The 57,671-nt window shown below is 35.1% G+C and carries 44 protein-coding genes (1 of these 44 running past the window's edge); 28 read left to right on the plus strand and 16 right to left on the minus strand.

Annotated elements, in window-relative coordinates; genetic code table 11:
- On the plus strand, positions 1 to 1,670 hold a 1,670-nt coding region (locus KKG99_05110; protein ID MBU1012363.1), incomplete at its 5' end, for a T9SS type A sorting domain-containing protein.
- Positions 1,671 to 1,738: 68 nt separating this feature from the next.
- Here the strand turns inward: KKG99_05110 and KKG99_05115 are convergent.
- A complete protein-coding gene (locus tag KKG99_05115) occupies positions 1,739 to 3,547 on the minus strand; it encodes a DegV family EDD domain-containing protein (protein MBU1012364.1) in 1,809 nt (602 codons plus the stop codon).
- Between the two features lie 375 nt (positions 3,548 to 3,922).
- On the opposite strand from KKG99_05115, the gene KKG99_05120 reads away from it, so the two are divergent.
- Both KKG99_05120 and KKG99_05125 read left to right on the plus strand, forming a co-directional pair.
- Positions 3,923 to 4,372 (plus strand): DUF1573 domain-containing protein, encoded by a 450-nt coding sequence (locus KKG99_05120; GenBank protein MBU1012365.1) that lies wholly within the window; start codon positions 3,923 to 3,925, stop codon positions 4,370 to 4,372.
- Between the two features lie 58 nt (positions 4,373 to 4,430).
- Positions 4,431 to 5,630, plus strand: a complete 1,200-nt coding sequence (locus tag KKG99_05125) for a pyridoxal phosphate-dependent aminotransferase (GenBank protein MBU1012366.1) — start codon at positions 4,431 to 4,433, stop codon at positions 5,628 to 5,630.
- 12 nt (positions 5,631 to 5,642) lie between these two features.
- Here KKG99_05125 and KKG99_05130 read toward each other — a convergent pair whose 3' ends face one another.
- Complete coding sequence (locus KKG99_05130) at positions 5,643 to 6,848, minus strand: DUF1343 domain-containing protein (protein ID MBU1012367.1); 1,206 nt, start codon at positions 6,846 to 6,848, stop codon at positions 5,643 to 5,645.
- A 25-nt stretch (positions 6,849 to 6,873) separates the two neighbouring features.
- Here KKG99_05130 and KKG99_05135 point away from each other — a divergent pair, with 25 nt between their 5' ends.
- Positions 6,874 to 8,100 (plus strand): ABC transporter permease, encoded by a 1,227-nt coding sequence (locus KKG99_05135; GenBank protein MBU1012368.1) that lies wholly within the window; start codon positions 6,874 to 6,876, stop codon positions 8,098 to 8,100.
- Between the two features lie 33 nt (positions 8,101 to 8,133).
- Here KKG99_05135 and KKG99_05140 read toward each other — a convergent pair whose 3' ends face one another.
- Positions 8,134 to 8,838, minus strand: a complete 705-nt coding sequence (locus tag KKG99_05140; protein ID MBU1012369.1) for a phosphoadenylyl-sulfate reductase — start codon at positions 8,836 to 8,838, stop codon at positions 8,134 to 8,136.
- 69 nt (positions 8,839 to 8,907) lie between these two features.
- On the opposite strand from KKG99_05140, the gene KKG99_05145 reads away from it, so the two are divergent.
- Positions 8,908 to 10,269: a peptidoglycan synthetase gene (locus tag KKG99_05145; GenBank protein MBU1012370.1), complete on the plus strand. Its 1,362-nt coding sequence runs from the start codon at positions 8,908 to 8,910 to the stop codon at positions 10,267 to 10,269.
- A 51-nt stretch (positions 10,270 to 10,320) separates the two neighbouring features.
- On the opposite strand, the gene rho is transcribed toward KKG99_05145, so the two are convergent.
- Entirely contained in the window at positions 10,321 to 12,081 is a 1,761-nt protein-coding gene (rho, locus tag KKG99_05150; GenBank protein MBU1012371.1) for a transcription termination factor Rho, read from the minus strand.
- 281 nt (positions 12,082 to 12,362) lie between these two features.
- On the opposite strand from rho, the gene KKG99_05155 reads away from it, so the two are divergent.
- Positions 12,363 to 12,833, plus strand: coding sequence for a DUF4293 domain-containing protein (locus KKG99_05155; protein MBU1012372.1), 471 nt, complete (start codon positions 12,363 to 12,365; stop codon positions 12,831 to 12,833).
- Positions 12,834 to 12,840: 7 nt separating this feature from the next.
- Here the strand turns inward: KKG99_05155 and KKG99_05160 are convergent, their stop codons facing one another.
- Positions 12,841 to 13,341 carry a metallophosphatase family protein gene (locus KKG99_05160; GenBank protein ID MBU1012373.1) on the minus strand — a complete coding sequence of 167 codons (501 nt, stop codon included), beginning with the start codon at positions 13,339 to 13,341 and terminating at the stop codon, positions 12,841 to 12,843.
- Between the two features lie 23 nt (positions 13,342 to 13,364).
- The gene (locus tag KKG99_05165) at positions 13,365 to 14,183 is read right to left on the minus strand and encodes a mechanosensitive ion channel (protein ID MBU1012374.1); all 819 of its coding nucleotides are present in this window, start codon (positions 14,181 to 14,183) and stop codon (positions 13,365 to 13,367) included.
- Positions 14,184 to 14,328: 145 nt separating this feature from the next.
- On the opposite strand from KKG99_05165, the gene rmuC reads away from it, so the two are divergent.
- Together rmuC and rlmB are read left to right on the plus strand one after the other, a co-directional pair.
- The gene (gene rmuC / locus KKG99_05170) at positions 14,329 to 15,639 is read left to right on the plus strand and encodes a DNA recombination protein RmuC (protein ID MBU1012375.1); all 1,311 of its coding nucleotides are present in this window, start codon (positions 14,329 to 14,331) and stop codon (positions 15,637 to 15,639) included.
- Complete coding sequence (gene rlmB, locus KKG99_05175) at positions 15,636 to 16,403, plus strand: 23S rRNA (guanosine(2251)-2'-O)-methyltransferase RlmB (GenBank protein MBU1012376.1); 768 nt, start codon at positions 15,636 to 15,638, stop codon at positions 16,401 to 16,403. The genes rmuC and rlmB overlap by 4 nt, the downstream gene beginning before the upstream one ends.
- 51 nt (positions 16,404 to 16,454) lie before the next feature.
- On the opposite strand, the gene rplS is transcribed toward rlmB, so the two are convergent.
- Both rplS and KKG99_05185 read right to left on the minus strand, forming a co-directional pair.
- A complete protein-coding gene (gene rplS / locus KKG99_05180) occupies positions 16,455 to 16,808 on the minus strand; it encodes a 50S ribosomal protein L19 (protein ID MBU1012377.1) in 354 nt (117 codons plus the stop codon).
- Between the two features lie 99 nt (positions 16,809 to 16,907).
- Positions 16,908 to 19,304 (minus strand): ABC transporter permease, encoded by a 2,397-nt coding sequence (locus KKG99_05185; protein MBU1012378.1) that lies wholly within the window; start codon positions 19,302 to 19,304, stop codon positions 16,908 to 16,910.
- 174 nt (positions 19,305 to 19,478) lie between these two features.
- Here KKG99_05185 and KKG99_05190 point away from each other — a divergent pair, with 174 nt between their 5' ends.
- Both KKG99_05190 and KKG99_05195 read left to right on the plus strand, forming a co-directional pair.
- Positions 19,479 to 20,834: a sigma-54 dependent transcriptional regulator gene (locus KKG99_05190; GenBank protein MBU1012379.1), complete on the plus strand. Its 1,356-nt coding sequence runs from the start codon at positions 19,479 to 19,481 to the stop codon at positions 20,832 to 20,834.
- The gene (locus KKG99_05195; protein MBU1012380.1) at positions 20,824 to 22,191 is read left to right on the plus strand and encodes a HAMP domain-containing histidine kinase; all 1,368 of its coding nucleotides are present in this window, start codon (positions 20,824 to 20,826) and stop codon (positions 22,189 to 22,191) included. The genes KKG99_05190 and KKG99_05195 overlap by 11 nt, the downstream gene beginning before the upstream one ends.
- A 12-nt stretch (positions 22,192 to 22,203) precedes the next feature.
- On the opposite strand, the gene trmD is transcribed toward KKG99_05195, so the two are convergent.
- Positions 22,204 to 22,884 (minus strand): tRNA (guanosine(37)-N1)-methyltransferase TrmD, encoded by a 681-nt coding sequence (trmD, locus tag KKG99_05200; GenBank protein MBU1012381.1) that lies wholly within the window; start codon positions 22,882 to 22,884, stop codon positions 22,204 to 22,206.
- A gap of 103 nt (positions 22,885 to 22,987) precedes the next feature.
- Here trmD and KKG99_05205 point away from each other — a divergent pair, with 103 nt between their 5' ends.
- The 10 genes from KKG99_05205 (at position 22,988) to argH (ending at position 37,394) form a co-directional block, all read left to right on the plus strand.
- Positions 22,988 to 24,709 carry a S8 family serine peptidase gene (locus tag KKG99_05205; GenBank protein ID MBU1012382.1) on the plus strand — a complete coding sequence of 574 codons (1,722 nt, stop codon included), beginning with the start codon at positions 22,988 to 22,990 and terminating at the stop codon, positions 24,707 to 24,709.
- A gap of 124 nt (positions 24,710 to 24,833) precedes the next feature.
- Positions 24,834 to 27,776: a DNA polymerase III subunit alpha gene (dnaE, locus tag KKG99_05210; protein MBU1012383.1), complete on the plus strand. Its 2,943-nt coding sequence runs from the start codon at positions 24,834 to 24,836 to the stop codon at positions 27,774 to 27,776.
- A 246-nt stretch (positions 27,777 to 28,022) separates the two neighbouring features.
- Positions 28,023 to 29,807, plus strand: coding sequence for a translational GTPase TypA (gene typA / locus KKG99_05215; protein MBU1012384.1), 1,785 nt, complete (start codon positions 28,023 to 28,025; stop codon positions 29,805 to 29,807).
- 459 nt (positions 29,808 to 30,266) lie between these two features.
- Positions 30,267 to 30,932, plus strand: coding sequence for a GNAT family N-acetyltransferase (locus KKG99_05220; GenBank protein ID MBU1012385.1), 666 nt, complete (start codon positions 30,267 to 30,269; stop codon positions 30,930 to 30,932).
- Positions 30,922 to 32,118, plus strand: coding sequence for an argininosuccinate synthase (gene argG / locus KKG99_05225; GenBank protein ID MBU1012386.1), 1,197 nt, complete (start codon positions 30,922 to 30,924; stop codon positions 32,116 to 32,118). The genes KKG99_05220 and argG overlap by 11 nt, the downstream gene beginning before the upstream one ends.
- Positions 32,112 to 33,089, plus strand: a complete 978-nt coding sequence (argC, locus tag KKG99_05230) for an N-acetyl-gamma-glutamyl-phosphate reductase (GenBank protein MBU1012387.1) — start codon at positions 32,112 to 32,114, stop codon at positions 33,087 to 33,089. The genes argG and argC overlap by 7 nt, the downstream gene beginning before the upstream one ends.
- 19 nt (positions 33,090 to 33,108) lie before the next feature.
- Positions 33,109 to 34,254 (plus strand): aminotransferase class III-fold pyridoxal phosphate-dependent enzyme, encoded by a 1,146-nt coding sequence (locus KKG99_05235; protein MBU1012388.1) that lies wholly within the window; start codon positions 33,109 to 33,111, stop codon positions 34,252 to 34,254.
- On the plus strand, positions 34,254 to 35,033 hold the full coding sequence (gene argB, locus KKG99_05240) for an acetylglutamate kinase (protein MBU1012389.1): 780 nt from the start codon (positions 34,254 to 34,256) through the stop codon (positions 35,031 to 35,033). Before KKG99_05235 ends, argB begins: the two co-directional genes overlap by 1 nt.
- Before the next feature lie 2 nt (positions 35,034 to 35,035).
- On the plus strand, positions 35,036 to 36,097 hold the full coding sequence (locus tag KKG99_05245) for a M20 family metallo-hydrolase (GenBank protein MBU1012390.1): 1,062 nt from the start codon (positions 35,036 to 35,038) through the stop codon (positions 36,095 to 36,097).
- Positions 36,098 to 36,107: 10 nt separating this feature from the next.
- Entirely contained in the window at positions 36,108 to 37,394 is a 1,287-nt protein-coding gene (gene argH / locus KKG99_05250) for an argininosuccinate lyase (GenBank protein ID MBU1012391.1), read from the plus strand.
- Between the two features lie 31 nt (positions 37,395 to 37,425).
- Here the strand turns inward: argH and KKG99_05255 are convergent, their stop codons facing one another.
- Complete coding sequence (locus KKG99_05255) at positions 37,426 to 38,040, minus strand: hypothetical protein (GenBank protein MBU1012392.1); 615 nt, start codon at positions 38,038 to 38,040, stop codon at positions 37,426 to 37,428.
- Between the two features lie 260 nt (positions 38,041 to 38,300).
- Between KKG99_05255 and KKG99_05260 the strand changes: the two genes are divergently transcribed.
- On the plus strand, positions 38,301 to 39,461 hold the full coding sequence (locus tag KKG99_05260) for a hypothetical protein (protein MBU1012393.1): 1,161 nt from the start codon (positions 38,301 to 38,303) through the stop codon (positions 39,459 to 39,461).
- A 130-nt stretch (positions 39,462 to 39,591) separates the two neighbouring features.
- Positions 39,592 to 41,478, plus strand: a complete 1,887-nt coding sequence (locus tag KKG99_05265; GenBank protein ID MBU1012394.1) for an ABC-F family ATP-binding cassette domain-containing protein — start codon at positions 39,592 to 39,594, stop codon at positions 41,476 to 41,478.
- Positions 41,479 to 41,572: 94 nt separating this feature from the next.
- On the opposite strand, the gene KKG99_05270 is transcribed toward KKG99_05265, so the two are convergent.
- Entirely contained in the window at positions 41,573 to 42,727 is a 1,155-nt protein-coding gene (locus KKG99_05270) for a hypothetical protein (GenBank protein ID MBU1012395.1), read from the minus strand.
- Positions 42,728 to 42,840: 113 nt separating this feature from the next.
- Between KKG99_05270 and KKG99_05275 the strand changes: the two genes are divergently transcribed.
- Complete coding sequence (locus KKG99_05275) at positions 42,841 to 43,044, plus strand: YwbE family protein (GenBank protein MBU1012396.1); 204 nt, start codon at positions 42,841 to 42,843, stop codon at positions 43,042 to 43,044.
- 150 nt (positions 43,045 to 43,194) lie between these two features.
- Here the strand turns inward: KKG99_05275 and KKG99_05280 are convergent, their stop codons facing one another.
- Complete coding sequence (locus KKG99_05280) at positions 43,195 to 44,166, minus strand: tRNA-dihydrouridine synthase family protein (protein ID MBU1012397.1); 972 nt, start codon at positions 44,164 to 44,166, stop codon at positions 43,195 to 43,197.
- A gap of 85 nt (positions 44,167 to 44,251) precedes the next feature.
- On the opposite strand from KKG99_05280, the gene KKG99_05285 reads away from it, so the two are divergent.
- Both KKG99_05285 and msrA read left to right on the plus strand, forming a co-directional pair.
- On the plus strand, positions 44,252 to 45,490 hold the full coding sequence (locus KKG99_05285; GenBank protein MBU1012398.1) for a DEAD/DEAH box helicase: 1,239 nt from the start codon (positions 44,252 to 44,254) through the stop codon (positions 45,488 to 45,490).
- Between the two features lie 62 nt (positions 45,491 to 45,552).
- Entirely contained in the window at positions 45,553 to 46,185 is a 633-nt protein-coding gene (gene msrA, locus KKG99_05290; GenBank protein MBU1012399.1) for a peptide-methionine (S)-S-oxide reductase MsrA, read from the plus strand.
- A gap of 176 nt (positions 46,186 to 46,361) precedes the next feature.
- Here msrA and KKG99_05295 read toward each other — a convergent pair whose 3' ends face one another.
- Positions 46,362 to 47,558 (minus strand): hypothetical protein, encoded by a 1,197-nt coding sequence (locus KKG99_05295; GenBank protein ID MBU1012400.1) that lies wholly within the window; start codon positions 47,556 to 47,558, stop codon positions 46,362 to 46,364.
- A 95-nt stretch (positions 47,559 to 47,653) separates the two neighbouring features.
- Positions 47,654 to 50,197 carry a DNA gyrase subunit A gene (gene gyrA, locus KKG99_05300; protein ID MBU1012401.1) on the minus strand — a complete coding sequence of 848 codons (2,544 nt, stop codon included), beginning with the start codon at positions 50,195 to 50,197 and terminating at the stop codon, positions 47,654 to 47,656.
- A gap of 334 nt (positions 50,198 to 50,531) precedes the next feature.
- Here gyrA and KKG99_05305 point away from each other — a divergent pair, with 334 nt between their 5' ends.
- On the plus strand, positions 50,532 to 53,087 hold the full coding sequence (locus KKG99_05305; protein ID MBU1012402.1) for an ATP-dependent Clp protease ATP-binding subunit: 2,556 nt from the start codon (positions 50,532 to 50,534) through the stop codon (positions 53,085 to 53,087).
- 203 nt (positions 53,088 to 53,290) lie between these two features.
- Positions 53,291 to 55,099 (plus strand): acyl-CoA dehydrogenase family protein, encoded by a 1,809-nt coding sequence (locus KKG99_05310; GenBank protein MBU1012403.1) that lies wholly within the window; start codon positions 53,291 to 53,293, stop codon positions 55,097 to 55,099.
- A 68-nt stretch (positions 55,100 to 55,167) separates the two neighbouring features.
- Here the strand turns inward: KKG99_05310 and KKG99_05315 are convergent, their stop codons facing one another.
- The gene (locus KKG99_05315; protein MBU1012404.1) at positions 55,168 to 56,313 is read right to left on the minus strand and encodes an acyl-CoA dehydrogenase family protein; all 1,146 of its coding nucleotides are present in this window, start codon (positions 56,311 to 56,313) and stop codon (positions 55,168 to 55,170) included.
- 239 nt (positions 56,314 to 56,552) lie between these two features.
- Between KKG99_05315 and KKG99_05320 the strand changes: the two genes are divergently transcribed.
- On the plus strand, positions 56,553 to 57,656 hold the full coding sequence (locus tag KKG99_05320; GenBank protein ID MBU1012405.1) for an iron-containing alcohol dehydrogenase: 1,104 nt from the start codon (positions 56,553 to 56,555) through the stop codon (positions 57,654 to 57,656).
- Positions 57,657 to 57,668: 12 nt separating this feature from the next.
- On the opposite strand, the gene KKG99_05325 is transcribed toward KKG99_05320, so the two are convergent.
- Positions 57,669 to 57,671 carry the 3' portion of a hypothetical protein gene (locus tag KKG99_05325; protein ID MBU1012406.1) on the minus strand. It continues 678 nt past the right edge of the window, so only the last 3 of its 681 coding nucleotides appear in the window; its start codon lies beyond the right edge, outside the window; its stop codon occupies positions 57,669 to 57,671.

Raw genomic sequence — 57,671 nt, forward strand, 5'->3', positions numbered from 1 at the left:
CTTCTGTTTTAACGGACACCACCTATTATAGGCTGATGCAATCATCTTCTCACAATTATGCAGATAAAGCTACAAATGTTGTAACAATTTATGTTTATCCACAATTTGCAGTAGGGAGTATTTCAGATGATCAAACCGTTTGTTTCAATACAGCACCTGATTTACTCATCGGTACAGAGCCAACAGGCGGACATCTACCTTATACCTACCAATGGCAACAATCTTCGGATGGCGTTAATTTTACAGATATTGCCGGTGCCAATAGCTTGAATTATCAAGCTCCGGCTATCACAGTGAAAACCTTTTTCAGGCAAATTCAAACGTCTGCAAGCAACTGTGGAAGCTTTGCAACTGATCATGTAATAATGACGATTCAAGCGCAACCAATTGTGGATATTGGCGTTGATCAGGCAATGATTTGTTCAAACCAAGGCTATCAATTATTTGCTATTGCCGAAAACTATGGATCGGTGACATGGACCAGTTTAGGGGATGGAAGCTTTAGCGATGTAAATATTTTAAATCCGGTTTATACGCCCGGACAGAATGATATAGCTAGTGGTTCTGTAACTTTAGTTGTTAATGCAATCGGTATTTCTGCTTGTGAAATGCTCGCTTCCGATCAAATGATCCTTTCGTTTTATCCAACAATAGTGGTGAATGCCGGCAAAGACTTGACAGTTTATGAGAACTCCCAAATACAAATCGATGCAACGGTTACGGGCTCAGGTAATTATTCTTATTTGTGGTCTCCGGCCGAATTGGTTTCTGACGCAACAATCCTAAATCCTGTCACAAACCCGATTACAGATTCAACAACCTTAATTTTACGGGTAACCGATATTGAAACAGGCTGTAGTTTTTATGATCAGGTAACTTTCAGGATTGAGCCTGGGGTAACCTATCAGATAAAAGGAGTCATTTCAACAATTGGTTTAAAAAACACTTTGCCTGTTACCAATGTGTTTTTTACAGGAATCAATAAAACAACCGTAACTAACAATCAAGGGGAATACAGCATGATGGTACCTTCCGGTTATTCCGGTTGGGCAATCCCTTCCCGTCCCGGTTACGTTTTTGAACCCGACAGCATTGCCTTTAATTATGTTGCTGAAGATATTATTGAACAAAATTATGGTGGTGCTTTTTATATGCGGGCGAAAGCTACTCCCGATTCGATCATTGCCGGACAAAGTGTTCAATTATCGGTCGAGCTGGTTAATTCTACAAATCCGATAACAGTTTGCAGCTGGCAGGATGAAAACGGTGAGTTTAGTACTGAAAAAAGCCCCTCGGTAGCACCAACACAAAGCACACTTTACACAGTCTATATTCAAGATGCGTACGAAAAAACATTTGATACTGTCAGGGTTTATGTGTCAACAACTACCGGCATTGATGATCAAAAGACAAACGAAGATAAAATATCGCTTTATCCAAATCCGACAAGAAACATTGTCCACATCGAAATTGGTGGCGTATTGGATGCTCAAATAATTTCTATCGTAAATCCAAATGGAATCCTTGTCAGGCAAATAAAATTGCCAAAATCAGTATATGATCAGAAAGTCGAAATCAACCTTGAAAATCTGATTAAAGGTTCTTATTACCTATTAATCACAAATAGCAAAGGTGAATTGATTGCCACCAAAAAAGTGATAAAAATCTGATTGGGAAGTCCTTAATTATTCATCAAAAACAATAAAAAAGAGTTCAACCATAAATGTTGAGCTCTTTTTTATTCAACTAGTATTGACACTGCAACAATTCCCGGACCTGTATTGGCACCTAAAACAGGCGATGCTTCACGCATAAAAAGAGGTTCTTTTTTAAAAATACCGGTCAGCTCTTTTGCATACTCTTCAGCCGTTATTAAATTATCGGCATGTGTAATGGCATATTCCCATATTTGATTATTTGCAGCCATTTTAATCGCGTGCTTTAAAATATTTTTTTTACTGCCATTTTCAGTAAATGATTTTTCCATTAAAACTGATTTTCCATTCTTATCAACACTAATGACGGGTTTTAGATTGAGTAAGTTTCCGATAAATCCCTTCAAAGGATTAACACGACCGCTGCGCGCGATATATTTAAGTGATTTAACACTCACATATATTTCAGATTTTTGAATCCAATCTTGTGTCAATAAGATCAATTGCTCATGATTATATTTACCAGATTCTATAGCCTTTGCTAATCTTAATACAACAAGTCCTAACCCTGCTGTCAGAAGCTTTGAGTCAATAACCGTGATATTAGTTTTGGTTTGTAAACCTATTGATTTTGCAGCCTTTTGGCTATTAGAAAATGTACCGCTCATTGCGTTACTTAGTTGAACCGCAATGATTGAATCATAATGTGAGCTTAAAAAAGAATATTTGTTTGAGAACAGCTCGAAAGTAGGTTGAGCAGTAGTAGGATTTTTTTTAAGATTATGAAACATCTTGTAAAACTTTTCTGCTTTTAAAGTCACTCGATCTAAATAATAGCTGTCACCGATATGAACCGTGAGTGGAACAACGTTTATTTGATGTTTTTGAATGAATTCGTCAGGTAAATCACAGGTTGAGTCTGTGACAATAGCGATTGGAGCTAATCTATTGGTCATTACCTGATTTTGCATGACCATATCATCCACTTTCTGGTAAGTGATATCGCCATACTTATGGATTTCTTCGAATAAATTTGCAGGATCATCGGTATGAATGTGTATTCTTAGTTTTGCTTGAGAACCTGCAATAACCAATGAATCGCCCATTTCCTGTATCTTATTTAAAATGAGTTTTTTGTCAAGTTTTATACCTTCTAACATTGCTTCTGTACAGTACCGAAAATTAATCTCATCGTGAGAAATTAATTCAGCTTCAACTGATTGTACTTTTATAATATTTCGGGCAGGAAGGATTCTTTTGACTTCTCCATGATTAAAAAAATCAATCATTCCTTCAAGAAAAACTACAAAACCTTTTGCCCCTGAATCAACCACCTTTGCCTTTTTAAGAACTTCCAATTTTTCAGTTGTTTCTTTTAATGATTTAGTTGCTGAATGCAATGATTCTGCTATTAGTTGCTGAAAGTCATCAAATTTATCTTTAACTCTATCAATATGCTCCACCCATTCACGCATTACTGTGATCATGGTACCTTCAACAGGGTTTGCAATAGCTTCGTATGCATATTTTATTGATTCAACCAAGATAGCCGCAAATGATTTTACATTGATCGGTTGATCTGCTTTTATTTCATTACTAAAGCCATACAAAAATTGAGCGAAGATAATTCCGGAATTACCTCTTGCTCCAACGAGAGCTGCATTTGCGATGGCATCAGCTGTTTGTTTAAGGCTATTTGTAGGGATGGTTGTATCGATGATGGCCCTCATTGTGGAGGTCAAATTTGTTCCTGTATCAGCATCAGCCACCGGGAAGACATTAATTTTATTCAACAAATCCTGATTGTCGAAAATTCTTTGTGCCCCTGCCAGAAAGCTATAGTATAATTGCTTTCCATCAAGTTCTTTTCTATTGGGAATATATCTAGACAAAATAGTATGATTTAGTTATTTAGTGCGATACAAATATAATAATTCCTAATAATAGTTAATAATTTATTTGATGTTGTTAAGCTCAGATATACAATGACATATATAATAACTAGATATATTTAACGCTTATATTTATGGTTCGTATAATATTCTAATTATGCCGGATAGGTGAGAAAAAAATAGATTTTGTATGGCTATTGAAACCTAATACTATTAAAGCTTGTATAAATATTAAAGACCTTAAAAAATACATTGTAATTTATATTGTCAGCAGAATATTTAATATCTTTGTATCTTATAAATTGGCAGGTTCTACATTCAAAATAAATAAAAAATTAAGGATATAGTTCAATTTATCAACTAAATAATAGAAATATGAAAAAGTTTATATTAATCCTTGGCATTTTCCTGTTTTCATCTGTAATAGTAAATGCACAGGAAACTAAGGATGAGAATCCAAACGCGCCACAAATAAAATTTGAAACCTTAATACACGATTATGGTAAAATTCTTAAAGATAGTGATGGTAAATTCAAGTTTATCTTTACCAATTCAGGTCTGGAACCTTTAATTTTATCACAACCTCGTTCTTCGTGTGGTTGCACCGTTCCAACCTGGCCAAAAAAGCCAATACTTCCAGGTAAATCAGATGAAATAGAGGTAACTTATGTTACTAATCGGGTAGGGCCCTTTGCAAAAACAGTTACAATCATGTCAAATGCCAAAACTCCGATTGTAGTTTTAAAAATACAGGGTGAAGTTGTTGAGAAACTTGTAGATGGTACACCATCAAAAAATAGTGGATCAGCCCCAACCAGTAAATAAACCTAATTAAATAACATGATCCCGTCTAAGTCAGGCGGGATTTAATTTTTGATTCGATATGCCAAAGATTTCATTAAAAGGGCAGAAAATGCCCGAATCTCCAATTCGTAAATTGGTTCCTTATGCAGAGAAGACCAAAAGTAAAGGAATTAAAGTGCATCATTTAAATATTGGTCAACCAGACATTAAAACTCCGGAAGTAGCATTGAACGCCATCAGAAATTTTGATCAAAAAGTGGTTGCTTACAGTCATTCTGCGGGTATTTTATCCTATCGTCAGAAGATGTTGAAGTATTATGAAAAACATGATATTCATATTACAGCCGACGATATTATTGTTACTGCAGGAGCATCTGAAGCAATATTATTTGCAATGCAAACCTGTTTGGATCCCGGAGATGAAATAATTATTCCGGAACCTTTCTATGCAAATTATAATGGCTTTGCTATTAATTCAGGGGTTACGGTCAAACCTATTTTCTCAAGCATTGAAACTGGGTTTGCTTTACCGGCGATGGCTGAATTTGAGAAGGCTATTACACCAAAAACAAAAGCCATTATGATTTGTAATCCTAATAATCCGACTGGGTATCTTTATTCAAAAGAAGAACTGGAGGTTTTACAGGAATTGGTTAAAAAGTATGATTTATATTTGATTGCTGATGAAGTATATCGTGAATTTGTTTATGATGGACATAAACACTATTCAGCAATGTATTTAAAGGAAATTGAAAACAACGTTATTTTGATCGACTCCGTTTCGAAAAGATATAGCGCGTGCGGCGTTAGGATTGGATGTATAATTTCTAAAAATAAGGAAGTAATGCAAACGGCACTAAAATTTGCACAAGCTCGATTGAGTCCTCCCACATTTGGTCAGGTTGCCGCTGAAGCCGCTATTGATACTCCGGAATCATATTTTACTGAAGTTGGTGCAGAATACATTGCAAGACGAAATGTTGTTGTAGAAGGTATTAATAAGATTAAAGGTGCATATTGTCCAAATCCGGCCGGTGCTTTTTATGTGGTAGCTAAATTGCCCATCGATAATTCAGATAAATTCTGCAAATGGTTGCTCGAAGATTTTAGTTATAAAAACGAAACTGTAATGTTAGCGCCTGCTTCCGGATTTTATTCAACTCAGGGTAGGGGACTTGACGAAGTGAGAATCAGCTATGTTTTAAACTGTGATGATTTAAGAAGTTCCATCAAATGTTTGGATGAAGCACTTAAAGTTTATCCTGGAAGAACAATTTAATAAAAAATAGACTTATTCAAAATCAGGGTAAAGTAAATATTTTGCCCTGATTTTTTTGTATTCCTTTATGTCGCTTTGCCAGCTCCTCCTGATTTCAGCTTCACTCATTCCTTCAATAATTTGCTGTCTCAGTAAATCTTGTCCAACGAGATTCTCAAAATAGGCCTTGAAAAACTCATCCTTGTTCCCAAAATCCTGATAAAACTGGATTATCCATTTCAAATTTATTTTTTTATCTGCAAAAATTTGTTTTAAATCTATATTTTTTAAATTGATGCCATAACATTTTTGACCCTTAAGTGGAGGGTTTATGCTCGCTTCAGGAATACTCTGTGGTGTAAATGAAAAATCTTTTTTACTGTAATTTGGATGTCCTGCAACCTGAAATGGAAACGAAGTCCCTCTGCCTATACTGACTATGGTTCCTTCGAATAAAGCAAGTGAAGGATATAAAAGTACAGAAGAAAATGTAGGAAGGTTTGGAGAAGGCTTAATAGGTAAATCCATTGTAAGTGAATGGGTGTAGTTTTTTACGGTTATCACTTCTAATTTACATTTCAACTTATTTTCTAACCACGACTCACCATTAACCATCATCGCATATTCACCAAGGGTCATCCCATGCACAATTGGCACAGGGTGCATTCCAACAAAGGATTTATGGTTAGATTCTAAAATTGGCCCATCCACATAAAAACCATTAGGATTTGGTCGATCAAATATAAGTAAGGGAATATTGTTTTCAGCGCAAGCTTCCATCACATATGTCATTGTTGATAGGTATGTGTAAAACCGAATTCCGACATCCTGAATGTCAAAAATAACAATATCGATATCTTTCAAATCTTCAACAGTTGGCTTTTTATGGTTTCCGTATAGTGAAGTTATCGGGAGGCCTGTTTTGGAATCACGTTGATCATCTATTAATTCACCATCTGATTTATCGCCCCTAAAACCATGCTCAGGACAAAATACTTTTTTTAGACCTAATCCTAATTCGACTAAAATATCAACCGAATGTTTATCTCTGACCAAAGAAGTGTGATTAGCAACAATTGCAATGCGTTTACCTTTCAATATAGGTAGGTAAATGTCAGATTGAGCAGCACCTACGATCAAATCATTGTAGGGAACAATGGTCACTTTTTTACTTGATTCGGCAGTTTGGCATGCACTTAACGAGCAAATGATAATTAGGAGTTTTGAGATTGATTTCATTTTCTATCTTTGTAAAAAAAATAATGTGAATACGGCTTTATTTATTGCTAAAAGAATCAGCTCTTCCCGAAAAAACAGCTTCTCCCGTCCAATTATTCGTATTGCGATTGCCGGAGTAAGTCTGGGAATAGCAGTAATGATTATTTCTATTGCCGTCGTCACCGGATTCCAAACACAAATAAGAGATAAAGTTATTGGTTTTGGCTCGCATATACAAATCAATAAATACGATTTCAACTCTTCATACGAAGCAGCACCCATCAGTAAAAATCAACATTTCTATCCTAAGATTGATAGTGTTGAAGGAATCAGGCACATCCAGGTTTATGCTTATAAGGCAGGAATCATCAAAACCGAAGATCATATACAAGGGGTTGTTTTAAAAGGTGTAGGAACTGATTTTGACTTTTCATTCTTCAATAAAAATCTGATCGAGGGTAAAGCCTTTGAATTAGATTCAAATTCCAGATCAACTGAGGTTTTAATCTCTAAAAATATTGCTTCAAAAATCAATCTGAAAGTGGGTGACGATTTACGGATGTATTTTGTGTCGTCAGATCAAAGTGGTGTTCGGGGTAGGATGTTTAGCATTAGTGGAATTTACGAAACAGGATTGTCAGAATTTGATGAGATATTTGTAATCGGCGATATTGCGCAAATTCAGCGTCTAAATGGCTGGGAACCTGATCAGATTGCCGGGTTTGAAATATTGTTAGATGATTTTAATGAAATTGACAGATTAAGTGATTATGTTTATGGAGAAATTGGGTATGATTTAAATGCACAAAGCATCAAGAAGGTTTATCCGCATATTTTTGATTGGTTACAACTTATGGATATGAATGTATTCATCATACTGGCATTAATGATTTTGGTTTCAGGGATTACCATGATTTCAATTTTATTAATTGTGATTTTGGAAAGAACCAGTATGATTGGCATTCTTAAATCTTTCGGTGCCAGAAATATCTTAATAAGAAAACTATTTATTTATAATGCTATCCATATCATTGGAAGGGGAATGTTTTATGGGAATACGCTTGGATTAGCAATTTGTGTTATCCAGCAAAAATTCGGGATTATGAACCTGGATCAGGAATCCTACTATATCTCTGTAGTTCCAATCAATATAGATATTGCATCGATCGTCATCATCAATATCCTTACTTTTATTATTTGTAGTTTGATACTAATCATTCCGTCTTTAATAATAGGCAAAATATCCCCACTTAAAGCCATCAGATTTAGCTAGATATTTGAAAAAGAATTGATTGTTCGGAAGTTCCTATTTTTTATGTAGTCCGCACTCTTTGGTATCCGGATTCTCCCACCACCATCTTCCCGCACGGCTGTCTTCACCTTTTCTGATCGCTCTTGTACAAGGTTGGCAACCTATACTTAAAAATCCCTGATCGTGTAAGGTATTATAAGGAATATTATTTTCTTTAATATATGCCCAAATATGTTCTTCTGTCCAATCAATTAATGGATTGATTTTTATAAGTCCGTTTAAGGGGTCCCATTCTACAATATTCATTTCAGTTCTGGTTGGAGATTGCTCTCTTCTCAATCCGGTGATCCAAACATCCATGCCTTCCAATGCCCGTTTCAAAGGATTGATTTTTCGGATATTGCAACATAACTTTCGATTTTCGATATTTTCATAAAATAAGTTGACACCTTTATCTTTAACCATGGCTTCAACTTCATGGGTTTCAGGAAAATAAATATCAATTGGAATTTTATATCGATGACGACTCTTGTCAATTAGTTCATATGTTTCCGGGAAAATCCTTCCTGTATCTAGCGTAAAGACTTTAATTTCTTTACTAATAACCGAAAGCATTTGAAGTATAACCTGATCTTCTGCACCAAAACTTGATGCAAAAGCAATTCGTTTTTGGAACCTAACTAAGAAATATGTGATGATTTCAACCGCTGACGAATTTTTAAGTTCAAGATTCAATTTTTTTATTTGTTCAAAATTCATATTTCTTTATATTTATGAGAGGCAAATATAATTATAATTGTACATTTGATTTAAGCAAATAAATAAAGAATGAGAATTCATTTTATTGCCATTGGCGGGGCTGCAATGCACAACCTTGCCATCGCGCTTCACAAAAAAGGTGATATTGTTACCGGATCAGATGATGAAATTTTTAATCCATCGAGAGCAAGGCTAGCCAACTATGGCTTGTTACCGGAAAGTATTGGCTGGAATCAAAATCGAATAGGAAGGGGTTTAGATGCCATAATTCTTGGAATGCATGCCAGAGCTGATAATCCGGAACTTCTGAAAGCGAAAGAATTAGGTTTGAGAATCTATTCTTATCCTGAATTCTTATATGAACATGCAAAGAACAAAACGAGGATCGTAATTGGCGGAAGTCATGGTAAAACCACCATTACAGCGATGGTTTTACATGTATTAAAACAAGCCGGAATTGAAACCGACTATATGGTAGGTGCTCAGCTGGACGGATTTGAAGTGATGGTAAGATTGTCGGATACTGCAAAATTCATGGTCTTTGAAGGAGACGAATATTTGACATCGCCACTTGATCTTCGACCAAAATTCCATTTATACAGGCCTCATATTGCATTGATTAGTGGTATCGCATGGGATCATATTAATGTTTTCCCAACTTTTGAAAATTACGTGGATCAATTCAGGATTTTCATCAACTTGATCGAGAAAGGGGGAAGTTTGGTTTATTGTCAGTGTGACGAAATATTGAATAAACTCGTTAATGAAACAAAGTCAAATGTTCAATTAAAACCATACAACTTACCGAATTATCAGATTATAGAAGGCAAAACATATTTGAACATTGATTCGATGCAGGTGCCACTTGAAATTTTTGGCGAGCATAACCTGCTTAATTTGAACGGTGCCCGTAATATTTGTAATGAAATTAAGGTTAGCGATGAAACGTTTTACAATGCCATAAAGAGTTTTAAAGGAGCATCAAACAGACTTGAATTAATTGCCAAAGATCGATTCACGACTTTATTTAAAGATTTTGCACATTCACCATCTAAATTGAGGGCCACTATTAATGCTGTTAAAAATCAATATCCGGAGCGTGATTTGGTTGCCTGTATGGAGCTGCACACATTTAGTAGTTTGAATCAGGATTTTTTAAAAGAATATAGCGGAAGTATGGATAAAGCAGATTTTGCTTTTGTATATTATAATCCCGAAACCTTAAAACATAAAAATCTGCCTGCTCTATCTCCTGATCTGGTCAGGAAGGCATTTAATCATCGTAACCTCAAAGTTTACAGCGATTCAGAAGTCTTGATCAGTTATTTGTTAAATCATAATTGGAAGAATAGAAATCTGATTTTGATGTCATCGGGCAATTTTGACGGACTTGATTACCCATCATTTTCACGAAATATTTTACAGGGATAACAAAAAAGGGAAGCCAAATAGCTTCCCCTTTTTTATGTTATTTTGAGTAATTTACCCATTCATCGAAATCAGAAATTCTTCATTACTCTGTGTGAATTTAATTCTGTCTTTCAGAAATTCCATTGCTTCTAAAGGAGTCATGTCTGCTAAATGGTTTCTTAAAACCCAAATTCGTTGTAAGGTTTCTTTATCGAGCAATAAGTCTTCGCGACGTGTACTTGATGCAACAATATCAATTGCAGGATAAACGCGTTTGTTCGATAGTTTACGATCAAGCTGAAGTTCCATGTTACCGGTACCTTTAAATTCTTCGAAGATAACCTCATCCATTTTTGATCCGGTATCGATCAATGCGGTTGCTATGATGGTTAATGAACCACCATTTTCAATTTTACGTGCAGCTCCAAAAAATCGTTTGGGTTTCTGTAATGCATTTGCTTCAACACCTCCTGATAAAACTTTACCCGAAGCAGGAGAAACAGTATTGTAAGCTCTGGCCAAACGGGTTATAGAATCTAGCAAAATTACAACATCATGACCACATTCAACCATTCGCTTGGCTTTTTCGAGTACGATATTGGCAATTTTAACGTGTCTTTCTGCAGGCTCATCAAATGTTGAAGAAATAACTTCGGCTCTTACGCTTCTGGCCATGTCTGTCACTTCCTCAGGACGCTCATCAATCAATAAAATGATTAAATAAGCTTCAGGGTGGTTTGCAGCGATAGCATTGGCAACCTCTTTCAACAAAACGGTTTTACCTGTTTTTGGCTGAGCTACGATTAATCCTCTTTGTCCTTTACCGATTGGCGTAAACATATCAATAATACGTGTCGACATGGTTTCTCCGGAATGTCCGGTAAGTTTAAATTTTTCTTCAGGAAATAAGGGAGTCAAATAATCGAAAGGAATACGATCCCTTACTTCTTCAGGTCTTTTGCCATTGATTAACTCAACTTTTATCAGTGGGAAATATTTTTCACTTTCTTTTGGTGGACGAATTGTTCCCTGAACAGTATCACCGGTTTTTAAACCAAAAAGTTTAATCTGTGATTGAGATACATAAATATCATCTGGTGAATTCAAATAATTATAATCTGATGATCTTAAAAAGCCATAACCATCCTGCATAATTTCTAAAACTCCTTCACTTGAAACAATACCTTCAAAATCAAATGAATATTGAGGACGTTTTCTTGATTCGGATGGAGCAATTCTCTCTGATTGAGGCATGTCGGATTTAATGTCTGCCTGCTTTTCATCAAATTGAATTAATTCATCTTCAATTGGAGTCTGAAAATCTTCTTTAGGTTGCTGTTCAACTCTTTCGTCAACTCTCCGCTTGAAATCTTTTGGTTTATGCACAACTCTTTCAACAGGAGCAGATTGGGTCGTAAGATTTTCCTTTGGTATAAGAGCAGGTTGTGGTTCTTCTCTTGCAAATAGCTCTTTTGGTTGCTCCCACTTGTTTTCATTTTCGCTTTTAAGGTTAATGATTTTTTTATCCTTTTTATCAATAGGAGAAGTTGAAGCCAAAAGTTCATCTTTTTTTACAAAATCTTTAACTTCTTTTTCCTGGGAATTATTTCCACCAATACCCGGAATTCGAGCCCGTTTGCTTTTAAAAACTTTTTTCGATTCCTTTTTTTCTTTTTTTAATACTTCTTCGGTAGGATTTAAAGCCTGAAAGTCAAGGATCTGATAAATTAGGTCTTGTTTCAAAAGTTTATCAACTTTTGGAATATTCAACTGCTTAGCGATGTCTCTTAGGTCGGAAACCAGCTTGCTGTTTAATTCAATGATATCGTACATTTAAATTTAAATTTAATTTTTAATTTTCTCAATTAGTCAAAAAATAGCGGAAAATATGGGATTTGATAAGCCAATAGATTTTTTCAGAATAAAAGTTGTAGGTTCACTTGGAATTTTATGAGCGCAAATATAACTAATTAAATTTAATTATGCACGATTTTTATGCACAATATCCATTTTAATTGATTATTAATGAATATTTTTAAAAAATTTCATAGAATTTCTTAAAAGTTAAAGCGGATTGAATTATGATTTTTATATTTGTGACAAAAATTAATAAAATGATTCAACGCATTCAAACACTCTATCTTTTTGCTGTTAGCATAATAATGGGTTTAATGTTTTTCTTCCCTATTGCCGGATATTATGGTGAATTAAACACGCTAAAATTCACTTTATTAGGTGTTGAGAATATGGTTCCGGATTCGACATTGGTTTTTTCCACTTATACAACTTTTCCTTTATTGGTAATAGTTTTAGGTGTTATCATCATATCAATTGCGATTATATTTCAATACAAATACCGAATAAAGCAGATGAAATGGATAAAAATAAATATCCTGTTGAATACCATTCTGATCATGGGTATCTTTATTATTTATTCGAGATGGTTACAATCAACCTCTGAAGCGAGCGAATCATTTCAAACTGCAGCATTCTTTCCATTGATTTCATTGATGTTTCTGGTATTGGCTTATAGGGCAATTCGTAGAGATGAAAAACTGGTAAGGTCGGCCGATAGATTAAGATAAGGTTTTCTTATAAGGAAGCTCTTTCAATTTCCATTATTTCTAAATCAGCAATCCTGTCTTTATCGATGGTAAAGCGTGTAAAAGTAATTACATTATGTAATCCGTTTTTACCTGCAGCCCCGGGGTTCACATGAAGCAGATTAAGTTTTTTATCATTCATTACTTTTAAAATGTGTGAATGCCCTGAAATGAAAAGCTTAACTTTTTCGCGAATGAGAATTTCCTTGATCCCTTTTGCATATCTACCCGGATAGCCGCCAATATGCGTCATTAAAACTTTTAATCCTTCACGTATAAAAATCCTGTTTTCTGGTAACGAAACTCTAAGATCATGACCGTCAATGTTTCCATACACTGCATATAAAGGCTTAAACGAAGCTAAATTCTTTGCAGTTTCTAAATTGCCTATATCACCGGCATGCCAGATTTCATCAACTTCCTTAAAAAAATCGAACACCTTCGGATGAATATATCCATGCGTATCCGAAAGTAATCCGATTTTTATCATAAAATTTTAATTATTGAACTTGACTATTTCTGAGAAATTATATGAACATCTTGCTGAGGATAAGGAATTGAGATTCCTTCATGATCAAAGGCTTTTTTAACTTTTTCCTGAAGATCGAAATATACATCCCAATAATCAGTAACATTTACCCAGGGGCGAACCACAAAATTAATCGAGCTATCTGCCAATTCGGATACTGCGATTACCGGTTCTGGTGATTTTAAAATCCTCGCATCTGCTTCAATTGTTTGTTTCAATACAGCTTTTGTTTTATCAATATTATCTTGATAACCGGTTCCAAATTTCAGATCAACCCGACGTGTTAATTGTGCTGAATAATTAACCACCGATGAATTTGATAAGGCACCATTGGGTATAATAATCGTTTTATTATCAGGAGTTGTAAGAATTGTGTTAAAAACATGGATTAATTGTACAACTCCTGCATGACCCTGAGCTTCAATATAATCGCCCACTTTAAAAGGTTTAAAGAGGAAAATGAGTACCCCACCTGCAAAGTTTTGTAAAGAACCGGACAGGGCCATACCAACTGCTAAACCTGCTGCTCCAAGAACAGCAATAAATGAGGTCATTTCTACTCCGACCATTCCCATGACGCTAATAATCAATAATATTTTAAGGAAAATCCCCATAAAACTTGTTAAAAAAGGCTGCAAACTTGGATCAATATTTCCTCTCGAAATTATTCTTTTAAGTCCCTTAATCAATATACTTATTACCCATAAGCCAATAATTAAGGTGATTAAGGCTAATAATAATTGTGGGCCATATTTTAATAACAAATCTGTAGCATAATCTGAATACTTCGACATTTTTTCCATGAATAAGATTTTATGTAAAATAATTATTTGAGGTCTAGAATAATTGAATACAAATATAATCATTAATTTAACCTTTGGAATTCATCACTGAATTGCTTGAATATTTTAGCAAAATATTGATACTTTTACACAACAAAACTTTATTATGGAATTTATCTATTTAATTTCCGGGCTAATCATTGGGGGGACCTTGCTATATTTCCTATCAAATACGCGTTTTATGAAGAAGCAGCTAGGTCTTGAGAGTGAAAATAGGATGCTACGATCCGGTGAGCTTTTTTTAAAAGAAAAGTTAGACGAACTAAATCGCCAAATAGCAAACAAAGAAAATCAAATTCTTGAATTAACCTCACAATTAAGTGGTAAAAGTTCAGATTTATCGCATCTCACCGAAAGATTAAATGAACAAAAACAAGACGTTGAAAAGCTTCAGGATAAATTTAGAATAGAATTCAAGAATTTGGCAAATGAGATTTTAGAAGAAAAATCACAGAAATTTACTCAACAAAATAGAGTTAATTTGGATGAGATACTCAAGCCTTTAGGCGAAAAAATTAAAGATTTTGAAAGGAAAGTTGAAGATACTTATGATAAAGAATCGAAATTGAGATTTTCGCTAAAAGAAGAGATAAAAAGGCTTGAAGAGTTGAATCAGCAGGTAAGTCGTGATACGGTTAATCTAACCAAAGCTTTAAAGGGTGATTCAAAAGCACAGGGTAATTGGGGCGAAGTTGTTTTGGAGAGTATCCTTGAAAAATCAGGATTGGTTAAGGATCGCGAATATTTTGTACAATCTTCATATGCTACCGAAGATGGAAAAAGAATTCAACCTGACGTGATCGTTACATATCCCGGAAAGCGCAATGTTGTAATTGATTCAAAAGTATCGTTAACGGCATACGAAAGATACACCTCTTTAGAAGCAGAAGATTTACGTGAAAAAGCGTACAAGGAGCATATCATCTCACTCAAAAGTCATATCAATGATTTGAGCTTAAAAAACTACCAGGATTTATACCAGCTTAATAGCCTTGATTTTATTATGATGTTTTTACCATTGGAACCTGCCTATTTATTAGCGGTTCAGCGTGAACCGGAATTGTGGAATTATGCCTATGATAAGCGCATTTTGTTAATTAGCCCTACTAATTTAATTGCTGCATTAAAAATGGTGGAAAGTTTATGGAGACAAGAATATCAAGGTCAGAATGTTAAAGAGATTGCCCGTCAAAGTGGTGATTTATATGATAAATTTGTTAGTTTGGTTGAAGATTTAATAGATGTTGGAAATAAATTAAAAGCGACTCAAAAGTCTTATGAAGCATCTATGAATAAGCTTCATTCGGGTAAAGGCAACTTGCTTAATCGGGTTGAAAATATAAAGAAACTTGGTGCGAAAACCACAAAAATAATGCCTGATAGATTGTTAGAACGACTTGAAAATGAAGTTGAATAATTAAAATTGCTATTTTGAATAAGGAAGAAATTATTTTTGGAACAAGGGCAATCATTGAAGCCATCAAATCAGGAAAAGAAGTTGATAAGGTATATGTACGGAATGGCTTGAGAAATCAGCTATTTATAGAATTGAATGAATTACTGAAAGAATATAATATCCCTATTCAAAGTGTCCCGATCGAGAAATTAAATCGAATCACTACTAAAAATCATCAGGGCACCATTGCCTTTATTTCACCTGTTTCATTTCAACCCATCGAGGAAATAATACCGCTTATTTATGAAAAAGGGGAGATCCCATTAATCCTGATTCTAGATCGGGTAACGGATGTTAGGAATTTAGGAGCTATTAGCCGCACAGTTGAATGTACCGGTGCTCATGCGATTGTAATTCCTGCCCGTGGAAGTGCTCAAATCAATTCTGAAGCAATTAAAGCATCTGCAGGCGCATTAAATTTAGTGCCGGTTTGTAGGTCATTTAATTTAAAAGAAACCATTGATTTTTTAAAAGAGAGTGGATTACAGATTGTAGCTGCAACTGAGAAAACGGATATAAATTATACTGAAGTTGATTATCATCAACCTACTGCAATTATTATGGGATCGGAGGATCGGGGTATTTCTGAGGAGTATTTAAAAAAATCCGATCATCAGGTTAGTATTCCAATTTTAGGAAAAATCGAATCTTTGAATGTTTCGGTAGCTTCAGCAGTGATACTCTACGAAGTGATTCGTCAGCGGAGCAAAACAGAATTGTGTTAAACGGCAAAAAAAAAGTCCCTACAAAGGGACTTTCTCTAAATTTTTTTAAAATTATCTTCTGGCTTCTTTAATTCTGGCTTTCTTGCCTCTCAATGCTCTAAGATAAAAAATTCTTGCCCTGCGAACAACACCTCTTTTGTTTACTGCAATTGAATCAATAAAAGGGGATGCTAATGGGAAAATTCTTTCTACACCAACATTGTTAGAGATTTTTCGAACTGTAAAGGTTTCTGTAGCCCCACTTCCTGATCTTTGCAATACGATCCCTTGATAATTTTGCAACCTTTCTTTATCGCCTTCTTTAATTTTATATGTAACAGTAATGGTGTCTCCTGCCTTAAAATTTGGGTATTCTTTTACAGTGGTTAAGTCTTCAACATGCTGTAACAACTCGTTCTTGCTCATCTTATTGCTTTTATATGGGTTTCTTCAAAAATGAGTGCAAATATACGGACATATTTTTGATTAAAACAATTATCAATAAAAAATATATAAATAATAAAGCTATTCATGCCTTAAACTATCAACGGTATTAGTGTTAATTGCCCTTAATAATCTATAAATCATACTCAGGAACGAAAAGAAAATTGTAATCCCTATTGCAACTATATACGGAAATATCGAAAACGGCATTTGATATGGAAACGAATTTAACCAACTGCCCAAAATATAGTAGCTTATCGGCCATGAAATAATATTGGCTATCAATATTAAGCTTAAATATTCTTTAGCAAATAAATAATTTATTGAAAGAGCATTAGATCCAAGAGCTTTTCTGATTCCAATCTCTTTTGTTCTTGAATTGGTAGTAAAACTAATGAGTCCATAAATACCTAAACATGCAATAATAATCGCAAGCAGTGCCAGATATAAAATAACTTCTGTTAGTTTCATCTCTTCCTGATATAAGTTGGCGATTTCATTTTCAACAAATTTGTATTCAAACAATAATTCAGGAAAAACTATCTTAAATTGAGCATTTAGAAATGAAATAGTCTGTGAAATGTCAGTGGGTGAAATTCTTACTGAAACACTCCAGCCATCATCGTTCTTATTAAATAAGCGAATAATCATTGGAGTAATTTCATTGTGAGCCGATTTAAAATGAAAATCTTTTACAACCCCAACAATTGTAATTCGATTTCCAACGACCCCCCCTCGATAATCACCGCCATAGAGAATTTTTTTCCCAATAGGATCTTCAAATCCTATAATTTTAAGTGCCGCTTCATTAATGATTCCAAGGTTTCCTTCAACGGTTGTGTCAATTTGAGGCCCAATAAAACCTTCACCAGAGATTAATTTCATTTTATAGGTATCGATAAAATATTGATCTGCATGATTATTATTAATTCGGGAACGTTTTCTTTCTTCACCTACATCCCAGGCAAATCTCGTCCAATTTGTTGAATTTGATATTGGATAATCATGCACACTTGCATTGATAATATTGGGGTTTTGTAAAATTTGATCTCTGAAAAAATTAATATTTTTCATTGATGCTCCATCAACGTTTATCCGTAGAACATTTTCTACATTATACCCCAAGTCTTTATTTTGCATATAATTAACTTGCTGGTAGATACCAATCGCCCCAATAATAAAGCTCGCAGAGATAATAAATTGTATGCCAACCAGAAATTTACGCAAGAATGATTTGTTTGATTTGTTCCCATCTTTAAGTTTTAGAACACTTAACGGTTCAGCATTTGCAATAATGAGAGCAGGGTATATCCCAGAGAAGAATCCCAGTAAAATTGTTATTCCGATAATCAAAGCTAAAAGCTTAAAATTTGCGATATATTCAAAATCCAACTCACGATTCACGATTTGATTGAACCATGGTAAAAGAGTTTCGAAAAGAACAAACGCGATAATCATACTAAATACTGCAATTAATAATGATTCTGCCATGAACTGACAAATTAATAATGGTTTATTTGCTCCAATGATTTTCCGAAGACCAACTTCCTTTGTTCGACGGGTTGAATACGCAATGGAAAGATTGGTAAAATTTACTCCTGCCATGATTAAAATAAATAGAGCCAGGGCAGAAAGTACATAAACACTGTTTATCGACCCCCTGACTGCGTAATCATCAGTTATTTTTGAATATAAATGTATTTCTTTAACAGGACGTGTTAATAATTGATTTTCTGTTTTTTCATTCCACCATACTTTTAAGATGTTTTTAATTTTTGCATTAAATGCTTCTATATTGTGATTTGGCTTGAGCATAATATAGCATCTAACCCAATTACTTCCCCAATCTTTAAATACCCTGTCCCCGCCCGTTTCTGTTAGGGTATTAGCTGATTGCAAAGCATTGAAATCCAGATGAGAGTTTTTAGGAGGGTCTTTTAGGATGGCTGTAATTTTATAGGTCACTCCGTTATTATTTAGCGTTTTCCCCAGTGGGTCTTCGTTAGCAAAAAGTACTTTTGCCAGGGTTTCTGATAAAACAATAGAATAAGGTTCGGTTAAAGCATTGTTCATATCACCTTTCAAAATAGGATAGGTGAACATTTTAAAGAAATCATTGTCAGTTAAAATAGATTTGACTTCAAAATCATCGCCATTTGGTGTTTTTATAGAATTGGTCTTGTAAATAAAGCGAATGGAAGATTCTATTTCAGGGAATTTATCTATCATAGCCTGGGCTGTGGGGGTCGGGGTTCCAACCATTCGTTCTTCTCTACCTCCTTCAATCATTATTTGTTCGACCCTATATAAGCGATCTGAATTTTGTTGAAAGTTATCAAAACTTAGTTCGAATTGAAGGTATAGTACCAATGCAATAAATACTGCTAATGCTATTGATAAACCCAATATATTAACCAGGGTATAGGATTTATTTTTACTCAGACTGCGCAATGTTGTTTTTAAGAAATTTGACCACATATTAATTTTTGTTTATTTAAAGATATACTAAATTTGTGCCATTCATCGTAATATATTTGCTATCAATTAGTAAGGCTTGCCGGTTGTAATTTTATCATTATTTTGCTGTTCAATTATTAAACACTTACCGTTCATGTTTTAAATATTTCATATTTTTAGCAAAAGTTTATTCTAATGTTTGGAAACATTTTAGTGGTAGACGACGATCCCGTGATATTGGAATCTATTGCATTATTGTTAAAATATGAATCATCACAAGTAGATACTTTGATCAATCCACAACAAATCAATGACTATCTAGATAAAACCTCTTATGAATTAATACTACTTGATATGAATTTTTCTCCAGGGAAGAGTTCTGGTAGTGAAGGTATTTATTGGTTAAAAAAAGTATTAAAAAGTGATCCGGATGCCATCGTGTTAATGATTACGGCTTTTGCAGATATCAAGCTTGCGGTAGAAGCGATGAAACAGGGTGCTACAGATTTTATTCAAAAACCATGGACTGGCGAAAAGCTTATTGCTACGCTTAAAGCGGCTCAGCAAATAAAATTATCGCAACAAAGGATTAAATCATTGGAGTTCTCAAATCGATCATTAAGAGAGAATATGAGTCGGTTTTATCCTGAAATTATAGGAGATTCAGAACCATTAAAAAAACTGTTAAAAGAGATTGAAAAAGTTGCTAAAACAGATGCAAATGTCCTAATAACAGGTGAAAATGGTACTGGAAAAGAGTTATTTGCGCGTCAGTTACATCTCTTATCAAAACGAAAAAATGAAATTTTTTTAAATATCGATTTGGGTGCCATTTCCGATAGTTTATTTGAAAGTGAATTGTTCGGACATAAAAAAGGTTCTTTTACGGATGCAAAGGAGAATAGGGTTGGCCGCTTTGAAGCTGCTAATGGAGGAACCTTGTTTCTGGATGAAATTGGGAACCTGCCTATTTCTTCACAAGCCAGATTGCTTCATGTTGTCCAAAACCATGAAATTATAAAAATTGGCACAAATAGAAGCACTAAAATAGATGTCAGGTTTATTTCAGCGACAAATAAAGATTTATTTGAACTTATTGAAAAAGGGCTTTTTCGGGAGGATTTATTATATAGAATTAGAACTGTGCATATTGAAGTTCCGGCCTTAAGAGACAGGGGGCAAGATATAATCGTTTTGACCAACTATTTTCTAAATAAATATGCTACTAAATATGAAAAAGATGACTTGACAATAAATAAACAAGCATATCAAAAATTATTAAATTATAGTTGGCCTGGCAATGTAAGGGAATTAGAACATGTGATCGAAAATGCGGTAGTTTTAAGTGAAACGAAGGTTTTATCCAATGATGACTTTCCGCTGCGCACACATCAAAACCTTTCGGATGAAGATTTAAATTTGGTTGAAGTCGAAAAAAAAATTATACTAAAAGCTTTGGATAAACATAAAGGTAACTATACATATGCCGCCAATGAATTAGGGATTTCAAGGACTACTTTATACTTAAAATTAAAGCGCTATGATTTATAATCGTTTTAGCCTCATTATCGTTGTAAGATCTTGCCTGTTATTACTTAGCTGTATCCTTTTTGCATTTGTTTTTTTTAAATCAGATCGGTTTTTCACTTTACTTTTTTTAGGAGGAATAATCATTGCTCAAGTTTTGTTATTGGTTTATTTTCTTAACACCACAAATCGAGATTTAGCAAGGTTTCTTTTAAATATCCAGGAAAGTGATACCTCGCTTAGCTTTAATTCTAAAAAAATTGAATATAACTTCAAAGGGATTCACCATAGTTTTAAAAAGATTAATGCAGAAATTCAAAAAATTAAAATAGACCGAGAATCGAAAATCCATTTTTTAAATAATGTGGTAAATCATTTAGGTGTAGCCTTTATGGCCTATGATAATCAGGGGGAAATATTATTACTAAATTCAGCAGCCCAACAACTCTTTTCAGTTGATCGGCCAAAGTTTATTTCTCACATTCATATTGATAATAAAGAGTTTCATGATTTTATCTCGCAGATGCCAACAAATTATCAAGGCGTATACAATTATAAAGATGATGACAATGATATAACGCCACTTTTGGTGCGCAGTTCTGAATTTATACTGATGGGAAATCAGATAAGGCTGGTGTCTTTTCAAAGTATAAAGTCTCAACTTGATGGAAATGAAATGGAGTCCTGGCAAAAATTAATGCGTGTTCTGGCACATGAGATTGCAAATTCACTTACACCAATTACAATGTTGGGCAGCAACATTCGTCAAAGAATGATCAACTATATGAAACTGCTATCTGAGGGAGGGAAAATTACAGAAAACATTACCAATGATGTGATAAGAAGTGCTGAACTTATTGAGCAAAGAGGTAACCGATTGATTGAATTTATTAATAATTATAAAAGCTACGCTAGACTACCAAAGCCTTCATTTTCAATAGTGAGAGTGAAAGATTTGTTTGATCAGATAGATGCATTCTATCAAAAACAATTTAAAAGTGAAGAGATTCAATTCGAGCGTTATTTAGATGATCAAGCACAACTATATATTGATATGAGTTTAATGGAGCAGGTTTTGATTAATTTAATCCAAAACTCCATCGATGCATTAAGAAATATTGAACATAAAAAGATTGAATTAATTTATAAATGCCAGCAGAATAATGATCTGATTCAGGTGATAGATAATGGTATTGGGATTTCTGAAGAAATCATTGAGCATATTTTCATCCCGTTTTTCACGACGAAAAATAGCGGTTCAGGAGTTGGATTAAGTCTATCAAAAAACATTTTGCATATGCATCAGGGTACAATTTCTATTCAATCAAAACCTAATATAAAAACCATTATTAGTTTAAAAATCCCAAAAAAATCAGAATAAAATATATTACTTTTAATCTTTATCAAAAAGCTTTGGCCTTCTGGTTTTGGTTCTTACATACGCTTGATCCAGTTTCCATTTCTGTATTTCTTTATCATTTCCCGAAAGCAGAATATCAGGAACCTGCATCCCTTTATATTCCCTCGGTCGCGTATAAACAGGCGGCGATAGCAATTGATCCTGAAATGAATCGGATAGGGCAGAGGTTTCATCACCTAATACGCCCGGTATCAATCTTACAATACTGTCGGTAAAAGCAGCAGCAGCTAATTCACCTCCTGATAAAACATAATCCCCAATTGAAATTTCGCGGGTAATCAAATGTTGCCTGACACGTTCATCGACACCCTTATAATGCCCACATAATAAAATAATGTTTTTCAGACTTGAAAACTGATTTGCCAATGGCTGATTAAATAACTCACCATCCGGACTTAAATAGATAATTTCATCATAATCCGTTTTTGATTTTAGGGCTGTAATACAATTATCAATGGGTTCAATCATCATCACCATTCCGGCACCACCCCCAAATGCATAATCATCAACACTTTTATATTTATTATTTGAATATGCCCTTAAATCGTGCAGGTTGATGCTCACAAGTTCTTTATCCTGGGCACGTTTTAATATGGAATGATTAAATATCCCATCAAACATTGCAGGAAATAAAGTAATGATATCAATTTTCATTCAGTTAGTGTTTGTAATAATTTGACAAAAATAGCTAAATATTAAAGTATTTTTGGCTTAAATATCAGATATTTGAGAATCATTATCCTAACGAGTTTCGAATATGAACCTAAATGGATTTAAAATAATTATCATTAGTTTGTCTCTTACCATTCAATTGCAAACACTAACCGCGCAAGTGATTGGTGACGTGTATTTTGTAAAATTTACAGATAAGGCCCGAGTCCCATATTCGATCAATAATCCTTCCCAATTTTTGTCAGGAAAGGCGCTGAATCGACGGTCAAAAGATAATATTCCAATAAGTTCGCAGGATTTGCCAGTTGACCGATCATATATTGATTTAGTTAGTGATGCGGGTGCTAAAATCATGTTCATCACTAAATGGATGAATGGAATCGGAATATCCTCAGTTGATCAGGAAGGATTAGAAACAATTAGGAATTTACCTTTTGTGGAGAGAGTTGAACAGATACATAACAATTTGTCGGTATTTGGAGAAAGTTCTGCAGACTTGCTTAAAACTGCTACTATTAACAATGAAGTAAATAAGGATGAGGTAGAATCAGTATTAAGCACAAGCAAATTAAAAAATGATGAATTAATTGCAAATTTAGATTATGGTTTTGCTGAAACCCAAATTAAAATGTTGAATGGTGATTTCATGCATCAACGTGGGTTTTTAGGAGAGAATATAACAATTGCAGTCCTTGATAACGGCTTTTTAAATGTGAATAACTTAGATGCATTTGACAGCTTATGGTTCAATAATCAGGTTATTAGCACTCGTGATTTTGTAATAAACGACCAAATCCAGTTTAATGCCGGTGATCATGGTGCAAAAGTATTATCCATCATGGCAGCTAATAAACCCGGCGTGTATATAGGAACGGCACCAAAAGCGAATTATCATTTGATTCGAACTGAGATTGATGGTTCTGAATCATTATTAGAAGAATATTTGTGGATGTGTGGTGCTGAGTATGCCGATAGCGTGGGGGCGGATATTATTAATTCGTCGCTGGGATACACCGAATTTGATGATGTAACCCAGAATCATCATTATTCAGATATGGACGGAAATACAACAATTGTTACCAGGGCAGCTGATATTGCTGCCTCAAAAGGGATTTTGGTTGTTAACAGTGCCGGAAACTCTGCCAATAAACCCTGGCGATATATTGGTGCTCCTGCCGATGGCGATAGTGTCCTGGCTGTTGGTGCTGTGGATGAAAACAGGATCTGGGCACAATTTAGTTCAATTGGCCCAACTGCAGACGGGAGAACAAAGCCCAATATTGTAGCCCAAGGCAAAAATACAGCCATCATTCAAAACAATGGTTCGGTTGTTTTCGGTAATGGAACTTCATTTTCTGCTCCAATAATAGCAGGACTTTCAGCTTGTTTATGGCAAAGTAGGCCCGACCTGAATAATATGCAAATCAAAGAAAGCATAGAAAAAAGTGCCAATCTTTATTATTGGCCGGATTCGCATTATGGTTATGGATTGCCCGATTTTAATATGGCTATGCAACTTGTACTAATGCTTACTATTTCAGAAAACATTAGCCCTTCATTATTGAAAATTTTCCCAAATCCGTTTATCAATAATCCAAAGCTAATTGTGTTTTCAAGTACACTTGAGATGACAAATCTGACCATATCGGATATTTCTGGCAAAATGGTAATATCTTCAGACTATGAATTACATCAAGGCTTAAACGATATTCATATATCGAATTTAAATTTCCTGTCAGCGGGGGTGTATATCATTCACCTTAAAAATTCTGATCAAAACCTTTTCAGTAAAATAATCAAGCTTTAATCACAGGGGCAGAAATCACATTAAAAGTCTTGATACTTGTATCTTGGGTCTTGTATCTCAAATTCAAATCAAAATTTACTTATCAAAATCAATCACACATTTCCACTATCCTTATCTTTGTTTCATGCTCCTAAACTGCCATACCTATTTCAGTTATAAATTTGGCATACTCTCCATTGAAGAGTTGATAACGGAAGCATTGAAAAATAATTATACAGAGCTATGTCTGACTGATATCAACAGCACATCCGCTTGTATTGATTTTATCAGAATCAGCAAAGAGAAGGGATTAAAACCCATCGTCGGTATTGATTTCAGAAATGGAGTTGACCAAAAGTATATTGGCATCGCAAAAAACAATAAAGGATTTCAGGAGCTGAACGAACACCTAACTGAGCATTTGCATCAGGAAAAAGTTTTTGAGAATGATGCCCCTCATTTTGAAAATGCATTTATTATATATCCTTTCATACCAAATCAACTCAAAAAGCTGAAGGAAAATGAGTTTGTCGGTATTAAACCTGAACAGGTGAACAAATTGGTAGTTTCACCATGGAGAGATCATCCGTATAAATTACTCATTTTTCATCCCGTTACTTTCAGGTATCAGCGCGACTTTAATATTCATCGCTTACTGCGAACCATCGATAAAAACACGCTACTTACGCTTTTACCATCAAGCGAACAAAGCTCACCCAACGAAATAATGCCTGACAAAACGGAGCAATTCAAATTCTGGGATGCTTATCCTCAACTGATTAACAATACCCGAAATTTTATCGACCAATGTTCGATTGATTTTGAATATGGTAAATCAAAAAACAAGGCTTGCTATACTTCTTCCAGAGCAGACGATTATGAATTGTTAAAACAAGAAGTTGAAAAAGGGGTCCTTTACCGTTTTGGAGTTGCTTCAAGTGCAGTGCGTGACAGAATCAATCTGGAGTTAAAAGTCATCCAACAAATGGATTTTTGTTCTTACTTTTTGATCAATTGGGATTTGGTGAAATTTGCCCGAAATCAGGGTTATCATTATGTCGGTAGGGGAAGTGGTGCCAATAGTATGTTGGCTTATTTATTGCGGATTACAGACGTTGATCCCATTGAACTTGATTTGTATTTCGAGCGATTTATCAATCCTTCGCGTAGCAGCCCTCCCGATTTTGACCTGGATTTTGCCTCACGCGAACGCGATGCCGTCACCAAATATATTTTCGACCGTCATGGCTGGAAACACACGGCTTTAGTTGGTTCATACAATACTTTTCAGTATCGTTCAATGATTCGAGAATTAGGCAAAGTATTTGGACTTCCGCCCGAAGATATCGATGAATTGCAAGCGAATAAAGCCCGAAGAGACCTCGATCATATCGGCAAACTGGTATTGGGATATGGTCAGTTGATAAAAGATTTTCCAAGTCATTTAAGTGTGCATTCCAGTGGAATTTTGATTTCAGAAGAACCGATTACCGCTTATTGTGCAACCATGATGCCACCCAAAGGTTTTCCAACTACACATTTCAGCATGCTGGAAGCCGAAGATTTAGGACTTGCAAAATTTGATATTTTGGGTCAACGTGGAATTAGCAAGATTAAGGATACGGTAGATATGGTGGCTCATCGTACCAAAATTAACATCGATATTCATCAACTCGAACAATTTAAATGTGATCCAAAAGTCCGATCTTTATTGAAACAAGGGATGGCTATTGGTTGTTTCTATATTGAATCGCCAGCGATGCGTATGCTTTTAAGAAAGCTTGAAGCAGAAGATTATTTGCGTTTGGTAGCAGCAAGTTCAATTATTCGTCCGGGGGTTGCCAAGAGCGGCATGATGCGCGAATACATTTTAAGATACCGCGATCCGGAAAGGAGGGAGGTTGCCAGAAAAGCGTTACCGGAACTGTATAAATTACTGGAAGAAACTTATGGGGTGATGGTTTATCAGGAGGATGTGTTGAAAGTTGCTCACCTTTTTGCTAATTTGACGCTTGCTGAAGCAGATATTCTTCGTCGGGGAATGTCCTGGAAATTCAAGCAGCGAAACGAATTTCATAAAGTACGGGATAAGTTTTTTGAAAATTGCAATACAAAAGGATATCCTGATACCACGATCACCGCAATTTGGGAGCAGATCGAAAGTTTTGCTAATTATGCTTTTTCAAAAGGCCATTCTGCCTCTTACGCGGTCGAAAGCTTTCAGGCTTTGTATTTAAAAGCTTATTATCCACTCGAATATATGACCGCAACGGTCAATAATGGAGGAGGATTTTACCATACGGAATTATATTTGCATGAAGCCCGAATGCATGGAGCCATTATTGAAGCTCCCTGTATTAATCAAAGTGATGGTCCATGTATATTAATTGATAAGCAGATTTATATTGGTTTGGCATTTATCAAGAATTTCGAAACTAATAGTATCAGAAATATCCTAAAAGAAAGACAAAACGGAGTTTTTACATCATTAGAAGAATTTGTCAGAAGGATTGAAATAAGCCTTGACCAACTCATTATTTTAATCAAAGTTGGTGGATTTAGAATGTTAAATTCAAATAAAAAAGAATTGCTTTGGGAAGCTCATCTTTATTTATCGAAAGGGAAGAAATCGAAACCCGCAAAGCAACTATTTAAAGAGAAAGCTAAACGTTATCATTTACCTGATCTTAACCATCTTCCGATTGAAGATGCATTTGATGAAATCGACTTGCTTGGATTTCCGGTAAAAACTTCACCATTTGATCTCTTAAAAGAAAAACCTGATCTTCAACTGAGAGCTAAAGATTTGAAATCGAAAATAGGCAAACAAGTTGAAATACTCGCATATTTGGTACATGTGAAAGGTACCATGACCGGGGAGGGTAAACGTATGAGTTTTGGAGTGTTCATTGATTTGGATGGGGAATGGGTCGATACGGTTCAGTTTCCTGAAACAGTTAAACAATACCCGTTTCTGGGATATGGGTGCTATATTTTAAAAGGCAAGGTTGTTGAAGAGTTTGGCTTTATCAGTATTGAAATAAATTGGCATAAACGATTAAAAAATCTAACTATAGATGATTACTAAATTGCAAATTGGTGTATCAGTAAATTAGTGAATTAGAAAAATTAACCAAGGATACTTCGACTCTGCTCAGTGTCCTACGATTATTACATTTTCAAATTGACATATTTTCAAATCATCAAATTCCCAATCCACTAATTCACTATTCTTCTTCACAAATTTACCAATCAACTCATTAACTAATTTCTTTTCAAGCTTTTCTCATTCATGTTGATTAAAGCAGTAATTTTGCACCTCCAAAAAATTAGTATGCAATCAATTCGAAATATAGCCATTATCGCACACGTAGATCATGGCAAAACAACCTTAGTTGATAAGATCATAGCCGAATGTAAGACGCTTGATCAAAGAAAAGAAGTAACAGATTTGCTGTTGGACAGCAACGATTTAGAACGCGAAAGAGGGATTACTATTCTATCAAAAAATGTATCTGTAAATTATAAAAATGTTAAAATAAATATTATTGATACACCCGGACACGCTGATTTCAGTGGTGAAGTTGAGAGGGTTTTAAAGATGGCCGATGGTGTATTATTACTGGTTGATGCTTTCGAAGGGCCGATGCCTCAGACCCGATTTGTATTGAACAAAGCACTCATGCTTGGATTAAAGCCAATTGTAGTAATCAATAAAGTTGATAAATTTAACTGCCGACCTGAAGAAGTACAACAGGATGTTTTTGAGTTAATGTATAACCTTGATGCAACAGAAGATCAGTTAGATTTTGTGACAATATTCGGTTCATCAAAGCAAGGTTGGATGACAACTAATCTGAGCATACCTTCAACCAATGTTATCCCATTGCTCGATTCAATTCTGAAAAATGTTCCTGAAGCGCCTTACCGTGAGGGATCTCCACAAATGCAGATTTCATCCTTGGATCACTCAAATTATGTAGGTAGGATTTCTATCGGACGAATTTTTAGAGGTGACCTGTACGAAGGAAAATATTACACATTATGTCAAAAAGCAGGAAAGCGGGCAAAGGTAAAAATAAAGGAATTATTCGTTTTTGAAGGTCTTGGTAAAACAAAGGTACAGCAAGCCCGATCAGGTGATATTTGTGCTATTGTGGGGTTTGATGAATTCGAAATAGGCGATACCCTTGCCGATCTGGATGCTCCTGAACCTTTGCCACGAATCGCTATCGACGAGCCTACCATGAGTATGTTGTTTGTAATTAATAATTCACCCTTTCTGGGTCAGGAAGGTAAATTTGTTACATCACGTCACTTGCGTGATCGACTGTTTAAGGAAATGGAAAAAAACCTTGCATTAAAAGTTGAATTAACGGATAAGGAGGATCGTTTTTCCGTGTTCGGCAGGGGAATACTCCATCTCTCCATTTTAATTGAGACCATGCGTAGAGAAGGTTATGAATTTCAGGTTGGTAAACCAAAAGTGATTTTTAAAACCATAGATGACATTAAATGTGAGCCTTTTGAAGCCTTAGTTATTGATGTTCCTGAACAATTTGCCGGAAAAGCAATCGAACTTGTTTCTCAAAAGAAAGGTGACTTGCTTGTCATGGAACCAAAAAGTGATTTACTGCATCTTGAGTTTATTATTCCTGCCCGTGGTTTGATTGGGTTAAGAAATAATGTTTTGACGGCTACAACCGGTACTGCTGTTATGACTCACCGTTTTAGTGGTTATCAAGCCTATAAAGGCGAAATAAACGAAAGAATGGCTGGATCACTGATAGCGATTGAAGGAGGACAAGCTTTGGCTTACGCACTTTTCAGGCTATCGGATAGAGGTAAGTTTTTCATTGATCCGGGTGAACAAATCTATAAAGGACAAGTTATTGGAGAGCACACCCGTGATAATGATATAGATGTAGCTGCTACAAAAGGCAAGAAGTTGACAAATATGCGTGCATCGGGTACAGATGAATCTACTAAAGTATCGCCAAAAATTCAATTTTCATTGGAAGAAGCCATGGAATACATTAAAGAGGACGAATACCTCGAAATAACCCCAAAGAGTCTTCGGATGCGAAAAATTAGTTATAAAGTAGCTAAGTTTCAGTAATACCAATTATAAAATGAACAGAAAAGGATGGTTCTCAGATTAGGGCCATCCTTTTTTTGTACAAAAAAGCTGACTAGAATGAGTAGTTTTCAATTCAAAACATTTTTCATTGACCCATAATAAGTGACAAATTAATAGTTTATTATAGATGAGATTTACGATTTATACTTAAAAAGAAACATTCTCTTTTTATTTTTTTAAATTTTGAGATGATTACTATTTTTTCTTGATATTTTATAAAAACTATTTACATTTGCCCCCATCTATGGATAAGACAACGACATACCAGATTTTAAAACTACAGCATATGCATGTAGCCGGTATTGTTACGCCTTTAACTTCCTTATTAAGACATAGACGCCCGTCCCGGGCATAATTTATTTTGCAGGGTTACGTACCCTGCCGTTTCATTATACATTCTCGTATTTATTACATTTTTAATCTAAGATTTTAGTTTCAATGAAAATTATAGTAAGTGTGGCTAATGTTAGTCACCTAAAATTTGCTGCTTCAATTTGCAAGATGATTGAAGAAGCATCAAAAATAAGAGGTACCGGTATTGCCAAACGTGAACCGGCTTATATAAGCCAAAAAATCACCGAAGGCAAATCTGTGATTGCAACCCATAACGATCAAGTGGTTGGTTACTGTTACATCGAAAGTTGGGAAGGGCAGAAATTTGTTGCCAATTCAGGACTCATCGTACATCCTGATTATCGCAAAACGGGCCTTGCAAGAGAAATCAAAAGTGCCATCTTCGAATTGTCGGTTAAAAAATTCCCGAATGCCAAACTTTTCGGGATCACTACCAGTTTAGCCGTGATGAAAATTAACTCCGACCTAGGTTACAGGCCGGTAACATTTGCTGAACTCACCATGGATGATGCATTCTGGAAAGGTTGTGAAGGTTGTGTTAATCATGATATACTGATGCGTACAAAGCGAAGCATGTGTTTATGTACAGGGATGGTTTGTGTCCCTTCAGCATTGCCAATAAATAATTACCAGGTCAGAAGGAAAATATCCTGGGAAAATTTCAAAATTTTTCTTGTCGAACGCAGAAAACGATTAAAAACCAAATCAAAAGAATATCCAATTTTAAAAAAGTTTGAAAATGAAAAATAATAAGGTAGTGCTTGCGTATAGCGGAGGGCTGGATACTTCATACTGTTTAAAGTATTTGGTGAAAGAAAAAAAATTAGAGGTTTATTCCGCCATTGTAAATACAGGAGGTTTTTCTGAGGATGAACTTAATCAACTTGAAGAGAAAGCCTATACTTTGGGGGCAACCCAGCATATTTGCTTACAAGAAACCGAAGCATATTATGAGAAAATCATAAAATATTTAATTTATGGCAATGTTTTAAAGAATAATACTTATCCTTTATCGGTAAGTGCTGAAAGGGTGTACCAGGCAATTTCACTGGTTAAATATGCGAAGCAAATAAAAGCAGGATCTATTGCTCATGGAAGTACAGGTGCCGGAAATGATCAGGTCCGTTTTGATTTGATTTTCCAACTAATTGCGCCTGGAATTAAAATCTTAACGCCAACCCGCGATTTGCAGCTTTCTCGTGAAAATGAAATCCTTTATTTGAAAAAGAACGGATTCGAAATCAATTTAAAAACATCTGAATACTCCATTAACAAAGGTTTATGGGGAACGAGTGTTGGCGGCAAGGAAACACTTACTTCTCATCAATCATTGCCTGAAAATGCCTATCCCAGTCAAGTAATTGAAACAAAACCAAAGCAAATTAAAATTGAATTTAGAAATGGTCAGCTGTATGGGTTGAATCGAAAAAAAATGACACCGATAGCGTGCATACAGTCATTAGAAGCAATTGCAAAAGAATATGCAATAGGGCGGGATATTCATGTTGGGGATACTATTATCGGGATAAAAGGCAGGGTTGGTTTCGAAGCAGCTGCAGCAAGTATTATCATTAAGGCACATCACCATCTTGAAAAACATACCTTATCAAAATGGCAACTACATTATAAAGAACAAATTGCAAGTTGGTACGGAATGTTTATCCACGAGTCCCAGTACCTTGATCCGGTCATGCGAAATTTAGAAGCCTTTTTGGAAGATTCTCAAAAGTATGTGTCAGGAATTGTGAATATTGAATTACATCCATACAGGTTTAATATCCTCGGTATTAAATCTCAGCATGACTTAATGAATCCTGAATTTGGATCTTATGGCGAAATGAATCGTGATTGGAGCAGTGATGATGTAAAAGGATTCACAAAAATTTTGGCCAACCCTATTCGAATTTTTAACAAAGTAAATAAGATATCATGTTAAAGGTAGGCATAATCGGAGGCAGCGGATTCGTAGCCGGCGAATTAATCAGGTGTTTGCTTCATCACCCAGAAGTAAAGATCGATTTTGTTTATAGTCACACGAATGCAGGGGAACCGATCAATAAAATTCATCAGGATTTGTTTGCATATCCAGATTTGAAATTTACAGACAAAGTCAATTTAAATGCAGATGTTGTATTTCTTTGCCTTGGTCACGGTAATTCAATGAAGTTTTTAGAACAACATCAATTTTCAGCAAAAACAAAAATCATCGATTTAAGTAATGATTTTCGTTTGGAAAATGATGCTAATTTCAGCGACAGAAAATTTATCTACGGACTGGTAGAATTGAACAAGCATAAAATTGAGACCGCTCAAAATATTGCCAGTCCGGGCTGTTTTGCAACAGCGATTCAGTTAGCCGTATTACCCCTCATTAAATATTCAGCAGTATTGAATGATCTTCATATTAGTGCCATTACCGGATCTACCGGGGCAGGTCAATCATTAACCCAAACAACTGCCCATAGCTGGAGAACCAACAATATTTCTGTTTACAAAGCTTTCACGCACCAGCACCTTGCAGAAATAAAAGAAACAATTTCCGGTTTCAGGGATTCAGAAACTCAGGAAATTAATTTCATTCCTTACAGAGGGGATTTCACACGCGGAATTTTCTCGAGCATTTATACCGAATCGGAATACAGTGAAAAAGAGCTTGTAGCGATGTATAAAGATTTTTATAAGGATGCAATGTTTACCCATATTACTATGAACGAACTCAATCTCAAACAAGTAGTAAATACAAATCACTGCTTAATCCAGGTACAGAAAATCGGGAATAAGGTACTCATCAATTCAGCCATCGATAATTTATTGAAAGGGGCAGCAGGGCAGGCCATTCAAAATATGAACCTCATGTGTGGACTTGATGAATCGTTGGGATTGAAGTTAAAGGCAAATTATTTTTAGTATTATAAATTAAAAAGATATGAAAATGTTTGATGTTTATCCACGATACCCAATCAATATCGTAAAAAGCAAAGGTGTCTATCTCTGGGACGACAAAGATCAGAAATACCTTGATTTATATGGCGGACATGGAGTTATCTCCATTGGACATGCCCATCCGGCATATCTTTCAGCCATTCAAAAACAAATTAAAAAAATAGGGTTTTATTCCAATTCTATTGAAATTCCATTACAACAGGAATTTGCTGATCTATTATCGGATTTGAGTTCCTACGATAGCTATAGATTGTTTTTATGTAATTCGGGTTCAGAAGCCAACGAAAATGCCCTAAAGCTCGCTTCGTTCCATAGCGGGAAAAAAAAGGTTATTGCATTTAAGAACAGTTTTCACGGTAGGACTTCTGCCTCTGTTAATGTTACGAATCAGCCTAATATTTCCGCACCGATTAATAAAGAACAATTTCCGGTTGATTTTATTGAACTGAACAATGAAATACAGTTGTTTGATAAGCTAAATACTGATGATATATGTGCCGTAATAATTGAAGGAATACAAGGAGTCGGAGGGCTTGATATGGCATCGGAAACCTATTTAAAATTGCTTTCCAATCTTTGCATCGAAAAAGGGATCGTCCTGATCATTGATGAAATCCAAAGTGGATTTGGCAGGAGCGGGAAGTTTTTTGCTCACCAACATACAGGAATCAAAGCTGATATAATTACAATGGCCAAGGGAATGGGTAATGGATTTCCTGTTGCAGGATTACTTATCAACCCTGCCATAAAAGTTAAGCATGGCATGCTCGGAACTACATTTGGGGGTAATCACCTGGCATGCGCCGCAGGAATTTCTGTAGTAAAAACACTTAGAAAGGAAAAACTGATTGAAAATGCGGAAAAGATAGGCAAGCTGTTAGTAAACGAACTCAAAAAGATTCCGTCAATCAAACAAATAAAAGGAAAAGGCTTGATGCTGGGTGTTGAATTTGAGTTTGCAGCCAAACCGATTCTCGAACGACTCTTAATTGAACATCATATTTTTACCGGATCATCTGCCAATCCAAATCTGTTGAGGATATTACCTCCGTTATCGATTACATATGAGGAAATCAAAGTTTTTCCGGAAGCTCTAAAAAGTGTTTTAAAATCAATGAAGCAGGAATAATGAAAACACAACTGGATATCATAAAGATTGGTGGAAATTTGATTGATGACGAATCTTCTTTAACCAACTTTCTAAACCATTTCTCTGCAAACAAAACCTTGAAAATTCTGGTTCATGGAGGAGGAAGATCAGCTACTCAACTAAGCGAAAGGCTAGGTATTAAGACTCAAATGCTAGAAGGAAGAAGAATTACCAATGAGGAAGATCTGGAGGTTGTTACGATGGTTTACGCGGGATTGATCAACAAGAAGATCGTGGCAGAACTCCAGCATTATGGTTGCAACGCCATTGGTTTATCAGGTTGTGACATGAATAGTATTTTAGCAAAAAAACGGCATCATCCTTATATTGATTTTGGCTTTGTTGGCGATATCGAGAAGGTAAATGTCAGTAACATCGACCTGTTGTTAAAAAATGGATTTTGCCCAGTGTTTTCGGCCATCACGCACGATGGCCGAGGACAATTGCTAAATACGAATGCTGATACGGTAGCCGCTCAACTTGCCATTTCGTTCAGTGAAACTTATAATGTCAGGTTGTTATATTGTTTTGAGAAAAATGGTGTGTTGTCAAACCCGGAAGATGATTTTTCTGTCATTCCTTTTTTAGATAAAGATCTTTATCAGGAGTTGAAAACAGCTGGAGCAATATCAAAAGGGATGATCCCAAAATTGGATAATTGTTTTGAAGCACTCGTGATGGGTGTATCTGAAATTAACATTGGTGGTTCCGGAATGATGAATCCAATAGCTTTTAATTTTACTAAATTGTCACTTTAGATATGGATATACATATACTTAAAAAAGAATCAATTGAATTATTAAAACAATTGGTTTCAACTCCATCTTTTTCAAGCGAAGAAATGGAAACAGCAGCTTTAATCATTTCATATTTCGGGTCAAAGAAAATTGAAATTTCAAGAAACAAAAATAACGTTTGGGTACATAACAAATATTTTAATGAACTAAAACCAACAATACTTTTAAATTCTCACCATGATACTGTCAGGCCAAATGAGGGTTATAAAAGAGATCCGTTTGATGCTCAAATTCTAGACGGAAAGTTATTCGGACTGGGAAGTAATGATGCAGGAGCAAGCCTGGTTTCATTGTTGGCTTTATTCATGCATTTTTATGAACGGGAAGATTTGAAGTATAACTTAATATTTTCGGCAACAGGTGAAGAAGAAAGTTCAGGAACAAATGGGCTGAATAGTATTCTTCAGTATTTACCCGAATTGGATTTTGCGGTTGTTGGGGAGCCTACGGGCATGCAGCTTGCCATTGCAGAAAAAGGCTTATTGGTTATCGATGCTTATGCTCCCGGAATTGCCGGGCACGCTGCACATTCAAATACCGATAACGCCATTTATAATGCAATACAGGATATTGATTGGATCAGAAATTACGAATTTTCAGAAATTTCTGAATTACTTGGTAAAGTAAAAATGACCGTAACACAAATTGATGCCGGAAGGGAACATAATGTAGTTCCGGGTACCTGTCATTTTACAATAGATGTTAGGGTTACTGAGAAATATAGTAATCGGGAGGTTTTTAAATATATTGATAAGCACACGATTAGTAAATTAAAGGCCAGATCCTTTAACCTCAATTCTTCATCCATAAATCCCAATCATGCAATTGTAAAGGCAGGGGTGGAGTCGGGCCGTAAAACCTATGGATCACCAACATTATCAGATCAATCGGTACTTGACTGTCCGTCATTAAAGCTAGGACCAGGCGAATCTACCCGATCTCATCAGGCTGATGAGTTCATTAAAATTGAGGAGATCAATGAAGCCATAGATTTATATATAAAAATATTTGATAAAATACTTTAAATAATTTAAGATGAAACTTTGGGATAAAGGGTTTGATACCCATCAAAAGATAGAAAAATTTACGGTTGGAAACGATCGTATTTTAGATTTGAAACTGGCAAAATTTGATGTGATCGGAAGCATGACACATGCTGAAATGCTTGCCAAAATAGGAATTCTAAAACAGGCAGAACTTAAGGAGATAATATCGGGATTGGCAACAATTGCTGAAAATATCGAAAATGATTCTTTCACCATTGAAAACGATTTTGAAGATGTACATAGTAAGATTGAATTCGAACTGACTGCAATGATTGGAGATGCAGCCAAGAAAATTCATACTGCACGATCGCGAAACGATCAGGTTTTGGTTGCTTTGCATTTATATATCAAAGATGAGATCATGAAGATTAAGGCTTTGATGGAAACCCTCTTCAATACACTGATTGGATTAAGTGAAAAATATCAGACGGTCCTGATGCCAGGGTACACCCATTTCCAAATTGCCATGCCATCATCGTTTGGATTATGGTTTTCGGCCTATGCGGAGAACTTAATTGATGATGTCATCATGCTTAATGCTGCCTTCAAAATTGCAGATCAAAATCCATTAGGTTCAGCGGCAGGTTATGGAAGCTCGTATCCCATCGATCGTCAAATGACTACTGATTTGCTTGGTTTTGAAACCTTAAAATACAATGTGATTGCAGCACAGATGAGCAGAGGCAAACTTGAAAAAACCTTATCCTTTGCCTTATCTTCGTTAGCTTTAACCTTGTCGAAATTTGCAATGGATATTTGCTTAAATAATAGTCAGAATTTTAAATTTATCAGTTTTCCAAACGAACTGACCACGGGTTCCAGCATCATGCCTCACAAAAAAAATCCTGATGTATTTGAATTGATCCGGGCCAATTGTAATAGAATCCAGGCATTGCCCACACAAATTTCTATGATAACTACAAATCTTCCTTCTGGTTATCATCGTGATTTCCAAATATTAAAAGAGGAAATCATGAATTCAATCGATTTAATGAAGGATAATTTAGAAATTTTCAATTTCATGATATCAAAAATTGAAATTAACACAACAATTTTGTTCGATCCGATTTACGACAGTCTTTACAGCGTTGAAGAAGTAAATAAACTCGTGATGCAAGGAATAAGCTTCAGGGAAGCATATAAAAAAGTAGCTCATGACATTGCTTCAGGAGATTACTCGCCCGATAAAATATTGAAGCATACACATATAGGCAGCATTGGCAATCTATGTTTGGACAAGATTAAGGATAAGTTTGATAAATATAACAAGCTTTAATTCTTTACCAATAGTTGTTTTCTCCCAAATTTCATGGATCATTTCCAGCATCAATTGGTTTCCTGCATTTTTTCGAGAAATAATTTAAAACATTTTGAATAGAGAATTCAGATTCTGACGAATCATGTGTTTTAACAGGGCGGAGAAAATTGATCATTGATTTTATCCATTTAATCATTTTTTGGCTTTTGATATTCAGTTTTACTTGCTCAGCATCATTCGTTATAACAACTTCTTTTGTGATTGGTAAATGTGAGTGTGTAAATTTATCACATTTACTCTGATCAAATTCAAGCGTTTCAACATCCAAAATGAAGCTCAATTGGAAATGTCGTAGGCAATCTTCTGTTTTTTTTACCAAATAATTTACCAATCTATTTATTCCAGTAGTATTTTGGAATCTACCTATTTGGATCCTTTGATAATGAAAATCCTTGCTAGAAACAATAATTGGAGTCAGATCTTCTTCAATGAAATCCTGGAATAAAAAGTCTTGAGTAGCATCACTGTGCTCAAAAATTAAGTATTCAGTCGCTTGCATAAATTTGGTAATAAGCTTATCCCATATTGATTTTCCTTCTGATGCTGGCATGGGTTCGAAGATGTATTCAGATTTTAGTTCAATTTGTTGGAATGTTGATTTCATAACACTGAATTTTTATGCTTAAAATTTTTATTCAATAGTTTTCAATTTTAAAATGAATTAAAGTCCAGATGCAAGAATACGAATCTTAACAGACACATATCAAGCTATTTAAGTTTTATTTAATGCTTAATTAATTGATTAAGTGACTTAATTAAGTTCATTTAAATTCATTTTTTATCACTTAATTATTTTAACATAAATACTTAATAATTAGGTAAAGGCTTAATTATTATATTATATTTGTCGTAAATATTCCTTAAATGAATTATCGTTATACATTTATCGGATGCGATTATGAGAACATTTTACAAAATGTTCAGTTCATTGTGCCCGGAATTAATAAGATAATAGCGATATATAAACCTTCTGTAACGGATGATATAAAAGCAATCATGCGCGCCAGGCCGGATAAATCAGAAGAAACTGAACCCTTATTGATTATCGATCGTTTGGATCGCATATCCAAACTGAGAACACCTCAAAAACGTTTTGATTGGATGGCAGAGCATGAAATTGGAATCGAAAAAGATCGTTCAATTATCGAAAAAACCGAAATTTTTGACGAGCTCAATAAAAACATTTTATTACTGCGTTTTAAAAATGAATTTGACGGGTTACATGATTTATTGCTGATTTACTTAAATCCAAATCAGGGAAATTATGGATTAAGTTTATCAAATAAGGCAGTGGCGAGTGCTCAAAAAAGTATTATTGAATATCATATGTTCAATGCCTTTAACTCGTTTATAATTTTAAATCGGAAAAATAGAGAAATTCAACAAAGAATTAATGCCGATACCCATGCCATCATTCAGGAAAATAGAAGATTGATTGAGAAACTGAGATTGCTTGAAAATAGCAATCATGAAAATTTAAAGAATCTTGCCTATAAATATTGTGCCGAATTATCTGTAAAATATAAAAAGAAATATCTTCTGTCTGAATTAGCAATTGAGAAGATAAAAGAGTTTAAAGGAAATATAAGCCATTTATATACGATAATCAAAAATGCCATTATTTTTGCCGAAAATAACAGTTTACAAACCCATCCTGATATCAATTATATTGATGATTGGCATATTAATCTTACAAATTTTGAAGTTAAAGAAACAGAGGAAATTGTTGTTCATTCATTCTCCGATCAAAAATATGCCAATACCATTGCATTACTCGATCGACTAGAAAATGGAGCAAAGATTGTCCTTAGTAAAAAAGAAAAACTTACAGGGATTAATGTTGGCGGAGCATGCAATCGACCGATGAAAGCACCCGGAATCACTGACGCTTTAAGTAATCATAGATCAAAAATTCTTACACTTTTCCAAAAATATCCGGATAAGTGGGAAATCATTCGTAAAGAATTTACCCCCATTAAAAATCTGGTCATTTCATCACTAAAAAATGATCAGCTAAGTGCTTAAATGCAAATTAAAATTCAAACCTATTTCAAAATTGGATTTGAGTGCCAAAGCATATAGCCATTATGAGAAGGATGAATTAATCAATTTTATTGTCATCAATTCAGTTAACTTTGCATTCAATTTTTAAAATATGAATATATTATCAATAGAGGGATTAAGCCGGCAATTTGGGGAACGGGAGCTGTTCAGGGATATTAGTTTTGGACTGGAGAAAGGGGAGAAGGTTGCTTTAATAGCGCCTAATGGAACGGGAAAATCAACCATTTTAAAGATTATTGCAGGAAAGGACGAAGCAAATCAGGGAAGGGTAATCCTCAATCCTGACATCGTTTGGGCTTACCTGGATCAAGAACCTTCATTTGATAATAACTTAAGCATTAATGAGTACATCCGCGGAACACATTCTGAAGTACTGAAAATTATCAGGAATTACGAAGAAGCTGTTGCGGCACAAAGTGAAACCTGGGATAAGGAATCGCAAAAAAAATATGATCTTGCCTCTGCTTTAATGGATCAACATCAGGGATGGGATTATGAACGCAGATTGGAACAATTGCTCAGCCTTTTCAAAATTACCGATTTGGATCAAAATATTGGCGAATTATCAGGAGGGCAGAGAAAAAGATTGGCTCTGGCTTTGGTATTACTTGAGAATCCGGATTTATTGATTTTAGATGAGCCTACTAACCACCTTGATATTGAAATGATTGAATGGCTGGAAAAATATCTCGAGAAATCGAATACAACCTTACTGATGGTAACTCACGACCGGTATTTTCTGGATCGTATTTGTACGCAAATTCTGGAACTTGCCAATGGTAAAATCTATACGCATCAGGGCAATTACGCTTTTTATGTTGAACAATCAGCAGTAAGGGAAGAAGTAGAACAAACAGAAATCCTGAAGGCACGTAAACTTATGAAAAAAGAGTTGGAATGGATGCGCAGAATGCCCAAGGCAAGAACCCACAAATCCAAATCCAGAATTGATTCATTTTATGAAATAAAAGAGCGTGCTAGTGCAAATTTAATCGAACAGGAAATTAATCTTGACATCAAGAGCCAGCGTATTGGTGGAAAAATAGTAGAAGTTAAAAATGTAAGTAAAAGCTTTGATGATAGGGTGCTGATTAAGAATTTTGATTACAATTTTTTAAAGGGCGATCGCATCGGAGTTATTGGGAATAACGGAAGCGGAAAATCGACCTTTTTAAATTTAATCACGCAAAACTTAGTACCTGATTCGGGTAAAATCATTAAAGGAGAAACCATCAAATTTGGGTATTACAAACAGGAGGGAATCACTTTCGAAGGTGATCAAAAAATGCTTGATTTGGTTAAAGAAACTGCAGAAGTAATTCAGCTTGGAAAAGAGAAAAGCCTCACGGCATCACAATTTCTGCATCACTTCATGTTTAGTGCACAGATGCAGCATTCTCCGGTTTCACTGCTAAGTGGAGGAGAAAAAAGGCGGCTTTATTTACTCATGGTGCTGATTCAGAATCCTAATTTTCTTATTCTGGATGAGCCTACAAATGATTTGGATTTACTTACTTTAAACAAGTTAGAGGAGTTTTTGCTTTCTTATCAGGGTTGCCTGATGCTGGTTTCTCATGATCGTTATTTTATGGATAAACTGGTTGATCACATTTTTATTTTTGATGGTGAGGGATCAGTGAAAGATTTTGCCGGAAATTATACCCAATATCGCAATGAGATTGTTTTACCTGATGCTCAAAATAAGCAGAAAAAGGAAAAGGTAGTAAAACAGCAGGTCAAAAAGGTGCAGATTGAAGAAAAAAGGAAATTAACTTTTAAGGAGCAAAGAGAATTTGAACAACTAGAAAAAGAGATCCCCACTCTGGAAAAAGAGAAAAAAGCATGTGCAGAAATATTAAATTCCGGAACACAGGATTATCAAGCATTACAAACAGCCTCTGACCGGATTAGCGAAATTATAAGCACGCTTGAAGAAAAAGAAATGCGCTGGCTTGAATTGTCGGAATATCTTGGGTAAAGGATGATTGATTATTTTTTAATGTTGATTGTCGAATAATGCATTAGTAGCGTTTAAACTATGTATGAAAAATAGAAAAACGTGACTCTAAAAGTTATTCTAAGCTGAACTTCTCCTCTAACATTTCGATGCATGCAATTGCATCTTTTGAGAAAACGGGATATTTTTCATTTTTTAAAGCTGCTTTTTGGTAAAGTTTAAAAAATGTAAAAGGATTTCTTGATACCATTCTGATACTTTGCTCTCCAAATTCTTCAATGATTGCATTGCACATGTAAAAACCTGTTTGATGCCCCGACCGGGGAATCATTCTGCTGAATCGCCTTGAAAATATTTGTGCAGAATCAGATAGGTTTATAATTTCAACAAATAATGAATCCATACTTCTGATTAAGTCGGGTTGCATGGCTAAATAATTTAAATATTGTTCACCTTCCCTTGTGTCAGCATAACATCCCGGATCAAAATATTGATTGACCTTATCAATTTGATCGGCTATACCTTCGTTAGCTATTTGATTCATGATCCAAATTAAAGAAGAGTAGGGATCAGTGTCATCCGGAAAACGAAATTCATCCTTTTTATTTCGGTAGTAATGAAAAGCTTCGTGGGCATACAATAACTGAAAACTAAAATGCTTGTTAAAACCTTTATTTATCATACAATCCAGTGCATTATTATCTCTGATATCATCGGTCTTTAAAAAACTATTCAGACTTAAAATAATTGGATCATAACCCCTGGAATCATTAAAGATCAAAAAAGCAACTTTTGGAAAACCCTCAAACTTTTCATCTGGAAGAAAACGAGCAGCTTCCTTCATGGCAAATTCGCTTAAATCAAGTCTTTTATACGCATCGACTAAATCCAATAATTGCGTTTTCTGCTTTGGAACATTTTCATAAGCTTCTAACAATGAAGTAACCCATGAGGTCCACCAAGAACCTTTGCGATCAATTTTGACCAAAATATCATTGATATCTTTTGAGTATCCGGGTAGGTATGCAGCCCTAAAAACCTCTTGAAACCTGATTGGTTTCCGCAACTCATTATCTAAAAGCGTTTTATAAGCAGGAGTCTCAAATAAATCAGCCCATTGGCTGGCTATAGGTTCTTTTCCAGATTGCAATTGCTCCATCACAATGAAATGTTGATAAATGGCAGAAAAGTCAAGATTTTTAGAAGATTCCTGAGCATTTGACAAGCAATGAAATCCAACTAATAAAGTAATAAATAATATACGCTTCATAAATAAATGCCTTTTGTTTAAAAGACTAACTTTTAAGATGATTGTTACATTTTACTCCTTAATCTTCATTCAATTAGTGTAAGTTTGCAAAATCATATTTAAGATATCTCATAATGGATGGAACTAAAAAAGCAAATATCAAGATTGGCTCAGAAGTTAAAATTGTGCTTAAAGAAGATCAGCGAAGTGGAGCATTAACTGAAGGATTTGTAAAAAATATCTTAACAAAATCCACTGAGCATCATCATGGAATTAAGGTAAGGCTGGAGGATGGGCGGATTGGCAGGGTGAAAGAAATAATTTTGAATGATGAATGATGCCCGCCCTTTCCGAACGGAACGTTCGGGCGGGAGTTATGAATTATGAGTGATGAGTTATGAATTTTGAAATAATCTTGTATCTTGAATCTTGAATCTTGTGTCTTACTAATTATTTACTACTAACTACTGTCTACATTCTACTACCTACTAACCAACATCATCATCTATAAATCCAATATTCAGATTAACTCTCACCGCTTCATTATAAGCGATCAGCGTTTTGGCTTTTTTAATTCGTTTTTGAGCTTTGTGGGCATCTTCAAATGAATTTGAGAAATACTCCCAAAAAGAAATCATTTTTATTAATAGGTGCTTTTCTCCTGATAAATGAGAAGCATAGCTTTCCATTAGATAGTTATGAAACTCAAGAAAAACTTTTTTATGGTTTTCCGGAAGTTCCTTTGAATCAGTCTTTATCATTGCTGAAAGAAAGGGGTTCGCAATCAATCCTCTGCCAATCATCCATCTATTGATTTGTGGAAATCGAACACTTATTTCCTTAAACATTTTTAGACTATTCAAATCGCCGTTATAAACCAGCTTTTGCTTAGACAGACTTATACAATTTTCAAAGGCATTAATATTAGCTTTCCCTTTATACATTTGCGTTGCAGTGCGTGCGTGAATGATAATCTCAGTTAAAGGGTAATCGTTAAGTAATGGCAATGATTGAATGCTTTCATCCTCACTTTCAAACCCCAATCGCATTTTTATCGACAATTTATTTTGCATTTTAGGCAGAACCTCATCCAGGATTGAAATTATTTTATCCGGATTTTTTAATAAAGCCGAACCTAAACCACGCTTTGTAATCATAGGGTGGGGGCAACCAAGATTCCAGTTTATTTCTTCATAACCTAAATCAAAAAGGTAATTTGCCAGATACAGAAAATCATTGGCATTATTACACATTACCTGAGGGATTAACTTAACTCCTTGATTATTTTCGGGATTTACATCTCTGATTTGTGAATTTTTTAATTTGCTCTCACCATCAAGTTTAATCCAAGGTGAGAAATATTGATCTACATTACTAAAATATTTTTGATAGGCATTTCGGAAATGAAAGTCGGTAAAGCCCTGCAAGGGTGCGAGATAAATTTGAGGTTTCAATTCCATGATATAAAAGTAGAAAAAGTATGAACGCGAAGTATTCATCTCTTACAATTTGAAATTCGGTATCTTTGCCGGATATTTATTTTATATGAAATTTGAACAATACCGCATCGACGAAGGAATAAAAAAGGCTATTTCAAAACTTGGGTACAAAAAGCCAACAGATATTCAATATAAATCTATTCCTCCCATTCTTAAAGGTGAGGATGTTTTGGCTATTGCCCAAACAGGAACAGGCAAAACAGCTGCTTTTGCAATCCCAATCCTGCACATTTTACAGGATCGCAAAATTGAAGGTCGCCCGGATGGGGTGAAATGTTTGGTGATGGCACCCACGCATGAATTGGCTTTGCAAATCGAGAGTGTTTTTTATCAACTGGGAAGACATACCCGTATTACCTCTTTTTGTATTCATGGCGGGGTTGATCAGGAGCCACAAATTAAACAACTTAATAAAGGAGTGGATGTTTTAATAGCCACACCGGGAAGAATGTTTGATCTCGTAAGTCAGAAAGTGCTTAACTTGGATCGGATTGAAATTTTGGTTTTGGATGAGGCCGATCATATGTTGGACCTGGGGTTCATCAAGGATATCCGCGATTTGATGCGTCATCTTCCCAAAAAACGACAAACACTTTTCTTTTCTGCAACAATCAACGAAAAGATTAAAAACCTGGCCTATTCACTTGTAACCGATGCAATTCGGATTCAAATTTCACCAAAAGATCCTGTGGCGAAAAATATCGAACATGCCGTCGCATTTGTCGAAATGGATGATAAACGATTCTTTTTGGAAGATCTTTTAAAAAATAATTTAGAAAAGAAAATATTGGTTTTTGTGAGGACCAAGGTTAGGGCAGAACGGGTTAAAAAAGCCATGGAAAGGGTTGAAATAGTTACGAATACGATTCACAGCGATATCATGCAGGAAGAACGTGAACGGACCATGCAGGATTTCAGAACCGGTAATTTAAAAGTTTTAATTGCTACAGATGTAAGTGCCAGAGGAATCGACATCCCTAATGTTGAATACGTCATCAATTATGACTTGCCCGACTCTGCTGAATATTATGTGCATAGGGTAGGCCGTACCGGCCGTGGCAATCAAAAAGGACAAGCCATTTCATTTTGCAGTAACGAAGAAAAACCATTACTCGAAGAAATAGAAAAAAACCTGGGAAAACCGATACACAGAATAGAAATTTCGAAAAACGATTATCAAATCACTTTGGATTTTTCGGACGATAAACCTCACGATTGGAAGGCTCTCTTAGAAGAAGCCGAAGGTTTCAACGCTAAACGAAAGAAAAAGAAGAAGAAGAAATAAATGGAATAATGAAATAGTGAAATAATGAAATTCGGAGGAATTATATGATTAGAGACATTAATATGAAAAAAACTATTCTACTGATCATTTTTCTATCAGGATTAATTAATGGTCAGGCTGAAATTGATCCGAATAATCAATTATCGGAAAATAACAATATGAAGAAAAGGGAAACTGCTGTTTTTGGAGCTGGATGCTTTTGGTGTGTTGAAGCCGTATTTCAAACTTTAAAAGGCGTATATGCAGTTGAACCCGGATATACAGGTGGTTCAACAAAAAATCCGACCTATTACGATGTAATTACAGGAACAACAGGGCATGCAGAAGTTGCCCGGATTACATTTGACCCTGATGAGGTTTCTTTTGAATTTTTATTGTCCGTATTTTTTCAAACCCACGATCCAACAACCTTGAATTATCAAGGTGCTGATATAGGAAATCAATATCGCTCGGCCATATTTTATACTTCTGACGAACAAAAACAGATGGCTGAAAAAATAATTTCAGAACTGAATGACGCTCAAGCTTATCCAAATAAAATTGTAACTGAAGTAACAGCTTTAAAGATATTTTACTTGGCAGAAGATTACCATAAAAATTATTTTATCACAAATCCCGAACAGGCATATTGTAAATTCGTGATTCAACCGAAAATGGAAAAATTTAAAAAGGTTTTCAAGGATTATTTGAAATAGCTTAGAATTCAAACATAATGTTTATTCTCAATCCACAAATTCCTTAACATAAAATCTTTATCGATTGCAGAATTTTATTATTATTGTCTTATAATTAATATTATGTTAAATAGCATATTTAATAAAATAGGGGAACAAGTAAATACTTATTCCCCTAATAATTTTATGAATAAAGATTACTGTTGATCAGGAGTTCCTATTTCTGCTAATTTATCATTAACAGCTTTGTATTTTTCAGTCTGCCCTGTTCTCGAATAAATCTGTTTTAAAGAATACAGCGTATTATAATCATCGCCTTTAAGTTTTAAAGCACTTTCCAAATATGGTAAAGCAGTTTGTAAAAAACCATCACCTTTTTCTTTAGTCGCGTTATAATTTTTATCATTATATGGCAGTGCATCGGCTTTACCAAGATAGAAAACACCTTTATTAAAATATAGGGCTCCTAAATTATAAATTGCATTAAAAAAATCAGCTTGAAGTTCTATGGCTTTTAAATATGCAGCTTCACTTTGATCAAAAGCTGATAATCGCTCCTCATCCGTGAGATCTTCATTATTAAAGATTATATCGTACATTGTACCAACGGCTTGATAAACTGTAGGATTAGAATCATCAAAAGTCAACGCTAATTTCAGGTTTTCCAATGCTTTTTCAGTTTGAGCCGTTTCCAGATAAATATTGGTTTCAGCAATAATTATGTTGAAATCGGTAGGGAATATTTTTCTTCCTTTTTGAATAATTTCCAAAGCTTGAATTGTATCCCCTTCTGTTTTTAAAATATTTGCATATGAATAATAAACCACTACACTTTCATAGTTCATGGCAGCTAATTTTTCATAATTTAGTTTAGCTTTATCCAATACATTGCCTTTCTCATAAGACATGGCACCATTAATCAGCGCTGTTGTATCAATACGGCCACTTAGTCCTGCAATTGTAAATGACTTATCGAATAATTGCCCTGCTTCCGAAAATACCTCTGAGTTATATTTTAGAACTGCAAGGTTAAAATAAACTTCAGATGCGATTGTGAAATAAGCGGTCAAATCCTCTTTAAGCTCATTGGTAACATCTAATTCTTTTGCTTTTAATAAGGCGTTATATCCAATCTCGGCAGATTCTTCGTTACTAATTTTAATAAGGTCAGCGATCGGACTTCTTGCGATTTCAAAATAAATTTGTCCCTTGTATAACCAAGTTTTGGAATCATTTATCGTTTTTTCATTTTCACTTGCCGCATCAATTGCTTCTTTGGCCTTTAGTAAATTGCCACTTTTCAAAAAATTGAAAGCAGAGTTTCTTTTTCCTGTTTGCGCATGGGTCAGTCCAAATACGATGAGCAAACTTAACAGAATTGCGTATTTCTTCATAATATTACTTTTTACGATTTTTTTTATCGCGCAAATATACATATTTGCTAAATTCAAAAATCAATGATTACTTATTTTTAAACGTTTTATATTGTCTATTCTTCAATTTCCTTGCCAATCTCTTCATTATTGATATTTTCATCCTCAATATCTTCATTATCAGGATTGTCTATGTCCTTAAATTCATCATCATCACCAACGATAACTGCAACCTTTGCAACTGATGCAATTGAATCATCATCTTTGAGGTTAATTAAACGAACTCCCTGAGTAGCTCTTCCCATTACTCTTAAATCTTCGACGGATAGTCTGATAATCAAACCTGATCTGTTGATAATCATTAAGTCATCATTATCCTGAACATCTTTGATCGCAATTAAAGATCCTGTTTTTTCGGTAATATTGATGGTTTTAACACCTTTACCTCCTCTATTCGTAATACGGTAATCTTCTACCGATGAACGTTTTCCATAACCATTTTCTGAAACAACAAGAATATCTGCATTATCTTCATTAATACAAATCATGCCGATAACTTCGTCTTTGGGCCCTCCCAAACTAATGCCCCTCACCCCTGCTGCATTTCGTCCCATTGGCCGTACATTTGATTCATTAAACCTAATTGCCTTACCCGATTTTAGGGCCATTATAATCTCGCTCTTACCGGTTGTAAGTCTGGCCTCAAGTAATTGATCACCTTCGTTAATTGTAATTGCATTAATACCATTTTGACGCGGACGGGAATATGCTTCAAGAGAAGTTTTTTTGATGGTACCTCGTTGGGTTGCGAGTATAATAAAATTATTTTCAACGTATTCTTTATCCTTAATGTCCTTAACATTGATGAATGCTCTTACTTTATCGTCGGGATCAATGTTGATCATATTTTGTATGGCGCGACCCTTAGAAGTTTTACCACCCTCGGGTATTTCGAATACTCTTAACCAGAAACACTTACCTTTCTCTGTAAAGAATAGCATATAATTGTGCATAGAAGCAACAAACAGATGTTCCAGAAAATCTTCGTCGCGATTACCGCTTCCTTTTGCTCCACGCCCTCCCCTTTTCTGTTGGCGGTATTCAGAAAGTTGGGTACGTTTTACATAACCCATATGTGAAATCGTCAGAAGTACGTCATCGTCAGGAATTGTATCTTCAATCTTAAAGTCTTCAGCTGAATAAATAATTTGACTTCGTGAGCTATCTCCATATTTTTCTTTAATCTCGGCTAGCTCTGCTTTAATGATTCCCATTCGCATGGATTCGTTACCCAGTATTTCTTTGTAAATTTCAATTTGTTTGATTAATTCATCAAATTCAAGTTTGATCTTATCGCGCTCAAGCCCGGTTAATTTCTGGAGTCTCATATCCAGGATTGCCCGTGCTTGTATCTCTGAAAGTTCAAATTCCTTCATCAATCCATTTCTGGCCTCTTCAGGGGTTCTTGAAGCACGAATCAATGCAATTACTTCATCCAAATGATCTAATGCAACAAGCAAGCCTTCCAGAACATGTGCTTTTTTCTCCGCTTCGGCCAGTTCATACTTTGTGCGTCTTATCACCACTTCATGACGATGTTCAACAAAGTAATGGATCATGTCTTTTAAATTCAACATTTGTGGTCGACCTTTAACCAAAGCAATGTTATTTACACTGAATGAGGATTGTAGGGCCGTTAATTGATATAATTTGTTTAGGACAACATTGGTTACAGCATCCTTCCTTAATTCGTACACAATCCTGATCCCATTCCGATCGGATTCATCTCTTAAATCAGAAATTCCAACAATTTTTTTATCGTTAACTAAATCAGCAGTTTTTTTGATCATTTCTGCTTTGTTCACCTGATAAGGTATTGAAGTTACAATGATGCTTTCACGACCGGTTGAACTTATTTCAACTGTTGATTCACCTCTCATCATTACCCTACCCCTGCCGGTTTCAAAAGCTTCCCTAACACCTTCATATCCATAAATCAAAGCTCCGGTAGGAAAATCGGGTGCTTTGATAAATTTCATCAATTCAGGAATTGTAATTTCATTATTATCTATATAAGCGATAGTTCCGTCAATTACTTCAGACAAATTATGAGGTGGCATATTCGTTGCCATACCTACAGCAATACCCGACGCTCCATTGATCAATAAATTTGGGATTCGTGTTGGAAGAACGACAGGTTCTTTGAGTGAATCATCAAAATTAAGCTGAAAATCAACAGTATCTTTTTCAATATCCGCTAACATTTCCTCGGCAATCTTTTGCAAACGTGCTTCTGTATAACGCATAGCAGCCGGGCTATCACCATCAATCGAACCGAAGTTTCCCTGCCCGTCAACTAAAGGATAACGAAGAGACCATTCCTGTGCCATTCGAACCATGGCATCATATACAGATGTATCACCATGAGGGTGGTATTTACCTAAAACCTCTCCAACTATACGAGCTGACTTTTTGTGGGCACGGTTTGATAAAACGCCCAAATCAAGCATTCCATATAATACTCTTCTATGCACCGGCTTCAATCCATCACGCACATCAGGTAAGGCCCTTGACACAATAACCGACATCGAATAATCAATGTAGGCCGATTTCATTTGATCTTCAATATTTACCTTCAGAATCTTGCTTCCTTCTTCCATATTCTTATTAACTTAATCTTCTGTATATTAATCAATTATGTTTATTGGTTATAACATACGAAAGTACTAATTATTTCCGTTAGCTCCCAGTTTTTTAAGCACTTTTTATTACTAACACTTGCATGTTGATAATAATTGTCCGATCTGATTTTATACTATCCAGAAGCACTTATTTTTAGATAAGTCTAAAAAGCTGAATTTCAGTTGCTGAGAAGCTTGTTTCATGATGTAATTTAAGATTAATGCTTCTGGTTTTTTAGTGGCATTATTATTGATTGACCATATTAGACAGATATTGATTATTTTTGTAATAATTTTGAATAAAACAGCATATATGGAAGCGAAGTTTTCACAGAGAGTAAAAAATGTTTTGACCTTTAGTCGTGAAGAAGCCATCCGGCTAGGAAACAGTTACATAGGACTTGAACATCTTTTACTGGGAATTATCAGGGAAGGCAATGGGATGGCAATACAAATACTTAAATATTTTGGGGCAGATATAGACGAAATCAGAAGAACTATTGAGGCTTCCATTAGAAATGCTGAAAAATCTTATAAGAAACCCGAAAATATACCATTAATTAAACAAGCGGAAAGAGCTTTGAAAATTACCTATCTTGAAGCTAAGCTTTTTAACAGTGAATTAATTGGTACTGAACATCTAATGCTTGCTATATTAAAGGATGAAGACAATTTAGTTACCCGTTCACTCAAGAAACGAGGCATTGATTATGAGTCCGTTAAAGATGAGGTCAAAGCATTGACAATGAAAAATGAAGACACGGAAATTACACCAAGTGCTGAAATCCCAAATGATCCAACCGACGACGATTATGATGATATTGGTAAAAGTTACGGTGGTGGAAGTACAAAAAAAGTTCAGGATTCAAAATCCAAAACTCCGGTATTGGATAATTTCGGACATGATTTAACGCTTGCCGCTGAAGAAAACAGGCTTGATCCAATTGTTGGCAGGGAGAAAGAATTAGAACGTATTGCACAGATATTAAGCAGAAGAAAGAAAAATAACCCCATATTAATAGGTGAGCCGGGTGTTGGCAAATCTGCTATTGCAGAAGGATTAGCTTTACGGATAATTAATCGTAAGGTATCAAGGGCCTTATTTAATAAAAGGGTAATTACGTTGGATCTCGCATCTCTGGTTGCCGGTACCAAGTATCGTGGCCAATTTGAAGAACGAATGAAGGCCGTTTTAAACGAACTGGAAAAAAATCCGAACATCATCATTTTCATTGATGAAATCCATACCATCGTTGGAGCAGGAAATGCATCAGGTGCATTGGATGCTTCTAACATGTTTAAGCCGGCTCTTGCACGTGGAGAAATTCAATGTATAGGTGCGACAACCCTGAATGAATACAGGCAATATATCGAAAAAGACGGGGCACTTGAACGTAGATTTCAGAAGGTTCTGATTGACCCGACAACTCCGGAAGAAACAGTTGAAATCCTCAATAACATAAAGGAAAAATACGAGGACCATCATCTTGTTACATATACCCCTGAAGCAATTAAAGCCTGTGTAACTTTAACAACAAGATATATCAGTGATCGTTTTCTGCCAGATAAAGCAATTGATGCTTTAGATGAAGCAGGTTCGCGAGTTCACATCACAAATATCCATGTTCCTGTTGAAATCATTAATATTGAAAGCCGGATTGAAGAAACAAGGCTCAAGAAAACAAAGGCAATTAACAGCCAAAAATTTGAGGAGGCTGCCGAATTTCGTGATTTAGAGAAGAAGTTACAATCGCAACTTGAAGATGAAAAGAAAAGATGGGAGGAAGAATCCAAAATTCATCGCGAAACCGTTCAGGAAGAAAATGTTGCGGAAGTTATTGCCATGATGACAGGTGTGCCCGTGCAGCGGATTGCGCAAAATGAAGGCGACAGACTCATAAACATGGAAACGGAGCTTGCGGATTCTGTAATTGGACAAAGTGAAGCTATTAAAAAAGTAGCTAAAGCAATCCGAAGAAATCGGGCAGGACTGAAAGATCCGAATAAACCTATTGGAACATTTGTATTCCTGGGACCAACCGGGGTCGGGAAAACATATTTGGCGAAAGTATTGGCGCAATTTCTTTTTGACTCCGAAGACGCCCTCGTTCGTGTCGACATGAGTGAATATATGGAGAAATTTGCCGTTTCACGTCTTGTCGGGGCTCCTCCCGGATACGTAGGTTATGAAGAAGGCGGACAATTGACCGAAAAAGTTAGGCGTAAGCCCTACTCAATAGTATTACTTGATGAAATTGAAAAAGCTCATCCGGATGTGTTCCATTTATTACTTCAAGTATTGGATGATGGCGTATTGACAGATAGTCTTGGCAGAAAAATTGATTTCAAAAATACCATCATCATCATGACTTCAAACATTGGATCGCGTCAACTTAAAGATTTCGGCACCGGTGTTGGGTTTTCTACAGCTGCAAAAAATGCTTCAAAAGCAAATTATGCAACAGGTGTCATTGAAAATGCGCTTAAACGTGCTTTTGCACCTGAATTTTTAAACAGGATCGATGATGTTATTATTTTCGAGAAATTAGAACGTGAAGACATTCATAAAATCATCGATATTGAATTGAAAAACCTTCTAACACGCGTTTATGATTTAGGTTATCAAATGAAGGTTTCATCAGCAGCGAAAGATTTTATCGCGGAAAAAGGATGGGATGCGCAATTTGGCGCCCGACCTCTAAAAAGAGCTATTCAAAAGCATATCGAGGATCCATTAGCGGAAGAAATCATCAAAATTAAGATGGTTGAAGGCGATATAATCAATGTGGATTACAGCGAGAAAAAGAAGGAAATTTTCATTAAAATAAGCAAGCCTAAATTGCCGGCAAAACAAGTCAAAAGTAAATAGGTTCTTAAGTTTTTCATAATTTAAAATGTCGTCTTATTAAGTCTCTAACCCTGTTTTGGTCCAGGAACAAGATATATTTTGTCTATTCGTTTGAATATGAATATTTTAAAATTTTGCTTCTTATATTCTTGATCATTATATTTGCGCTTTTTAAAATTTTACGATATTCATATTAATAATTCAACTAATTAAAACACCTTAAAATGGCAAATGATCAACTAATCAAAGGGGGTGAATTTTTATTGACGGAAGCCCAAGCTAATGAAACTTTTATTCCTGAAGAATTTGATGAAGAACAACGTATGATTGTTCAAACCTGTGAAGATTTTTTAGAAGCAGAGATCTATCCTAATCTTGATCGTATTGATGAAAAAGAAGCTGGTTTAATGCCTGGTTTATTGGCAAAAGCAGGAGAACTGGGACTGCTCGGAATTTCAGTACCTGAAGAATATAATGGATTTAATCAAAGCTTTATTACAAATATGAGAGCTAATGAAGCCATGGGCGCTGCCAATTCATTTTCGGTTGCATTTATGTGCCACACAGGTATTGGGACCTTACCTATTCTTTATTACGGTAATGAAGAACAAAAACAAAAATATGTACCTCAATTAGCCAGTGGTGAATTAAAAGCCTCTTATTGTTTGACTGAACCAGGAGCAGGATCTGATGCAAATTCAGGAACTACAAGAGCCGTATTATCTGAAGATGGAAAACACTATATTTTAAATGGCCAGAAAATGTGGATCACCAATGGTGGATTTGCTGATGTTCAAACTGTTTTTGCGAAAATTGATAACGATCGGGTTTTAAGTGCTTTTATTGTCGAAAGAGCTTGGGAAGGTGTAGTTATTAACCCGGAAGAAAAAAAAATGGGGATTAAAGGTTCATCTACTACCCAGATATTTTACAATGATGTCAAGGTTCCTGTTGAAAACCTTCTCGGAAAAAGAGGTGAAGGATTCCGTATCGCATTAAATATTCTACATATTGGAAGAATTAAATTGGGAGCTACCGTTATTGGAGCTGCCAAAAGCGCAATCAATCACTCGGTAAAATATGCCAATGAACGTAAACAGTTTTCGCAACCAATTTCTAATTTTGGAGCGATACAACATAAACTTGCCGAACAGGTAATCCAAACCTTTGTTACCGAATCTACGGTTTATCGTGCCAGTAAAGATGTAAATGATACAATTGAAGCTTACAAAGCTGAAGGAATGGCATATGGAGAAGCAAACATCAAAGGAACCGCTCAATTTGCAATAGAATGTGCATTGTTAAAAGTATTAGGTTCAGAAGCACTGGATTATGTTGTTGATGAAGCTGTTCAGGTTTTTGGCGGGATGGGATATTCTGCTGAAGGACCTGTTGATAAAGCTTATCGTGATTCAAGAATCAACCGGATTTTTGAGGGAACCAATGAAATTAACCGTTTGTTGATTGTTGATACCGTTTTGAAAAGATCGATGAAAGGCGAAATTAATTTATTCGAAGAAGCAAAAAAAGTAGTTGAAGCTTTAAACGATACTGTTAGCCATGAATTTGTCATTCAAAATTATTTTGAGGAAAAACGGGGATATATTAAAAACTTTAAGGACGCTGTTTTAATGGTATTGGGAGTTTCTTCCGAGCATTTCAAACGTAAGTTTGATCAGGAACAAGAAATTTGGATGAATATTTCAGATATGATTATTCAACTTTACGGATGCGAATCTACCATGTTAAGAGTAGAGAAATTTGAAAAAATGAAAGAAGACAGTGATGATAATGGTGACAGCAATGGAAAATTAAACCTTAATAAACTCATATTAGATGTAAATGTTTATGATGCTGCCGATCGTATTTATAAAGCCGGAGCCGATGCCATTAATTCATTTACAACAGGAAAACAGCAGCAATTGCTATTAAATGCACTTGCTAAATTCACACGGGTAGCACCTGTAAATGTTAAAGAGGCGCGAAAAGCAATTGCTTTAAAGCTCATCGACGATAACTGTTATAAATTCTAAGCTTACCAAATCTCATAAAAAAATCCCCCCGATATGATCGAGGGGATTTTTTTATTCACATATTATCATCACAATTTTAAAATTGCTTTTGAAATTACAATACGTTGAACCTGATTAGTCCCTTCGTAAATCTGACAAAGTTTCACATCTCGCATGATTTTTTCTACACCAAATTCAGTAGAATATCCATCCCCTCCCATTACCTGAACTGCATTTGTTGCAATTTCCATAGCTGCATCAGAAGCATAAAGTTTTGACATTGCGGATAATTTAGATGCAGATCTTACACCGTTATCATATTCCCATGCGGCTTTCCAAGTTACCATTCGCGCAGCTTCAAGCGAAGTAGCCATGTCGGCTAACATAAATCCTATAGCCTGATTAGATGCAATGGGTTTGCCAAATTGAATTCTTTTTTTCGACCAATCTCTTGAAATTTCGTAGGCTTCACGCGCTGCACCAACACTCAACGCAGCAACACCGGTACGAGTACGATCAAAAGTTTTCATGGCAAATAAAAAGCCGTGTCCTTCTAATCCCAACCTGTTCTCTATAGGAACCTCAACATCAGTAAAAATAATTTCATTTTGAACAGAAGCTTTTTGTCCCATTTTTTCTAAATGAGGTTTGATCTCTATACCCGGTAAATTAGAAGGAACCACAAAAGCAGTTAAACTTCTTGATCCTTTTTCAGGATCGGTTTGCGCAAAAACAGTGAAAAATGAAGCAACCTCACCATTGGTTATAAACCGTTTATGACCGTTCAGTATATATTTATCACCATGAAGTATTGCCGTGGATTTAATGCCCTGAACATCAGATCCGGCATTAGGTTCGGTTAAACAATAAGCCGCAACCGCCTTTTCTTCAACAATTTGTCCGAAAAACTTGTTCTGTTGTTGCTCGTTGGCAGCCAATAACATTGGAGTTAAAGCTAAGGTATTTGCATCAATACAAATTCCGATTCCGATACAAGCCGCACCTAATTCTTCGGAAGCCAATGCACTATCAAAAATATTAAATCCATTTCCACCAAATTTTTTAGGCATAGGGCCGTTCATGATCCCTTCGCCATATGCTTTCTTAACAATATCCCACGGAAATTCCGCTAACTTATCATACTTAAGACGCTCAGGCCTGATTACTCTATCGGCAAATTCACGGTATTTCTCAACGATTTGCTGCTGTTCATTTGTTAATGAAAAATCTATCATTTTTAAAAAGAATTATAGGTTAATTTTGATTTATTTTAGTATAAAACAGATAATCTTATGCACCTGTTAATGCCAGTTGTTACCTTGTTAACAAATATAAATAAATTTATCAAAATATCGATATATGAATAAAATTAAGTGTTGAAAACTGTCATAATACAACGATGATATATAATTATAAGCTAAATTTAAGCTCTAAAATTGTACAATAAATTGAAATCTATTTAATTATTAAGATAATGCAAAATTTTTCGTTTCACATCCCAACAAAAATAATTTTCGGGACTGGTAATATTTCTATGCTGCCATTAGAAATCCCAGATTCAACTACTTCAATTTTAATTGTTACGGATCAAAATTTACATCGAAACACAGGTATTATAAATCATATAAGAATGCTGTTATCAAATTACAATGTTTTTGTCTTTGATCAAATTGAAGAAAACCCATCCATTGAATCGGTGGATATTGGAGCTGATTTTGCCAAGAAACATTTTATCGATTTGATACTCGGTATTGGCGGTGGTTCAAGTATGGATGCAGCTAAGGGAATTGCTTTAACTGTGACAAATGATGTGCGTTTTGAATCATTCCTAAACGGAGAAGTTCCAATAAATCAACCTTTGCCCTTCATTTGTATACCAACCACTTCAGGTACCGGAAGCGAAGTGACACCTTTTGCTGTTTTTACCGATAAAGTTGATGAATCAAAGAAAGGATATTCACATCCAAGCATTTTCCCGTTAATTTCCGTTATTGATCCGGAGCTAACTTATTCTATGCCTGAAAGCGTTAGAATAAATACCGGGTTGGATGTGCTTGCTCATGCTTCAGAAGCCTATCTCTCATTAGATTCCAATATGCTAAATGATCAAATTGCTTTAGAAAGCGTCAGACTTGTAATTTCAAATTTACCTTTGGCAGTAAAAGGAAATCTATCCGCCATTAATTTAATGGCCTATGCTTCTGTATTGGCTGGTATTGCTATTACTCATGCCAGTACTATTTTGCCTCACATTATGGGCTATCCGTTAACTGTTTTTCATCAAATACCGCATGGTAAAGCAAGTATATTAACTCTTCCGGCATTTCTCGATTTCTTAGAGAAAATTGAGGAATCGGAACAAAAAGTAAGAAATCTGAAATCAATATTTAATTTAGGAGGAGGATTATCAGAATTTTTGAAAACCCTCGGTATTTCGCCTAAGTTAAGCGATTATGGAGTAAACGAAGAAGAAATTGACTTATTTATTGAAAAGACAATACATAAGGGCGACATCAAAATTACACCAGGTAATATTGATCGTAATATCGTTCGTAATCTTTATTATGATTCCCTATAATTATTTTGAAGATTA

This window comes from Bacteroidota bacterium (genome assembly GCA_018816945.1).
Lineage (GTDB): Bacteria > Bacteroidota > Bacteroidia > Bacteroidales.

What these genes read in the sequence shown, in the direction of transcription:
- typA (MBU1012384.1), top strand. Translation starts at nt 28,023, where the DNA reads ATGCAATCAATTCGAAATATAGCCATTATCGCACACGTAGATCATGGC.
- KKG99_05130 (MBU1012367.1), bottom strand. Translation starts at nt 6,848, where the DNA reads ATGAAATCAATCTCAAAACTCCTAATTATCATTTGCTCGTTAAGTGCA.
- KKG99_05160 (MBU1012373.1), bottom strand. Translation starts at nt 13,341, where the DNA reads ATGATAAAAATCGGATTACTTTCGGATACGCATGGATATATTCATCCG.
- argB (MBU1012389.1), top strand. Translation starts at nt 34,254, where the DNA reads ATGAAAACACAACTGGATATCATAAAGATTGGTGGAAATTTGATTGAT.
- KKG99_05315 (MBU1012404.1), bottom strand. Translation starts at nt 56,313, where the DNA reads ATGATAGATTTTTCATTAACAAATGAACAGCAGCAAATCGTTGAGAAA.
- KKG99_05205 (MBU1012382.1), top strand. Translation starts at nt 22,988, where the DNA reads ATGAACCTAAATGGATTTAAAATAATTATCATTAGTTTGTCTCTTACC.
- KKG99_05320 (MBU1012405.1), top strand. Translation starts at nt 56,553, where the DNA reads ATGCAAAATTTTTCGTTTCACATCCCAACAAAAATAATTTTCGGGACT.
- KKG99_05255 (MBU1012392.1), bottom strand. Translation starts at nt 38,040, where the DNA reads ATGAAATCAACATTCCAACAAATTGAACTAAAATCTGAATACATCTTC.
- gyrA (MBU1012401.1), bottom strand. Translation starts at nt 50,197, where the DNA reads ATGGAAGAAGGAAGCAAGATTCTGAAGGTAAATATTGAAGATCAAATG.
- argG (MBU1012386.1), top strand. Translation starts at nt 30,922, where the DNA reads ATGAAAAATAATAAGGTAGTGCTTGCGTATAGCGGAGGGCTGGATACT.
- KKG99_05190 (MBU1012379.1), top strand. Translation starts at nt 19,479, where the DNA reads ATGTTTGGAAACATTTTAGTGGTAGACGACGATCCCGTGATATTGGAA.
- KKG99_05185 (MBU1012378.1), bottom strand. Translation starts at nt 19,304, where the DNA reads ATGTGGTCAAATTTCTTAAAAACAACATTGCGCAGTCTGAGTAAAAAT.
- KKG99_05235 (MBU1012388.1), top strand. Translation starts at nt 33,109, where the DNA reads ATGAAAATGTTTGATGTTTATCCACGATACCCAATCAATATCGTAAAA.
- KKG99_05165 (MBU1012374.1), bottom strand. Translation starts at nt 14,183, where the DNA reads ATGGAAAAAATGTCGAAGTATTCAGATTATGCTACAGATTTGTTATTA.
- argC (MBU1012387.1), top strand. Translation starts at nt 32,112, where the DNA reads ATGTTAAAGGTAGGCATAATCGGAGGCAGCGGATTCGTAGCCGGCGAA.
- KKG99_05285 (MBU1012398.1), top strand. Translation starts at nt 44,252, where the DNA reads ATGAAATTTGAACAATACCGCATCGACGAAGGAATAAAAAAGGCTATT.
- dnaE (MBU1012383.1), top strand. Translation starts at nt 24,834, where the DNA reads ATGCTCCTAAACTGCCATACCTATTTCAGTTATAAATTTGGCATACTC.
- KKG99_05310 (MBU1012403.1), top strand. Translation starts at nt 53,291, where the DNA reads ATGGCAAATGATCAACTAATCAAAGGGGGTGAATTTTTATTGACGGAA.
- rmuC (MBU1012375.1), top strand. Translation starts at nt 14,329, where the DNA reads ATGGAATTTATCTATTTAATTTCCGGGCTAATCATTGGGGGGACCTTG.
- KKG99_05155 (MBU1012372.1), top strand. Translation starts at nt 12,363, where the DNA reads ATGATTCAACGCATTCAAACACTCTATCTTTTTGCTGTTAGCATAATA.
- KKG99_05120 (MBU1012365.1), top strand. Translation starts at nt 3,923, where the DNA reads ATGAAAAAGTTTATATTAATCCTTGGCATTTTCCTGTTTTCATCTGTA.
- rho (MBU1012371.1), bottom strand. Translation starts at nt 12,081, where the DNA reads ATGTACGATATCATTGAATTAAACAGCAAGCTGGTTTCCGACCTAAGA.
- KKG99_05305 (MBU1012402.1), top strand. Translation starts at nt 50,532, where the DNA reads ATGGAAGCGAAGTTTTCACAGAGAGTAAAAAATGTTTTGACCTTTAGT.
- KKG99_05195 (MBU1012380.1), top strand. Translation starts at nt 20,824, where the DNA reads ATGATTTATAATCGTTTTAGCCTCATTATCGTTGTAAGATCTTGCCTG.
- msrA (MBU1012399.1), top strand. Translation starts at nt 45,553, where the DNA reads ATGAAAAAAACTATTCTACTGATCATTTTTCTATCAGGATTAATTAAT.
- KKG99_05270 (MBU1012395.1), bottom strand. Translation starts at nt 42,727, where the DNA reads ATGAAGCGTATATTATTTATTACTTTATTAGTTGGATTTCATTGCTTG.
- KKG99_05140 (MBU1012369.1), bottom strand. Translation starts at nt 8,838, where the DNA reads ATGAATTTTGAACAAATAAAAAAATTGAATCTTGAACTTAAAAATTCG.
- KKG99_05245 (MBU1012390.1), top strand. Translation starts at nt 35,036, where the DNA reads ATGGATATACATATACTTAAAAAAGAATCAATTGAATTATTAAAACAA.
- KKG99_05275 (MBU1012396.1), top strand. Translation starts at nt 42,841, where the DNA reads ATGGATGGAACTAAAAAAGCAAATATCAAGATTGGCTCAGAAGTTAAA.
- argH (MBU1012391.1), top strand. Translation starts at nt 36,108, where the DNA reads ATGAAACTTTGGGATAAAGGGTTTGATACCCATCAAAAGATAGAAAAA.
- KKG99_05295 (MBU1012400.1), bottom strand. Translation starts at nt 47,558, where the DNA reads ATGAAGAAATACGCAATTCTGTTAAGTTTGCTCATCGTATTTGGACTG.
- KKG99_05125 (MBU1012366.1), top strand. Translation starts at nt 4,431, where the DNA reads ATGCCAAAGATTTCATTAAAAGGGCAGAAAATGCCCGAATCTCCAATT.
- rplS (MBU1012377.1), bottom strand. Translation starts at nt 16,808, where the DNA reads ATGAGCAAGAACGAGTTGTTACAGCATGTTGAAGACTTAACCACTGTA.
- KKG99_05260 (MBU1012393.1), top strand. Translation starts at nt 38,301, where the DNA reads ATGAATTATCGTTATACATTTATCGGATGCGATTATGAGAACATTTTA.
- KKG99_05265 (MBU1012394.1), top strand. Translation starts at nt 39,592, where the DNA reads ATGAATATATTATCAATAGAGGGATTAAGCCGGCAATTTGGGGAACGG.
- KKG99_05280 (MBU1012397.1), bottom strand. Translation starts at nt 44,166, where the DNA reads ATGGAATTGAAACCTCAAATTTATCTCGCACCCTTGCAGGGCTTTACC.
- KKG99_05220 (MBU1012385.1), top strand. Translation starts at nt 30,267, where the DNA reads ATGAAAATTATAGTAAGTGTGGCTAATGTTAGTCACCTAAAATTTGCT.
- KKG99_05145 (MBU1012370.1), top strand. Translation starts at nt 8,908, where the DNA reads ATGAGAATTCATTTTATTGCCATTGGCGGGGCTGCAATGCACAACCTT.
- trmD (MBU1012381.1), bottom strand. Translation starts at nt 22,884, where the DNA reads ATGAAAATTGATATCATTACTTTATTTCCTGCAATGTTTGATGGGATA.